The organism is Pseudomonas sp. EL_65y_Pfl1_R83, from assembly GCF_963970695.1.
In the GTDB taxonomy this organism is placed as follows: domain Bacteria; phylum Pseudomonadota; class Gammaproteobacteria; order Pseudomonadales; family Pseudomonadaceae; genus Aquipseudomonas; species Aquipseudomonas tritici.
This window is the reverse complement of record NZ_CAXAQI010000028.1, coordinates 1-45487: the sequence shown is the minus strand read 5'-3', so window position 1 is coordinate 45487 and position 45487 is coordinate 1. Positions and strand designations below refer to the sequence as shown.

General features: G+C 60.5%; 45 protein-coding genes. 22 read left to right on the top strand and 23 right to left on the bottom strand.

Annotation, left to right across the window (positions count from 1 at the left end):
- A partial coding sequence (locus AACY08_RS26950; RefSeq protein ID WP_339472170.1) for an RHS repeat-associated core domain-containing protein occupies positions 1–734 on the top strand: 734 nt, incomplete at its 5' end.
- Positions 721–1194, top strand: a complete 474-nt coding sequence (locus AACY08_RS26945) for a hypothetical protein (RefSeq protein ID WP_339472169.1) — start codon at positions 721–723, stop codon at positions 1192–1194. The genes AACY08_RS26950 and AACY08_RS26945, both read left to right, overlap by 14 nt.
- A gap of 281 nt (positions 1195–1475) precedes the next feature.
- Here the strand turns inward: AACY08_RS26945 and AACY08_RS26940 are convergent, their stop codons facing one another.
- From AACY08_RS26940 to AACY08_RS26930, 3 genes are all read right to left on the bottom strand, one after another.
- Entirely contained in the window at positions 1476–1751 is a 276-nt protein-coding gene (locus AACY08_RS26940) for an HU family DNA-binding protein (RefSeq protein WP_094064412.1), read from the bottom strand.
- A 191-nt stretch (positions 1752–1942) separates the two neighbouring features.
- Entirely contained in the window at positions 1943–3091 is a 1149-nt protein-coding gene (locus AACY08_RS26935) for an NAD(P)/FAD-dependent oxidoreductase (protein WP_339472168.1), read from the bottom strand.
- Positions 3092–3128: 37 nt separating this feature from the next.
- Complete coding sequence (locus tag AACY08_RS26930) at positions 3129–3296, bottom strand: rubredoxin (protein WP_003213373.1); 168 nt, start codon at positions 3294–3296, stop codon at positions 3129–3131.
- 196 nt (positions 3297–3492) lie between these two features.
- On the opposite strand from AACY08_RS26930, the gene AACY08_RS26925 reads away from it, so the two are divergent.
- Entirely contained in the window at positions 3493–4056 is a 564-nt protein-coding gene (locus AACY08_RS26925; protein WP_339472167.1) for a chorismate--pyruvate lyase family protein, read from the top strand.
- On the top strand, positions 4056–4946 hold the full coding sequence (gene ubiA, locus AACY08_RS26920; RefSeq protein WP_339472166.1) for a 4-hydroxybenzoate octaprenyltransferase: 891 nt from the start codon (positions 4056–4058) through the stop codon (positions 4944–4946). The genes AACY08_RS26925 and ubiA overlap by 1 nt, the downstream gene beginning before the upstream one ends.
- Positions 4947–5015: 69 nt before the next feature.
- Here ubiA and AACY08_RS26915 read toward each other — a convergent pair whose 3' ends face one another.
- Entirely contained in the window at positions 5016–5393 is a 378-nt protein-coding gene (locus AACY08_RS26915) for a COG4315 family predicted lipoprotein (RefSeq protein ID WP_339418678.1), read from the bottom strand.
- Between the two features lie 155 nt (positions 5394–5548).
- On the opposite strand from AACY08_RS26915, the gene phoB reads away from it, so the two are divergent.
- The 3 genes from phoB to AACY08_RS26900 all read left to right on the top strand — a co-directional run bounded on the left by phoB (position 5549) and on the right by AACY08_RS26900 (position 9173).
- A complete protein-coding gene (gene phoB / locus AACY08_RS26910; protein ID WP_010207570.1) occupies positions 5549–6238 on the top strand; it encodes a phosphate regulon transcriptional regulator PhoB in 690 nt (229 codons plus the stop codon).
- 132 nt (positions 6239–6370) lie between these two features.
- Positions 6371–7657: a phosphate regulon sensor histidine kinase PhoR gene (phoR, locus tag AACY08_RS26905; RefSeq protein ID WP_339472172.1), complete on the top strand. Its 1287-nt coding sequence runs from the start codon at positions 6371–6373 to the stop codon at positions 7655–7657.
- A 175-nt stretch (positions 7658–7832) separates the two neighbouring features.
- Positions 7833–9173 carry a hemolysin family protein gene (locus AACY08_RS26900; RefSeq protein WP_065875510.1) on the top strand — a complete coding sequence of 447 codons (1341 nt, stop codon included), beginning with the start codon at positions 7833–7835 and terminating at the stop codon, positions 9171–9173.
- A gap of 4 nt (positions 9174–9177) precedes the next feature.
- Here the strand turns inward: AACY08_RS26900 and AACY08_RS26895 are convergent, their stop codons facing one another.
- The 8 genes from AACY08_RS26895 to AACY08_RS26860 form a co-directional block, all read right to left on the bottom strand.
- Positions 9178–9849: a M23 family metallopeptidase gene (locus AACY08_RS26895; RefSeq protein WP_339472165.1), complete on the bottom strand. Its 672-nt coding sequence runs from the start codon at positions 9847–9849 to the stop codon at positions 9178–9180.
- Between the two features lie 99 nt (positions 9850–9948).
- Positions 9949–10857, bottom strand: a complete 909-nt coding sequence (locus tag AACY08_RS26890) for a response regulator (protein ID WP_339472164.1) — start codon at positions 10855–10857, stop codon at positions 9949–9951.
- A 168-nt stretch (positions 10858–11025) separates the two neighbouring features.
- The gene (phoU, locus tag AACY08_RS26885; RefSeq protein ID WP_049710891.1) at positions 11026–11787 is read right to left on the bottom strand and encodes a phosphate signaling complex protein PhoU; all 762 of its coding nucleotides are present in this window, start codon (positions 11785–11787) and stop codon (positions 11026–11028) included.
- A gap of 111 nt (positions 11788–11898) precedes the next feature.
- Positions 11899–12732: a phosphate ABC transporter ATP-binding protein PstB gene (gene pstB / locus AACY08_RS26880; protein WP_049710890.1), complete on the bottom strand. Its 834-nt coding sequence runs from the start codon at positions 12730–12732 to the stop codon at positions 11899–11901.
- Positions 12733–12825: 93 nt separating this feature from the next.
- Complete coding sequence (pstA, locus tag AACY08_RS26875) at positions 12826–14496, bottom strand: phosphate ABC transporter permease PstA (RefSeq protein ID WP_339418670.1); 1671 nt, start codon at positions 14494–14496, stop codon at positions 12826–12828.
- Positions 14497–14511: 15 nt separating this feature from the next.
- Positions 14512–16545: an ABC transporter permease subunit gene (locus tag AACY08_RS26870; protein WP_339472171.1), complete on the bottom strand. Its 2034-nt coding sequence runs from the start codon at positions 16543–16545 to the stop codon at positions 14512–14514.
- 384 nt (positions 16546–16929) lie between these two features.
- Entirely contained in the window at positions 16930–17916 is a 987-nt protein-coding gene (locus AACY08_RS26865) for a phosphate ABC transporter substrate-binding protein PstS (RefSeq protein WP_339418668.1), read from the bottom strand.
- A gap of 178 nt (positions 17917–18094) precedes the next feature.
- Positions 18095–19384 (bottom strand): MFS transporter, encoded by a 1290-nt coding sequence (locus tag AACY08_RS26860; protein ID WP_339418666.1) that lies wholly within the window; start codon positions 19382–19384, stop codon positions 18095–18097.
- A 402-nt stretch (positions 19385–19786) separates the two neighbouring features.
- Between AACY08_RS26860 and AACY08_RS26855 the strand changes: the two genes are divergently transcribed.
- Positions 19787–20191 (top strand): acyl-CoA thioesterase, encoded by a 405-nt coding sequence (locus AACY08_RS26855; protein WP_003176975.1) that lies wholly within the window; start codon positions 19787–19789, stop codon positions 20189–20191.
- 57 nt (positions 20192–20248) lie between these two features.
- The gene (locus AACY08_RS26850; RefSeq protein WP_339472163.1) at positions 20249–21148 is read left to right on the top strand and encodes a D-hexose-6-phosphate mutarotase; all 900 of its coding nucleotides are present in this window, start codon (positions 20249–20251) and stop codon (positions 21146–21148) included.
- A 114-nt stretch (positions 21149–21262) separates the two neighbouring features.
- Here AACY08_RS26850 and AACY08_RS26845 read toward each other — a convergent pair whose 3' ends face one another.
- The 5 genes from AACY08_RS26845 to AACY08_RS26825 all read right to left on the bottom strand — a co-directional run bounded on the left by AACY08_RS26845 (position 21263) and on the right by AACY08_RS26825 (position 25012).
- Positions 21263–21799, bottom strand: coding sequence for a DUF3299 domain-containing protein (locus tag AACY08_RS26845; RefSeq protein ID WP_339472162.1), 537 nt, complete (start codon positions 21797–21799; stop codon positions 21263–21265).
- A gap of 76 nt (positions 21800–21875) precedes the next feature.
- Complete coding sequence (locus AACY08_RS26840; protein ID WP_003231726.1) at positions 21876–22121, bottom strand: GlsB/YeaQ/YmgE family stress response membrane protein; 246 nt, start codon at positions 22119–22121, stop codon at positions 21876–21878.
- Between the two features lie 106 nt (positions 22122–22227).
- On the bottom strand, positions 22228–23313 hold the full coding sequence (locus AACY08_RS26835) for a 5-(carboxyamino)imidazole ribonucleotide synthase (protein WP_339472161.1): 1086 nt from the start codon (positions 23311–23313) through the stop codon (positions 22228–22230).
- Positions 23314–23324: 11 nt separating this feature from the next.
- A complete protein-coding gene (gene purE / locus AACY08_RS26830) occupies positions 23325–23816 on the bottom strand; it encodes a 5-(carboxyamino)imidazole ribonucleotide mutase (RefSeq protein ID WP_003176980.1) in 492 nt (163 codons plus the stop codon).
- A 287-nt stretch (positions 23817–24103) separates the two neighbouring features.
- Positions 24104–25012: a LysR substrate-binding domain-containing protein gene (locus AACY08_RS26825; protein ID WP_076952091.1), complete on the bottom strand. Its 909-nt coding sequence runs from the start codon at positions 25010–25012 to the stop codon at positions 24104–24106.
- Between the two features lie 182 nt (positions 25013–25194).
- Between AACY08_RS26825 and aspA the strand changes: the two genes are divergently transcribed.
- Positions 25195–26619, top strand: a complete 1425-nt coding sequence (gene aspA, locus AACY08_RS26820) for an aspartate ammonia-lyase (RefSeq protein ID WP_339418656.1) — start codon at positions 25195–25197, stop codon at positions 26617–26619.
- A gap of 32 nt (positions 26620–26651) precedes the next feature.
- Here the strand turns inward: aspA and AACY08_RS26815 are convergent, their stop codons facing one another.
- The gene (locus AACY08_RS26815) at positions 26652–26819 is read right to left on the bottom strand and encodes a hypothetical protein (RefSeq protein ID WP_175405973.1); all 168 of its coding nucleotides are present in this window, start codon (positions 26817–26819) and stop codon (positions 26652–26654) included.
- Positions 26820–27010: 191 nt separating this feature from the next.
- Here AACY08_RS26815 and AACY08_RS26810 point away from each other — a divergent pair, with 191 nt between their 5' ends.
- From AACY08_RS26810 to AACY08_RS26790, 5 genes are all read left to right on the top strand, one after another.
- On the top strand, positions 27011–28456 hold the full coding sequence (locus AACY08_RS26810; RefSeq protein WP_339418651.1) for an alanine/glycine:cation symporter family protein: 1446 nt from the start codon (positions 27011–27013) through the stop codon (positions 28454–28456).
- An 81-nt stretch (positions 28457–28537) separates the two neighbouring features.
- A complete protein-coding gene (locus AACY08_RS26805) occupies positions 28538–29515 on the top strand; it encodes an asparaginase (protein WP_339472160.1) in 978 nt (325 codons plus the stop codon).
- Positions 29516–29565: 50 nt separating this feature from the next.
- The gene (locus AACY08_RS26800; protein ID WP_339472159.1) at positions 29566–30558 is read left to right on the top strand and encodes an AraC family transcriptional regulator; all 993 of its coding nucleotides are present in this window, start codon (positions 29566–29568) and stop codon (positions 30556–30558) included.
- Positions 30559–30712: 154 nt separating this feature from the next.
- Positions 30713–31750 (top strand): histone deacetylase family protein, encoded by a 1038-nt coding sequence (locus AACY08_RS26795; protein WP_339472158.1) that lies wholly within the window; start codon positions 30713–30715, stop codon positions 31748–31750.
- A complete protein-coding gene (locus AACY08_RS26790; protein WP_339472157.1) occupies positions 31747–32838 on the top strand; it encodes a polyamine ABC transporter substrate-binding protein in 1092 nt (363 codons plus the stop codon). Before AACY08_RS26795 ends, AACY08_RS26790 begins: the two co-directional genes overlap by 4 nt.
- Here the strand turns inward: AACY08_RS26790 and pdxR are convergent, their stop codons facing one another.
- A complete protein-coding gene (pdxR, locus tag AACY08_RS26785; RefSeq protein ID WP_339472155.1) occupies positions 32839–34377 on the bottom strand; it encodes a MocR-like pyridoxine biosynthesis transcription factor PdxR in 1539 nt (512 codons plus the stop codon). It abuts the gene before it with no gap.
- Between the two features lie 87 nt (positions 34378–34464).
- On the opposite strand from pdxR, the gene AACY08_RS26780 reads away from it, so the two are divergent.
- From AACY08_RS26780 to AACY08_RS26770, 3 genes are read left to right on the top strand one after another with little or no spacing between them, the layout of a single operon-like run.
- On the top strand, positions 34465–35103 hold the full coding sequence (locus AACY08_RS26780; protein WP_339472153.1) for an FMN-binding negative transcriptional regulator: 639 nt from the start codon (positions 34465–34467) through the stop codon (positions 35101–35103).
- On the top strand, positions 35100–35546 hold the full coding sequence (locus AACY08_RS26775) for a GNAT family N-acetyltransferase (RefSeq protein WP_339472151.1): 447 nt from the start codon (positions 35100–35102) through the stop codon (positions 35544–35546). The genes AACY08_RS26780 and AACY08_RS26775 overlap by 4 nt, the downstream gene beginning before the upstream one ends.
- A gap of 10 nt (positions 35547–35556) precedes the next feature.
- Entirely contained in the window at positions 35557–36228 is a 672-nt protein-coding gene (locus AACY08_RS26770) for a GNAT family N-acetyltransferase (protein WP_339472149.1), read from the top strand.
- A 135-nt stretch (positions 36229–36363) separates the two neighbouring features.
- Here AACY08_RS26770 and AACY08_RS26765 read toward each other — a convergent pair whose 3' ends face one another.
- Positions 36364–37260, bottom strand: coding sequence for a homocysteine S-methyltransferase family protein (locus tag AACY08_RS26765; RefSeq protein ID WP_339472147.1), 897 nt, complete (start codon positions 37258–37260; stop codon positions 36364–36366).
- Positions 37261–37374: 114 nt separating this feature from the next.
- Here AACY08_RS26765 and AACY08_RS26760 point away from each other — a divergent pair, with 114 nt between their 5' ends.
- The 3 genes from AACY08_RS26760 to AACY08_RS26750 all read left to right on the top strand — a co-directional run bounded on the left by AACY08_RS26760 (position 37375) and on the right by AACY08_RS26750 (position 40495).
- Positions 37375–38196 (top strand): ABC transporter substrate-binding protein, encoded by an 822-nt coding sequence (locus AACY08_RS26760; protein WP_339418637.1) that lies wholly within the window; start codon positions 37375–37377, stop codon positions 38194–38196.
- Positions 38193–39023: an amino acid ABC transporter permease gene (locus AACY08_RS26755; RefSeq protein ID WP_339472145.1), complete on the top strand. Its 831-nt coding sequence runs from the start codon at positions 38193–38195 to the stop codon at positions 39021–39023. Before AACY08_RS26760 ends, AACY08_RS26755 begins: the two co-directional genes overlap by 4 nt.
- 188 nt (positions 39024–39211) lie before the next feature.
- Positions 39212–40495 carry an autotransporter outer membrane beta-barrel domain-containing protein gene (locus tag AACY08_RS26750; protein ID WP_339472143.1) on the top strand — a complete coding sequence of 428 codons (1284 nt, stop codon included), beginning with the start codon at positions 39212–39214 and terminating at the stop codon, positions 40493–40495.
- A gap of 70 nt (positions 40496–40565) precedes the next feature.
- Here AACY08_RS26750 and oadA read toward each other — a convergent pair whose 3' ends face one another.
- On the bottom strand, positions 40566–42374 hold the full coding sequence (oadA, locus tag AACY08_RS26745; protein ID WP_339418632.1) for a sodium-extruding oxaloacetate decarboxylase subunit alpha: 1809 nt from the start codon (positions 42372–42374) through the stop codon (positions 40566–40568).
- 102 nt (positions 42375–42476) lie between these two features.
- Complete coding sequence (locus AACY08_RS26740) at positions 42477–43892, bottom strand: acetyl-CoA carboxylase biotin carboxylase subunit (RefSeq protein WP_049710865.1); 1416 nt, start codon at positions 43890–43892, stop codon at positions 42477–42479.
- A gap of 195 nt (positions 43893–44087) precedes the next feature.
- Here AACY08_RS26740 and AACY08_RS26735 point away from each other — a divergent pair, with 195 nt between their 5' ends.
- Positions 44088–45062: a LysR family transcriptional regulator gene (locus tag AACY08_RS26735; protein WP_339418629.1), complete on the top strand. Its 975-nt coding sequence runs from the start codon at positions 44088–44090 to the stop codon at positions 45060–45062.
- On the opposite strand, the gene AACY08_RS26730 is transcribed toward AACY08_RS26735, so the two are convergent.
- Complete coding sequence (locus tag AACY08_RS26730; protein ID WP_339418627.1) at positions 44992–45189, bottom strand: PA3496 family putative envelope integrity protein; 198 nt, start codon at positions 45187–45189, stop codon at positions 44992–44994. The two genes, AACY08_RS26735 and AACY08_RS26730, sit on opposite strands and share 71 nt — an antisense overlap.
- Between the last annotated feature and the right edge of the window lie 298 nt (positions 45190–45487).

The window sequence follows — 45487 nt, the reverse complement described above, 5'->3', positions numbered from 1 at the left end:
ATAAACACAGCCAGACCAGCCTCTATGTTTACGATGATGACGGCTACGAACCCCTTGCCCGCGTCGACGGCGTTGGTCCGTTGCAGAAGATTCGCTACTACCACAACGACCTGAACGGGTTGCCCGAACAACTGACCGAGGCCGATGGGCACAGCGTCTGGCAGGCGACTTATCGGGTGTGGGGCAACACGCTGGAGGAAGTGCGCGAGCCTTATTATATCGAGGAGCAAAACCTGCGGTTCCAAGGGCAGTACCTGGACCGGGAGACTGGGCTGCACTACAACACGCTCAGATTCTACGACGCTGAGATAGGACGGTTCACGACTCCGGATCCAATCGGGTTGGAAGGTGGGCTCAACTTCTATCAGTACGCGCCTAACCCATTCACGTGGATTGACCCTTGGGGTCTTAAGACCTGCTATCACAAGAGAACGAAGAGTGAGATCAAAAAGATACGCGCCAGCTTTGGAAAGAAAGGCGGAGCTAAAGAGAAATATCTGAAAAAAATGGCCAAAGATCCCAAGTCCATTCAAAAATATGGTCAGTCCGGGGTAGATAGAATGAAAAAAGGCCAAGTCCCTGAGGGCTTTGATGTACACCATAAAAAACCAATATTCAGAGGCGGTAATAACCGTCAAAGTAACCTGATTCTGATGGACAAGGCGCACCACAAAGCTAATAGCAAGGCTCTACACTGGTATCCAGAAGGGGAGAATCCATATGGACTCAATTAATGCGCGTTGCCAGGTTTGCAAAACGATTTTTGAGCTAGACGCGCAACAGCAGAAGTTCGTCGCTTCACTCATTGCAAAGGGTCAGCGCTTCATCATGGTCGAGTGCCCATCCTGTGGCTCATCTACCCAATACATCAAAGCTGAGGAGGCTGTCGAAGACTCCCGCCAAGTTGCAAACTATCGGTGTCCGATCACTCAATGCACTGGCTGGGTGGATTTGATAGATGAAAAAACCCGCCCGTTCTGGGGCTGTGGTGAGTGCGGTAGTCTTTGGTATGAGGAGAAAAATCTGCAGAAGGAAATTACTAGCATTGTTGCCTTGCATCCTTATAGAGCCCACAGCTACGAGCAACTGAACGGGAAATGGGTCCCCGCTGTTCTAAGTTCAGAACCTGAAAATTACGAGGCCCTCGTAGAGCAAGAGCCTGCCGACGATCATGATGCGTTGGTAAGGGGGTAAAAAGGCCAGCGCGAAACCTTCACCTACGACGTTGAAAGCCGTCTGATTGAAGTACGCAATGAACATGGCAGTCTGGCCAGGATGATCTACGACCCGTTGTGTCGGCGTATCTAAAAAAACCGAGCAGGGCAGCAATGGTGTGCGGAAAACGAATGGACCGGCTGAAATTTTGAAACCGAGCCAGGGTCGTCCAAGTAGGCAACCCACAAAAAATGGGCACCCGACCCAGTCGGCGTGCCCATTTTTCCTACCTCCCCGCCCCCTTCGAGACGGTAACGCCATTACGCGTTAACAGTGTCTTTCAGCGATTTGCCCGGCTTGAACGCAACGGTGTTGCTCGCCTTGATTTTCACCGGCTCACCGGTTTGCGGGTTTTTGCCGGTGCGGGCGCCGCGATGGCGTTGCAGGAAGGTGCCGAAGCCCACCAGGGTGACGCTGTCCTTGCGGTGCAGGGCGCCGGTGATTTCTTCGAGAATGGCGTTGAGTACGCGGTTGGCCTGTTCTTTGGTGAGATCCGCTTTTTCAGCGATGGCGGCTGCGAGTTCTGGTTTACGCATAAGTGAAGCCTCTTTGACGGTTTTTTGTTGTTATGTCCGTGCTGCTCATCGTTGGAGCAACGCCCAAAGCGCCGCAGGCTCTACTCTGCGGCAGACGGGAGTGAGGATGGCATGCCCTCGCACGCTCCGCCAGTCTCGCGGCGACCTTTCTAAGGTGAAAAACGTGCTTATTCCGACAGAACGACCGGTATTTACGCCAGCAAAGGCGGAAGTTCTTTGTTCAGGGCGAGTTTTTCCATCATGGCGGTGCCGGTCAATGCATACCCCAGCAGGCGACCGCTGGCGTCGCGGCACAGGGCCTTGATGTCGGCACCCTCGCCTTCAACGCTCCAAACGCCTTCGGTGCCCCGTGGTGGTGGTGAAACCACCAGCGGGCAGACCGGCGTCTTGACGGTCACTGGCATCGGGCCGTAGCTGACGGCCGTGGCATTGCCGGCCAAGGTCTGGGCCAGGGCGCGGGCGCAACTCATCAGCGGCATCACGTACAGCAGGTTCAGGCCGTCGACTTCGGCACAGTCGCCCAGGGCGTAGATGTTGGCGTGGGAGGTCTTGAGGTGGCGGTCCACCATAATCCCACGATTGGTCTGCAAGCCGGCGGCAGCGGCCAAGTCGACACGTGGGCGCAGGCCGATGGCCGAGACCACCAGGTCGCAGTGGATCACTTCACCGTCCGACAGGTGCGCCTCCACGCCGTCAGCGGTGCGCTGTAGGCGATTGAGCACCGGGCCCAGGTGGAAACGTGCGCCAAGGCCTTCCAGCCCGGCTTGCACCGCCGCGGCCGCTGCCGGGTGCAGCAGGGTCGGCATGACGTGTTCGCACGGCGCCACCAGGTCGATTTCATAACCGCCAAGGATCAGGTCATTGGCGAATTCGCAGCCGATCAGGCCTGCGCCGAGCAGCAAAACGCGGCGTTTGCCGGCAGCGGCGGCACGGAAGCGTGCGTAGTCTTCGAGGTCGTTGATCGGGAAAATCAGTTCAGCCGCATCGCCTTCAACCGGTACGCGCACGGTTTCTGCGCCCCAGGCCAGGATCAGGTCGCGGTAGGGCACTGCTTCCTCGCCGATCCACAGACGCTTGTGGCCGGGGTCGATGCCGCTGACACGGGTGTGGGTGCGCACTTCGGCCTTGAGTTGCTCGGCCATGGCGCCCGGTTCGGCCATGCTCAGGCCATCGGCTTCCTTGTTCTTGCCAAAGCCGGTGGAGAGCATGGGCTTGGAGTAGGAGCGACCGTCATCCGCGGTGATCAGCAGCAATGGGGTCTCGCTGTCGAGCTTGCGAAACTCCCGGGCCACGTTGTAACCGGCCAATCCTGTGCCGATGATCACGACAGGTGCGTTCATTCCTTTCTCCTTGTAGTACGGTTCTTAAATTTGCAGATCAGCCGATTTCGATCATTTCGAAATCCATTTTGCCCACGCCGCAGTCCGGGCACAGCCAGTCTTCCGGGACGTCCTGCCACAGGGTGCCCGGAGCGATTCCGTCATCCGGCCAGCCGTCTTTCTCGTCATAGATCAGGCCGCAGACTACACATTGCCACTTCTTCATTACTTGCTTCCTCAGGGTCCAGGCAGTTTGGCCGACGGTCGATGGATCCAGCGTTGCCGTACAGCTCAGGGCGTTTTGTACTGATCGGGGCCGGCAGATGCAAGCACGATCGACGCAAGGCACCGGTTCAGCGCGGCAAAAGTCCAAGGTGCCATGGTAAGCTCGCCGCCTCTTTTGCTGCCAATACTGACTCACCGTGCCGCACTCAATCGACCTTCCCGATGCTTGCCAATGGCTGACCCAGAGCCTTTTGATCCCTGCGCCCGCGCCCTTGACCCTCAACTGGCTGTTCAACGAAGACTCGCTCACCCGGCGGCTGACGTGGCTGTCGGACGACGGCTTCAGCGTGACGCCACTGTTCGAAGGCTGGCAGCCACTGCGCGATGATGAATGTGCTGCCCTGGCGCTGGCGCCGGCCAGTATCGGCTGGGTGCGTGAAGTGTATTTGCGTGGGAAGGGCCAGCCGTGGGTGTTCGCGCGCAGTGTGGCGGCGCGCAGTGCCTTGCAGGGCGACGGCTTGCACATGGATGAGTTGGGCAGCCGTTCACTGGGTGAATTGCTGTTTTGCGACCAGGCCTTCACCCGCCAGGCAATCGAGGTGTGCCATTACCCGCGGCAATGGTTGCCCACGGCGAACCAGGCTGACGGGCTGTGGGCACGCCGCTCACGCTTTGATCGCGGTGCGCTGAGCGTGCTGGTGGCGGAAATCTTTTTGCCGAGCTTTTGGCACGCGCTGCATGCCCATCCGGAGAACTGCTGATGTATCAACGCCTGCTCAAATCCCTGAACCGCCTGAACCCGAGGGCCTGGGATTTCATTCAGTTGACCCGGATGGACAAACCCATCGGCATCTACCTGCTGCTGTGGCCGACGCTGTGGGCGCTGTGGATTGCCGGCAAGGGTTCGCCGTCCTTTATCAACATCGTGATTTTCGTGTTGGGCGTGGTGCTGACCCGGGCCGGCGGCTGCGTGATCAATGATTGGGCCGACCGCAAGGTCGACGGCCATGTGAAGCGCACCGAGCAGCGCCCGCTGGTGAGCGGCAAGATCAGTTCCAAGGAAGCGCTGGTGTTTTTTGCGGTGCTGATGGGCATCAGTTTTCTGCTGGTGCTGTTGACCAACGCCACCACCATCCTGCTGTCCCTCGGTGGTTTGGCATTGGCGGCGAGCTACCCGTTCATGAAGCGTTACACCTATTACCCTCAAGTGGTGCTGGGCGCGGCGTTTTCGTGGGGCATGCCGATGGCGTTTACCGCCGAGACCGGCAGCTTGCCCGCCGCTGCCTGGCTGATGTACATCGCCAACCTGCTCTGGACGGTGGGCTATGACACTTATTACGCGATGACAGACCGTGACGACGACTTGAAGATCGGCGTGAAATCCACCGCCATTCTGTTCGGTGATGCCGATCGCGTGATTATCCTTACCCTACAGGGCCTGGCGTTGGTGTGCCTGTTGCTGGCCGGTACACGGTTTGAGTTGGGCGGCTGGTTCCACCTGGGGTTGCTGGCGGCGGCTGGATGTTTTGCCTGGGAGTTCTGGTACACCCGCGACAAGGATCGGATGAAGTGCTTCGAGGCGTTTTTGCACAACCACTGGGCGGGGTTGGCGATTTTTGTCGGAATTGTGGCGGACTACGCGTTTCGCTGAGGCCGTTTTTCGTGGTGATGGAGCTGACGCCTTCGACGTGCTCGCGAAGGCGTCAGCAGCACCGCGTGGTCAGGGCTTGATCACATGCCACGCCCCACCCTTGCCATCACCGGTCTTGTCACCGGCCTTTTTATCATCCTTGTAGGTGTAGACCGGCTTGCCGTCATAAGCCCACTGGCTGGTCTGGTCGTCGCGGGTGATCACGGTCCATTTGCCCATGGAGGTATCGGTGGACTCAGCCTTCAGCGGCGGCCAGTTGGTCGCGCACTGGTCCTTGCACACTGACTTGCCGTCGGCATCCTTGTCGAAGGTGTAGAGGGTCATGCCCTTGTGGTCGACCAGCATCCCATCTTTAGTCATCGCCGGCTCCGCCGCGAACGCCAGGGTCGGCAGCGTCAACGCGGCCGTTACCAGCAGGGCTTTCCAGGACATCGTGCTGTAAGTCATTGGAACCTTCCTATTTTGGTTGTCAGGATTCGGACCCACAGCGTAGTCCAGAGAGGCGAGAATTGCCCGAGCGACTAAATTACTGTCACACGACTGCAATAATTCCGTTATCTAATGCGGCGCAAGACAGTTAAATGACAAGAGGATTTTTGAGCATGGTTGGCAGGAGCATTCTGATTGTTGACGACGAAGCGCCCATCCGCGAGATGATCGCCGTTGCGTTGGAAATGGCCGGCTATGACTGCCTGGAGGCGGAGAACTCCCAGCAGGCCCATGCCATTATCGTCGACCGCAAGCCGGACTTGATCCTGTTGGACTGGATGCTGCCAGGCACCTCCGGCATCGAGTTGGCCCGCCGTCTCAAGCGTGACGAGCTGACCGGGGACATCCCGATCATCATGCTCACCGCCAAGGGCGAAGAGGACAACAAGATCCAGGGCCTGGAAGTCGGCGCGGATGACTACATCACCAAGCCGTTTTCCCCACGCGAACTGGTCGCTCGTCTGAAAGCCGTATTGCGCCGCGCCGGCCCAACCGATGGCGAAGCGCCGATTGAAGTCGGCGGCCTGTTGCTGGACCCGATCAGCCACCGCGTGACCATCGACGGTACGCCGGCCGAGATGGGCCCTACCGAATATCGCCTGCTGCAGTTTTTCATGACCCACCAGGAGCGCGCCTACACCCGTGGCCAGTTGCTCGACCAAGTGTGGGGCGGCAACGTGTATGTGGAGGAGCGCACCGTGGATGTGCATATCCGCCGCCTGCGCAAAGCCTTGGGCGAGGCCTACGAGAATCTGGTACAAACCGTGCGCGGCACTGGCTATCGGTTTTCAACCAAAGGTTGAGCTACAAGCAATTAGCCACAAGCCGCAAGTTCAAAGCGGACTGCTGTAGCTGGGAGCTTGCAGCTTGAAACTTGAAACTGCTCCGAAGGACGCACCTTGAACCAAAACTGGCATGGCACCCTGATCCGCCACATGCTTTTGCTGATCACCGGCTGCTTGTTGGTGGGCCTGGTCAGTGGTTATTACGGCTGGAGCCTGGCCGTCGGCATTGCCTTGTACCTGGGCTGGACCCTCAAGCAATTGCTGCGCCTGCACGAATGGCTGCGCCAGCACAAACCCGACGAAGCACCACCCGATGGCTACGGTCTATGGGGCGAGGTGTTCGACAGCATCTACCACCTGCAACGCCGCGACCAACGGGTGCGCGGGCGCCTGCAGGCGGTGATCGACCGGGTGCAGGAATCCACCGCCGCGCTCAAAGACGCTGTGATCATGCTCGACAGCGACGGCAACCTGGAATGGTGGAACCGCGCGGCCGAAACCCTGCTGGGCCTCAAGACGCCCCAGGACAGCGGCCAGCCGGTAACCAATCTGGTGCGCCACCCGCGCTTCAAGGAGTACTTCGAACAGGAGAACTACGAAGAAGCCCTGGAAATCCCCTCGCCCACCAATGACCGCGTGCGCATCCAGCTGTACCTGACGCGCTACGGCAACAACGAACACCTGATGCTGGTACGCGACGTGACCCGCATTCATCAGTTGGAACAGATGCGCAAAGACTTCGTCGCCAACGTCTCCCACGAGCTGCGCACGCCTCTGACCGTGATCTGCGGTTACCTGGAGACGCTGCTGGACAACGTCGACGAGATCAACCCGCGCTGGAGCCGGGCCCTGCAGCAGATGCAGCAGCAAGGTTCGCGCATGCAGACGCTGCTCAACGACCTGCTCTTGCTGGCTAAGCTTGAGGCAACTGACTACCCGTCGGATAACCATCCGGCGGCGGTGCAGAGCCTGTTGCAGACCATCAAGAACGACGCCCAGGCCCTCTCGGGTCAACGCGGGCAGCAGATCACCCTGGAAGCCGACCCGACCGTGCTGCTCAAAGGCAGCGAAGGCGAGTTGCGCAGTGCGTTTTCCAACCTGGTGTTCAACGCCGTGAAGTACACCCCGGACAAAGGCAATATCCGCATCCGCTGGTGGGCCGACGAACAGGGTGCACATTTGAGCGTGCAGGACTCCGGCATCGGCATCGACGCCAAGCACCTGCCGCGCCTGACTGAGCGTTTCTACCGCGTCGACTCCAGCCGCAACTCCAACACCGGCGGCACCGGGCTCGGCCTGGCGATCGTCAAGCATGTGCTCTTGCGTCACCGCGCCCGCCTGGAAATCAGCAGCGTGCTGGGGCATGGCAGTACGTTTACCTGCCATTTTCCGCCGGCGCAGATGACGCGTTCGCGGGTGGTTGGCATAGACGAGTAACTCGAAAACGACGCTCCCACAGGGACATGAGTTGTTTTGGAGAATGTATTCCTTGCCCCGCCCGGCAGTGAGCACTAGGCAAGCGCCCCGTCAGCCGCTACATTGGCCGACTTGGGCCTGCCCTTCAGGCTCACCTGCCACCCCTTATTGAACACGGAACCTGCAAAACCCCATCATGGACCCTTCCCCTGGTATCACCCTCGCTACGCTCTTCGCCGACTTCGGCATGATTCTTTTTGCACTGGTCCTGGTACTGCTCAACGGTTTCTTCGTTGCGGCGGAATTTGCCATGGTCAAACTGCGCTCGACTCGGGTCGAGGCCATCGCCCACACCAACGGCTGGCGCGGGCAGATCCTACGCACCGTGCACAGCCAGCTCGACGCCTACTTGTCGGCCTGCCAGCTGGGTATCACCCTGGCCTCCCTGGGCCTGGGCTGGGTCGGTGAGCCGGCCTTCGCACACATCCTCGAGCCGCTCCTGGGCGCGATGGGCGTCGAGTCCCCGGAAGTCATCAAAGGCGTGTCGTTCTTTGCCGCCTTCTTCGTGATTTCCTACCTGCACATCGTGGTCGGCGAACTGGCGCCCAAGTCTTGGGCCATTCGCAAGCCCGAGCTGCTATCACTGTGGACGGCGGTGCCGCTGTACCTGTTCTACTGGGCCATGTACCCGGCGATTTACCTGCTCAACGCCAGCGCCAACGCCATCCTGCGCATCGCCGGCCAAGGCGAGCCTGGCCCGCACCACGAACACCACTACAGCCGCGAAGAACTCAAACTGATCCTGCACTCCAGCCGCGGCCAAGACCCAAGCGACCAAGGCATGCGCGTGCTGGCCTCGGCGGTGGAGATGGGCGAGCTAGAGGTGGTGGACTGGGCCAACTCCCGGGAAGACCTGGTGACCCTGGACTTCAACGCCCCGCTCAAGGAAATCCTCGCGCTGTTCCGTCGTCACAAATTCAGCCGTTACCCGGTGTATGACGCGGTGCGCAACGAGTTCGTGGGCCTGTTGCACATCAAGGATTTGCTGCTGGAGCTGGCCGCACTGGACCACATCCCCGAATCCTTCAACCTGGCCGAGCTGACCCGCCCGCTGGAGCGTGTGTCGCGGCATATGCCGTTGTCGCAATTGCTGGAGCAGTTCCGCAAAGGCGGCGCGCACTTCGCCCTGGTGGAGGAAGCCGACGGCAACATCATCGGCTACCTCACCATGGAGGACGTGCTGGAAGTGCTGGTTGGCGATATCCAGGACGAACACCGTAAGGCCGAGCGCGGCATCCTGGCCTATCAACCGGGCAAGCTGCTGGTGCGCGGCGATACCCCGCTGTTCAAGGTGGAGCGCCTGCTGGGTGTCGACCTGGACCACATCGAAGCCGAAACCCTGGCCGGGCTGATCTACGACACCCTCAAGCGGGTGCCGGAAGAGGAAGAAGTGCTGGAGGTGGAAGGCTTGCGCATCATCATCAAGAAGATGAAAGGGCCGAAGATCGTGTTGGCCAAGGTGCTGCTGCTGGATTGAACCCTCAATTGCCCAACGCGAAGTTGGGCAATGCACCCACTGGCTGGTTGAACTCATACGGGATCGACACCAGCCCCGCCTCGCTGGCGCGCTGCACCACAAAATGCAAATGCGGCCCGCTGCTGTTGCCGGTATTACCGGACAACGCCAGCGGGCTTCCCACCGCTACACGCTGCCCTGACCTGACACTCACCGAACCGTGCTTGAGGTGCAGGTACACGCCCTCGGTGCCGTCATCGTGACGCACCCGCACGAAATTGCCTGAGGCATCACTGCCACGCCCCTCCTGCTCATTTTCGGTCTTCACCACCACACCGCTGCGCGCCGCAATGATCGGCGTGCCTTCCGGCATGGCGATGTCCATGGCGTAGCGGCTCTTGGCGTCGGTATGGCTGAAGCTGCCGTTGGGGCCCTGGCTCAGGTGGAACGGGCCGCCGCGCCAGGGCAAGGGATAGTGGTAGGCTTGTTGTGAATAACGCGATTGGGGCACCAGGGGCATCAGCGGTTTCACGCGTTCGACCCGACGCTCCTGGATCACAAATGCCTGGGCACCAGGGGTTGGCCGGTCACTGAAAAACACCTCGCCATTGGCATCGGTGGATTTGTAGAGGGTCATGGCCTGGGTCGAAGTGACGACCGCTGCCAGCCCGCAGCACAGTAGTAAGCGCATGAGCATGGCGTGAACCTGCCGGGATGACTGACCGGCAGGCTAACAACGGATCGTTACAGTCTGTAGCGGGCTTGTCGGGTCGCCGCATCGTCCGCCCACTCCAAATCACGCACCCGGCACAAAATGCTTCTGCGCCGTACCACGTGCAATCAGGCGGGAGATGTAGTCGAGTTTCTGCGCGTCCTGGTCGATAAACCGAAAGGTCAGTTGCAGCCAGTCACTGTCGGGCTTGGGTTCGAAGGCGACGATGGCATGCAGGTAGCCATTTAGGCGCGCCACTTCGGCGTTGTCGCCTTGCTCAAGGTCGAGCACGGCGCTTTCCAGTACCTGAGGCAGGACTTCGCCGCGACGGACCACCAACAGCGCTTCCTTGATGCTCAACGCCTTGATCACGCATTGCTGGGTGCCACTGGACAGGCGCAACTGACCTTGACCACGAGCGCCGGCCGGGGCTGCCGCGGCAGGCGCTTGAGCCGGCGGACTGTTGATCAGGCCTCGGCTCGGCGCAGGAGCAGCAGCCACTGGTGCCGACTTGACCGCTTCGGGTTTGCCACCGGTCAGTGCGCTCAGGGAGTCGTTGCCGAAGGCTGAGTTCATCTTGGTGGGTGCGCTAGCGACCAGGGCGTCAAGACGGCCGACCTTGTGCAGCGCCTGCTTGACCTTGCTCAGCAACTGTTCGTTGGTGAACGGCTTGCTGACGTAACCGGAAACCCCGGCCTGGATGGCCTGGACCACGTTTTCCTTGTCGCCACGGCTGGTCACCATCACGAATGGCATGGCCTTGAGGTGAGGTTGCTCACGGCACCAGGTCAACAGCTCAAGCCCGGACATCTCCGGCATTTCCCAGTCGCACAGCACCAGGTCGAAGGAGTCGCGCATCAGGATGGCCTGGGCCTTTTTACCGTTCACCGCGTCTTCAAGCTTGATCCCGGGGAAGTAGTTGCGCAGGCACTTCTTCACCAGGTCGCGGATAAACGAGGCGTCATCCACCACCAATACACTGACTTTACTCATCGACCCTTCATCCTATAAAAACTTCGGCACGCAAGACGCCTGACTGATGGCATTTTGCCAAAACTCTGCAGTCACGTTCGGACTATCTTTCATCCGAGACGTAATAAATTCATCTCCCGCAAACGAAAACGCCCGACCAAAGGCCGGGCGTTAATTTCTCGGGCAACCTTACTTATCGTCAGTTACGCCCGGAACATTAGGGATTTGATCGACTGAACCTTCAACTTCGGCCTTCATACGCTTAAGGCCCATGTGCCGTACGTCGGTACCGCGCACCAGGTAGATCACCAATTCCGAGATATTGCGCGCGTGGTCGCCGATGCGCTCCAGGGAGCGCAGTACCCAGATAATGCTCAAGACCCGCGAGATAGAGCGCGGATCTTCCATCATGTAGGTCGCCAGCTCGCGAAGCGCGGTCTTGTATTCGCGGTCAATGACCTTGTCGTACTGGGCCACCGACAGGGCCAGGTCGGCGTCGAAGCGCGCAAACGCGTCGAGTGCATCACGCACCATGTTGCGCACCTGGTCGCCGATATGACGCACTTCTACATAACCGCGCGGTGCTTCGCCTTCTTCGCACAGCTGGATGGCACGGCGGGCGATCTTGGTGGCTTCATCGCCGATGCGCTCCAGGTCGATCACCGACTTGGAGATGCTGATGATCAAACGCAAGTCGGAGGCCGCCGGCTGGCGACGGGCGAGAATGCGCAGGCATTCCTCGTCGATGTTGCGTTCCATCTGGTTGATCTGGTCATCGATCTCACGCACTTGCTGGGCCAAGCCCGAGTCGGCCTCGATCAGCGCAGTAACGGCGTCGTTGACTTGCTTCTCCACCAGCCCGCCCATCGCCAGGAGGTGGCTGCGCACTTCCTCAAGCTCGGCGTTGAACTGCGCGGAGATATGGTGGGTAAGGCCTTCTTTGCTAATCATGCGTTTGCTCCGCAAAAGCTGTAAGCCGCAAGCTACAAGCTGCAAGCTGATGTGTGTCGTTGATCAAACTGCTTTTACTTGCCGCTTGAAACGTGCGGCTTGCAGCCGGGGCTAGCCGTACCGGCCCGTAATATAGTCTTCGGTCTGCTTCTTCGCCGGATTGGTGAACAGCGTATCGGTATCGCCGAATTCCACCAGCTTACCCATGTACATGAACGCGGTGTAGTCGGAAACCCGCGCCGCCTGTTGCATGTTGTGGGTCACGATGACGATGGTGAACTTGGACTTGAGCTCGTAGATCAGCTCTTCAACCTTCAGCGTCGAAATCGGATCGAGTGCCGAGCAAGGTTCGTCGAGCAGCAGCACTTCCGGTTCCACCGCGATGGTGCGCGCGATCACCAAACGTTGCTGCTGGCCGCCGGACAAGCCGAGTGCCGACTCGTGCAGGCGGTCTTTGACCTCGTCCCACAGCGCCGCGCCCTTGAGTGCCCACTCAACCGCTTCGTCGAGAATGCGCTTCTTGTTGATGCCCTGGATGCGCAGGCCGTAGACCACGTTTTCGTAGATAGTCTTGGGGAACGGGTTGGGCTTCTGGAACACCATGCCCACGCGGCGGCGCAGTTCGGCCACGTCTTCGCCCTTGCGGTAGATGTTGGTGCCGTAGAGGTTGATGGCACCTTCCACGCGGCAACCGTCGACCAGGTCGTTCATGCGATTGAAGGTGCGCAGCAGCGTCGACTTGCCGCAGCCCGACGGGCCGATGAAGGCGGTCACACGCTGCTTGGGGATGTTCATGCTGACGTCGAACAGCGCCTGCTTTTCACCGTAGTACAGGCTCAGGCCCGGCACTTCGATGGCCACGGTTTCCTGCGCCAGGCTCAGGCTCTGCTTGTCACGACCCAGGGCAGACATGTTGATGCCGTGGGAATGGGTGTCTTGTTGCATGGTCTCACTCCGTTCGTAGCTGCACGCTTTTAGCTGCAAGCTGCAAGATTTGAGCAAAAGCGGCTTGCAGCTTGCCGCTTGTGGCGAATGGCTTTAGCTGTCCAACGCTTTGTATTTTTCGCGCAGGTGGTTACGGATCCACACCGCCGACAAGTTGAGCGTGGCGATCACCAGCACCAGCAGCAAGGCGGTGGCGTATACCAGTGGCCGTGCCGCCTCGACGTTAGGGCTCTGGAAGCCGACGTCATAGATATGGAAGCCCAGGTGCATGATCTTCTGGTCCAGGTGCAGGTACGGGTAGTTGCCGTCCAGCGGCAGCGACGGGGCCAGCTTCACTACACCTACCAGCATCAGCGGCGCCACTTCACCGGCGGCGCGGGCCACGGCGAGGATCATGCCGGTCATCATCGCCGGGCTGGCCATCGGCAGTACGATCTTCCACAGCGTTTCCGCCTTGGTCGCGCCCAGTGCCAAGGAACCTTCACGTACGGTGCGAGGAATCCGCGCCAGGCCTTCTTCAGTGGCCACGATCACCACCGGCACCGCCAGCAGCGCGAGGGTCAGCGAAGCCCAAAGCAGGCCCGGCGTACCGAAGGTCGGCGCCGGCAGGGCTTCGGCGAAGAACAGGCGGTCAACCGAGCCACCCAATACATACACGAAGAAGCCCAGGCCGAATACGCCGTAGACGATGGCCGGTACGCCGGCCAGGTTGTTCACGGCGATACGGATGATGCGCGTCAAGGTGTTCTGCTTGGCGTATTCACGCAGGTACACCGCCGCCAGCACGCCGAACGGCGTCACGATCATCGCCATGATCAGGGTCATCATCACGGTGCCGAAGATGGCCGGGAAGATCCCGCCTTCGGTGTTGGCTTCCCGTGGGTCATCGCTGAGGAATTCCCAGACCTTGGTGAAGTAGAAGCCGATCTTGGTAACAGTGCCCATGGCATTCGGCTGATAGGCGTGCACCACCTTACCGATACCGATTTCGACTTCCTTGCCGCTGCCGTCACGGGCGGTCAGCGAGTCGCGGTTGAACTGGGCATGCAGGTCGGCCAAGCGTGCCTCGATGTCCTGGTAACGGGCGTTCAGTTCCGCGCGGTCAGCGTCCATGTCGGCTTGGGCGGCGGCGTCGAGCTTGCCTTCCAGCTCGAGTTTGCGACCGTGCAGGCGGATGCGTTCAAGGCCGGCGTTGATCGCGCCTATGTCGGACTTCTCCAGGGTCTTGAGCTGGGCAGCCAGCTTGTTGACGCGGTCGACACGGGCCTGCAGCTCTGGCCACGCAGCTTCGCCTTCGGCGATGACCTTGCCATCCTGTTTGACGTTGACCAGCGTGCCGTAGAAGTTGCCCCACTCACGCCGCTCAATGGTCATCAGGTTCGCAGGCGTGGTCTGGTCCTTGAGCCACTCGCCGACGATCCAGGTGAAGTCGTTGCCGTTCAGGTCGCGGTTGCCGACCTTGATCAGCTCGCGGGTCATGAATTCCGGGCCTTGGTTCGGCACGGGCAGGCCAGCGCTTTTCAGGCGCTCACGCGGTACTTCTTCTTTCTGCACCACTTCGCCGATGACGATGTGATTGGCCTGGCCCGGTACGGTGTAGTTGGCCTGGATCAGGTCGGCTGGCCAGAAGTGGCCCAAACCACGCACCGCAATCACAGCCAGCAAACCAATGGTCATGATGACCGCGATGGACACCGCGCCACCGCTGATCCAGACGCCAGGGGCGCCGCTCTTGAACCATCCATTCAGGGAGTTCTGTTTCACAGACTTCTACCTTTCTTAAAGCGACGAGTATTTCTTGCGCAGACGCTGACGGATCAGCTCGGCGAGGGTGTTCATGATGAAGGTGAACAACAGCAGCACCATCGCCGAGAGGAACAGCACGCGGTAGTGACTGCCGCCGACTTCCGACTCGGGCATTTCCACCGCGACGTTGGCCGCGAGCGTGCGCAGGCCTTCGAACAGGTTCATCTCCATCACCGGGGTGTTACCGGTGGCCATCAACACGATCATGGTCTCGCCGACAGCGCGGCCCATGCCGATCATCAGCGCCGAGAAGATGCCCGGGCTGGCGGTCAGAATCACCACGCGGGTCATGGTCTGCCACGGCGTAGCGCCCAGGGCCAGGGAGCCCAGGGTCAGGCCGCGCGGCACGCTGAACACAGCGTCTTCGGCGATGGAGTAAATGTTCGGGATCACCGCGAAGCCCATGGCCAAACCGACCACCAGGGCGTTGCGCTGGTCGTAGGTGATGCCCAGGTCGTGGGAGATCCACATACGCATGTCACCGCCAAAGAACCAGGTTTCCAGGTAGGGGCTCATGTACAGCGATAGCCAACCCACAAACAGGATCACCGGGATCAGGATCGCACTTTCCCAACCATCGGGAACGCGCAGGCGGATCGACTCAGGCAGGCGGCTGAACACAAAGCCGGCGACCAGGATGCCAATTGGCAACAGCATCAGCAGGCTGAAAATGCCCGGTAGATGCCCTTCCACATACGGCGCCAGGAACAGGCCGGCGAAGAAGCCGAGGATCACCGTCGGCATGGCTTCCATCAGCTCGATCACCGGCTTCACCTTGCGGCGCAGGCTCGGGGCCATGAAGTAAGCGGTGTAGATCGCGGCGGCAACTGCGAGCGGCGCAGCCAGCAGCATGGCGTAGAACGCAGCCTTCAAGGTACCGAAGGTCAGCGGGGCCAGGCTCATCTTGGGTTCGAAGTCGGTGTTGGCGGCGGTCGATTGCCAGACGTATTTAGGCTCGTCGTAGTTTTCGTACCAGACCCTGCTCCACAACGCGCTCCAGGAGACTTCCGGGTGCGGGTTGTCCAGCATCAACGGTTGCAACTTGCCGCCGGCTTCCACAATTACGCGGTTGGCCCGTGGCGACATGCCGAACACGCCCTGGCCATCGACCACCGGGTCGACCAGCAGGGTGCGGTGCGCGGTGCTATGGAACACGCCAAACTTGCCGGACGCATCGAGGGCGGTAAAGCCTTTGCGGCGCTCTTCGGCGGAGATTTCAACGATAGGCGTGGTGCCCATCTGGAAGGTGCGGATCTGCTTGAGGTGCTGCTCGCCATCCGGGTCACGGGCCATGAACCACTGGGCCAGGCCGCCCTTGGAGTTACCGATGATCAGCGAGATACCACCCACCAACTGAGTGCTGGCGGTGACTTCAGCGTTGCCGTCTTCCAGCAGCTTGTAGCGACCGTTGAGGCTGTTGTCGCGCAGGCTGAATACATCGGCGAGGGCACGGCCGTTAATCACATAGAGCCACTGCTGGCGTGGGTCGATGAAGATCGCCTTCACGGGCTCAGTCATTTGCGGCAGCTCAATACGCTTCTGCTCGCTGGTGACTTCGCCGGTCATCATGTTTTCTTCACGGCTCAGGGACAACACGTTCAAGTGCGAGCCGGCCGAACCTGCGACTACCAAGGTGGAGTCCGTGGCGTTGAGGGCGACGTGCTCCAGCGGACGGCCAGCGTTATCCAGCACGATCGGCGTTTCGCCGTAAGGGTATTCGATTGCAGGCGAAATGGTTTTCTTGCCGTCCGGGTAGGACACCTTATAGGTGTGGCGGAATACCAGGGACTGGCCATTGGACAAACCAAGGATCACCAGCGGGCTGCCGGGTTGGTCTTCACCGATGGACGCAACGCTGGCGCCGGCGGGCAGCGGCAGGTCGACACGCTTGAGTTCGGCGCCCGTCGCCACATCAAAAAACAGCGCCTGGCCCTTGTCGGAAACCCGCATGGCGACTTGGTTCTGTTCTTCGAGGGAGATCATCAGCGGCTTGCCGGCGTCCTGGATCCAGGCCGGGGTCAGTGCGTCTTCCTTGGTCAATGAGGCGCCCTGGAACAAGGGCGCGACTACATAAGCAAGAAAGAAGAAAATCAGGGTGATGGCGCCGAGGACAGCGAGGCCGCCGACCAGTACATACCAACGGGTCAGTCGGTCCTTGAGCGCGCGAATGCGGCGTTTGCGTTGCAGCTCAGGCGTATTGAAATCAATGCGCTTGGGAGGAGAAGTCGTCGTCATGGTGGAATTGGCCAGATCATTCATGCGCACACCCTAGCGATCCTGTATGACAGAAAGATGACAGTGCAGTGACGCAACAAATCCGCCGCGAAGCATAGCTGGCAGCGGATTGGAAAATTCGGACGCGGAGCCGGCAGGCCGGCCCCGCAGAGGCAATCAGTTGCCTTCTTTCAGACCCAAGTCAGCCAGTGCCTTGGCGGCAACTTTGGCTGGCAGTGGGATGTAGCCGTCTTTCACTACAACTTCCTGGCCCTGTTTGGACAGCACCAGTTTCACGAACTCAGCTTCCAGCGGCGCCAGAGGCTTGTTCGGTGCTTTGTTGACGTACACATAGAGGAAGCGCGACAGCGGGTATTTGCCGTTCAGGGCGTTTTCTTCGCTGTCTTCGATGAACTCAGTGCTGCCTTTTTTGGCCAGGGCCACTGTTTTCACGCTGGCCGTCTTGTAGCCGATGCCCGAGTAACCGATGCCGTTCAGCGAAGAGCTGATCGACTGCACGACCGAAGCCGAGCCCGGTTGTTCGTTCACGTTTGGCTTGTAGTCGCCTTTGCACAGGGCTTCTTCTTTGAAGTAGCCGTAGGTGCCGGACACCGAGTTACGACCGAACAGTTGTACTGGCTTGTTGGCCAGGTCGCCGGTCACGCCCAGGTCACCCCAGGTTTTCACTTCAGCTTTGGCACCGCACAGGCGAGTCGACGAGAAGATGGCGTCGACTTGTTCCATGGTCAGGTGCTGGATCGGGTTGTCCTTGTGCACGAATACAGCCAGGGCATCCACGGCAACCGGGATAGCGGTTGGCTTGTAGCCGTACTTCTGCTCGAAGGCGGCCAGTTCGGTGTCCTTCATCTTGCGGCTCATCGGGCCCAGGTTGGAGGTGCCTTCAGTCAGCGCAGGTGGCGCGGTAGCGGAGCCGGCAGCTTGAATCTGGATGTTGACGTTCGGGTATTCCTTCTTGTAACCCTCGGCCCACAGGGTCATCAGGTTAGCCAGGGTATCGGAACCGACGCTGGACAAGTTGCCCGACACACCAGTGGTTTTAACGTAAGCCGGGATTGCCGGATCAACACCAGCGGCCACCGCGTTGGCGGTCGCAACGCCAGCAGCGACAAAAGTCATTGCCGCCATCAAACGTTTCAGTTTCATGCCTTGCTCCTAGCAGATAGGGATAATTGGATCGGGGCCAAGTATCAGGAGGCCGTGTGAACACTCTATGTCGAGAATGTGACAGTTAGATGAAAGGCCACTATTGGCAAGGGAGGGGATAAAGCGAGGAACGGCCATCACTCCCACGCAGGCCGTGGGAGTGATGGTTATCAAACAATCAGCGGGAGCGCTTCCAGAGATACCCACCCACCACCATCCCCATCACACACAGCGCGGCAACGTAGTAGGCCGGGCCCATCGGGCTTTCTTTCATCAACAGCGACACGGCCAGCGGCGTCAGCCCGCCGAACACGGCGTAGGCCACGTTGTAGGAGAACGACAACCCGCTGAAGCGCACCACGGGCGGGAAGGCCTTGACCATCACGTATGGCACTACGCCGATGGTGCCTACGAACAGGCCGGTCAAGGCGTACAGCGGGAACAGCCAGTCCGGGTGGGCCATCAGGCTGTGATACAGCGTCCAGGAAGTCGCCAGTAACAGCGCACAACCGACGATCAGCACGCGGCCGGCGCCGAAACGGTCGGCCAGGGCGCCCGAGGCGATGCAGCCCAGGCTCAGGGTGACGATGGCCAGGCTGTTGGCCTGCAGCGCCACGGTCGGGCTGAAGTGGTAAACGGTTTGCAGCACAGTCGGGGTCATCAGGATGACCACCACGACGCCGGCGGACAGCAGCCAGGTCAGCAGCATCGACAGCACGATGGCGCCACGGTGGTCGCGCAACACCGCGCGCAACGGCAACTCGGCGGCCAGGGTCTTGCGTTGCTGCATCTCGGCGAAGATCGGTGTTTCATGCAGCCACCGGCGCAGGTACACCGACAGCAGGCCGAACACACCGCCGAGCAGGAACGGGATCCGCCAGGCGTAATCGGAGACCTGCTCCGGGGTATAAAGCGTGTTAATGGCGGTGGCCACCAGCGAACCCAGCAAAATGCCGGCGGTCAGGCCGCTGGTCAGGGTGCCGCAGGCGTAGCCGATATGGCGTGGCGGTACGTGCTCGGAGACAAACACCCAGGCGCCGGGTACTTCGCCACCAATGGCTGCGCCCTGGATGATGCGCATCAGCAGTAGCAGGACTGGCGCCCACAGGCCGATCTGCGCGTAAGTCGGCAGCAGGCCCATGATCAGGGTCGGCACGGCCATCATGAAGATGCTCAGGGTGAACATCTTCTTGCGACCCAGTAGGTCACCGAAGTGCGCCATGATGATGCCGCCCAACGGGCGTGCCAGGTAACCCGCGGCGAAGATGCCGAAGGTCTGCATCATGCGCAGCCATTCGGGCATGTCGAGGGGGAAGAAGAGTTTTCCGACCACAGTGGCGAAAAACACGAAAATGATGAAATCATAAAACTCCAACGCCCCGCCCAAGGCAGACAGCGACAGGGTTTTGTAGTCGTTGCGCGTCAGCGGGCGCGAAGGTTGCGCACTGCTTGCAGGCACGGAGGACATGGCAAGGCTTCTCTTATTAGTCAGAACGGCAAGCCCGAGGTGCTGGAAGGGCCGGAGCAGGTTCGGCAAGATAGCAAATCGCCCGGAAAAGCACACCAGAAGCACAGTTGTCACAAAAAGCCCCCATACAGCCGCGAATTGCCGACCAAATGAGCCCCCAGAGGTCGTCGTGGCGCCAGGGTCCCGATATACTCGGCCCTTGCAGGCGCAAGAACCGCAGTCTTGAGGGGCTGCTGTGCCAAAACGTTGTTGGGTGCCGTCCAGCCGATTTGGCAGAGTTTCCCTTTAGTACGCCTTACGAGAAATGCATCACGCGGTGTATGTTGGTGCTCAAACGTTTTTCCATAAGACGGCTATCCACTTGAAATACCCATGAAGCGTCACGGGTCAGAGGCCCTCGGCATGATCGAACTCGAACAAGAAGATCCAATCCCGCAAGGCGATCTCGCCCTGCAAATCACCGCGCTTCCACGTGAAACCAACGGTTTCGGCGATATCTTCGGCGGCTGGCTGGTCGCGCAGATGGACCTTGCCGGCACAGCCATGGCCAGCAAGGTCGCGGGCGGGCGTGTCGCCACCGTGGCGATTGATCGCATGGCGTTCCTTGTGCCGGTCGCGGTGGGCGCACAGCTTTCCTTCTATACCCAGGCCCTGGAAATCGGCCGCAGCTCGATCCAGATGATGGTCGAAGTGTGGAGCGACGACCCGCTGTCCAGCGAATGGCGCAAGGTCACCGAGGCCGTATTCGTGTTCGTCGCCATCGATGGCAGCGGCCGTACGCGCTCGGTACCGTCACGCGCGCGTTAAACCTCACACGGTTTTGACGGTCAATTGCCCCATTGCCTGCCATTGAAGAGTGTTGCTATGCCTACGCCCCACGTTGAGACCGTGAAAATCGACGAGCTGGATTGCTGGCGCATCCGCCACAACGGCGCCGAACTGATGGTGGCCCAACAGGGCGCACATATCTTCAGTTACGGACGCGACGGCGAGCAGCCGCTGATCTGGCCGAACCCTGAAGCGGTGTTCAAACAAGGCAAAGGCATTCGTACTGGTGTCCCCGTGTGTTGGCCGTGGTTTGGCGTGTTCGACCGCAACCCCCTGAGCGTCAAGGCGATGCGTCAAAGCGATCAGCCTGCCGGCGCGCACGGTTTTGCGCGCACAGCACGCTGGGAATTGGCCGCTACCAGGCTTGAAGGCGAGGCATTGCGCGTTGACCTGATGCTGCCAGTACCCGCGGGCGGCTTCCCTGGCTGGCCCCATCAAGTCGACCTGACACTCAGCCTGCTGCTCGACGACCAACTGCATATCCGCCTCACCAGCCACAACCATGGCACCGACACCGTGACCTTCAGCCAGGCGCTGCACACTTATTTCGCCGTGAGCGATGTGCGCAACGTGCAGGTCGAAGGGCTGGACGGATCGGCGTATATCGATACCGCCGACGGCTGGAGCACAAAACAGCAATCCGGGCTGCTGCACTTCACCGGCGAGACCGACCGAATCTACCTGGATACACCCGCGCAGTTGAGCATCATCGATAACGACTGGCAGCGCCGTATCCAGCTCACCAGCCAGGGTTCGAAGTCGACCGTGATCTGGAACCCCTGGACCGAGCGTGCCAAGGCCTTTGATGACATGGCTGACGATGGCTGGACAGGCATGCTGTGCATCGAAACAGCGAATGTGCTGGATGATGTGATAAGCCTGGCACCCGGTGAAAGCCACACGCTGGGCGTGAGCATCGCCGGTATCGCCCTGTAAACGCCGATCAAAATGTGGGAGCTTTGCCTGCGATGCAGACGATTCGGTGTATCAGTGACACCGAGCCGATGCTATCGCAGGCAAACCAGCTCCCACATTGATGGGTGTTGAGCCCTAGAGATCAGATTCCTTCACCACCCGTACCTTCCCAGCATCCAGGGCATAGGCGGCGTCGGCCAAGTCGTTGTTGACCTTCTCCACTTTCAACGTGCCCGTGACCCACAGCGGCGTGTAAATATCATCCAGCTTCAGCCCTTTGGGATAACGCACCAACACTAATTGGTTAGGCGGCGGTGGCGGCACATGGATACACGCGCCCGGATACGGCACCAGGAAGAACAGCGTGCTGCGGCCCTTGGCGTCGGTTTCCAACGGCACCGGGTAGCCGCCGATGCGGATGTTCTTGCCGTTCATGGCCGCCACGGTCTTGGCGGAATACATCACCGCCGGCAAGCCCTTGCTCTGCTTCAAGCCGCCTTTGTCGGTAAAGGTGCCTTGGGCTTCGGGCGAGTTGTGGTCGATCTCGGGCATGGCTTCGAGGGCTTTTTGATCCGACAGCGGCATCAGGTCGAGCCAGTCGGTTTCCGGCAGTTCGCCGGCGTGTGCCAGGCCAGAGCCCAGCAAGAGGAGAGTCAATAGAAGACGGCGCATGGAGAAGCTCGCAAGTACAAGTGCCGAGCATTCTAGCCCTCTGCGCCTGCGCAGCGCAGAGGACTTTGTCGGCTGATTACTTTCTTTTGATCAAGCCGTAGATCACCAGCAGCACGATGGCGCCGACCAAGGCACCGAGGAAGCCTGCGCCTTGACCCGCCTGGTAGATACCCAGTGCCTGACCACCGTAGGTCGCGGCCAGAGAGCCGGCGATACCTAACAGGATGGTCATGATCCAGCCCATGCTGTCGTCGCCAGGCTTGAGGAAACGCGCGAGCAGACCGACGATCAAGCCGATAAAGATGGTTCCGATGATACCCATGGCATTTCCCTCTGATTGAAAGTGAACTATGCCAAAGCCTAGTCAGGCTTGGGCATCCTGCAATCAGAGGATGGCGGTCACCGAATGGTTCCCGCCGATCCCTGAGTTATTGTTCGGCGATCAGCGCCTCGACCTTGAGGATCTGCGCTTCGAGAGTCGCACGGTCTTTGCAGCGCAGGTTGGCGTGACCGACCTTGCGCCCGGCCTTGAAGACCTTGCCGTAGTGATGCAGGTGACAGTCGTCGATGGCGATGACTTTTTCCACCGGCGGTACCACACCGATGAAGTTGAGCATGGCGCTTTCGCCGACCTTGGCCGTGGAACCCAGCGGCAAGCCCGCAACCGCCCGCAGGTGGTTTTCGAACTGGCTGCACTCGGCACCTTCGGTGGTCCAGTGCCCGGAATTGTGCACGCGCGGGGCGATTTCGTTGGCCTTCAGGCCACCGTCGACTTCAAAGAACTCGAACGCCATCACCCCCACATAGTCCAGTTGCGTGAGCACACGACTGGAATAATCTTCGGCCAGCGCCTGCAGCGGGTGATCAGTGCTGGCCACGGACAGCTTGAGAATGCCACTGTCGTGGGTGTTGTGCACCAACGGGTAGAAGCGGGTTTCGCCATCACGTGCACGCACAGCGATCAGCGAGACTTCACCAGTGAACGGCACGAAGCCTTCCAACAGGCACGCGACGCTGCCCAGTTCGGTAAAGGTACCAATCACATCGGCGGCAGTGCGCAGAACTTTCTGGCCCTTGCCGTCATAACCCAGGGTGCGGGTTTTCAGCACGGCCGGCAGGCCGATGTTGGCGACAGCGGCGTCCAGGTCCGCCTGGGACTGGATGTCGGCGAAGGCTGGGGTCGGAATGCCCAAGTCCTTGAACATACTTTTCTCAAACCAGCGGTCGCGGGCAATGCGCAAGGCTTCAGCGCTCGGATAGACCGGCACGAACTGCGACAGGAACGCTACGGTTTCAGCCGGAACGCTTTCGAACTCGAAGGTCACCAGGTCGACTTCGTCGGCCAGTTGGCGCAGGTGGTCCGGGTCGCTGTAGTCAGCCCGCAGGTGTTCACCCAAGGCGGACGCGCAGGCGTCCGGCGCCGGGTCCAGGAAAGCGAAGTTCATCCCCAGCGGGGTGCCCGCCAAGGCCAGCATGCGGCCCAATTGGCCGCCACCGATTACACCGATTTTCATCGTCAACAACCTCAGGCGATACGTGGGTCTGGATTGTCCAGCACGCTGTCTGTCTGCTCAGCACGGAATTTTTTCAGCACCGCGTGGAACTGCGGGTGCTTGGCGCCCAGGATGCTGGCGGACAGCAAAGCGGCGTTGATCGCGCCGGCTTTGCCGATCGCCAGGGTCGCCACCGGAATGCCGGCGGGCATCTGCACGATGGACAACAGCGAATCCACGCCCGAGAGCATCGCCGACTGCACCGGCACACCAAGCACCGGCAGGTGCGTCTTGGCCGCACACATGCCAGGCAAGTGCGCTGCACCGCCGGCACCGGCAATGATCACCTCGATACCACGGGATTCTGCTTCATCGGCATACTGGAACAGCAAATCCGGGGTGCGGTGGGCGGAGACCACCTTCACTTCATACGGAATGCCGAGTTTTTCCAGCATATCGGCGGTGTGGCTAAGGGTGGACCAATCGGACTTGGAGCCCATGATCACGCCAACCAATGCACTCATCGTCGTGCCTCTTCTCTCTGGGCGCCCGCGGGCGCGTCAAAAAACAACAAGCCACGCGGGAAATCCGGCGTGGCTTGTTGTACGAAATTGGGCCAGTTGGACCGGCCGAAGGCCGCGCAGTATACCGTAATAATTAAGATAAACAGCCCCTTGGATGACCATCTGTCTAGCGGCGAAAAGTGGCGGTTTTATTGACTTATGAGTCAGTCAAAAGCGCTGAAGAATCATGTGGGAGCGAGCAAGTCGACGCGTCGAACCGCCGCTCCCACATTTGATTTTCGTCGCCCTCAGGTGCCTTGCGCCGCGCCACCTTCCAGTTTGCGCCACAACAACCGCACGTTCGCCTTGCGCACCAACGCACAGCGATACAAACGAATCTCCAGCGGCACATGCCATTGCGGCCCGCCGCACACCACCAATTCCCCGCGCGCCAGTTCAGCGCGTACGCTGAGCTGCGGCACCCAGGCGATGCCCAACCCTTCCAAGGCCATGCTTTTGAGGCTGTCCGCCATGGCGGTTTCGTAAACCGTGGTAAAGCGCAGCGCACGCTGGCGCAGCAGCAAGTTCACCGAACGCCCGAGAAACGCACCGGCGCTGTAGGCCAGCAACGGCACGCTGCCCTCGCCTTCCAGGTCGAACAGTGGCTTGCCGTCGGCATCGGCGGCGCATACCGGGAGCATTTCGGTGTTGCCCAGGTGCAAGGACGGGAAGATTTCGGCGTCCATCTGCATCGCCGCGTCGGGATCGTAGAACGCGAGCATCAGGTCGCAACCGCCTTCGCGCAGGGCGTGCACGGCATCGCCGACGTTGGTCGCAACCAGCCGCGTGGCGATGTTCAATCCTTCGTTGCGCAGTTGCGCGATCCAGCGCGGGAAGAAGCCCAGTGCCAGGGAGTGGGCAGCCGCCACTTGCATGACTTCGCCCTGCCCGCCTTCCAGATGATGCAAATGGCGCAGCACTTCACCGAGCTGTTCGACCACGGTGCGCGCGGTGACCAAAAACAGCTGCCCTGCCGCCGTCAGCTCCACCGGGGTGCGTGAGCGGTTGACCAAGGTCAGGCCTAGCGCAGCTTCCAGGCTGCGGATGCGTCGGCTGAACGCCGGCTGGGTGACGAAGCGCCGCTCTGCCGCCTGGGAAAAACTGCGCGTTGCCGCCAGGGCACTGAAGTCTTCCAGCCATTTGCTCTCAAGGTTCATCACTTCCTCCCACGGGTACGCACCATTTTGGCACACACGCCCGCCATCATAGCTGGGTCACATGCGCATTATGCCGTTTGCGCATAGGCCAGTGCTTAACAGCATTGGCCCAAAAACGTCTACACGCCTAGCATTCGCAGCGTTCCGGCCTGTTCCGGGTCCCTATTGAGATGATTTTCGTCATGTCCTCCGCTGCATCATTCCGCACAGAAAAAGACCTGCTTGGCGTACTCGAAGTACCTGCCCAAGCGTATTACGGCATCCAGACCCTGCGAGCGGTGAATAACTTCCGCCTCTCGGGCGTTCCGATTTCGCATTACCCGAAATTGGTGGTCGGCCTGGCAATGGTCAAGCAAGCAGCCGCTGACGCCAACCGCGAGTTGGGCCAGCTCAGCGAAGCCAAGCACGCTGCCATCAGCGAAGCCTGTGCCCGCCTGATCCGCGGCGATTTCCACGAAGAATTCGTGGTGGACATGATTCAAGGCGGCGCCGGCACTTCAACCAACATGAATGCCAACGAAGTCATCGCCAACATCGCGTTGGAGGCCATGGGCCACAACAAGGGCGAATACCAGTACCTGCACCCGAACAACGACGTGAACATGGCGCAGTCGACCAACGACGCCTACCCGACCGCGATCCGCCTGGGTCTGCTGCTGGGCCATGACGCGTTGCTGGCCAGCCTCGACAGCCTGATACAGGCGTTCGCTGCCAAGGGCGTCGAGTTCAGCCACGTGCTGAAAATGGGCCGTACCCAATTGCAAGACGCCGTGCCGATGACGCTCGGCCAGGAATTCCGCGCCTTCGCCACTACCCTCAGCGAAGACTTGGCCCGCCTGAAAACCCTGGCGCCAGAACTGCTGACCGAAGTGAACCTGGGCGGCACCGCCATCGGCACCGGCATCAACGCCGACCCGCGTTACCAGGCCCTGGCCGTTCAGCGTCTGGCAACCATCAGCGGCCAGCCGCTGGTACCGGCTGCCGACCTGATCGAAGCCACCTCCGACATGGGCGCGTTCGTGCTGTTCTCCGGCATGCTCAAGCGGACCGCGGTGAAACTGTCGAAGATTTGCAACGACCTGCGCCTGCTGTCCAGCGGCCCACGTACCGGCATCAACGAAATCAACCTGCCGGCACGCCAGCCAGGCAGCTCGATCATGCCCGGCAAGGTCAACCCGGTCATCCCGGAAGCCGTTAACCAGGTCGCGTTCCAAGTCATCGGCAACGACCTGGCGCTGACCATGGCAGCCGAAGGCGGCCAACTGCAACTGAACGTGATGGAACCGCTGATCGCCTTCAAGATCTTCGACTCGATCCGCCTGCTGCAACGCTCCATGGACATGCTGCGCGAGCACTGCATCGTCGGCATCACCGCCAACGAAGCCCGCTGCCGCGAACTGGTGGAGCATTCCATCGGCCTGGTCACCGCGCTGAACCCTTACATCGGCTATGAAAACGCTACCCGCATCGCCCGTATCGCCCTTGAAAGCGGGCGTGGCGTGCTGGAACTGGTGCGCGAAGAAGGCTTGCTCGACGACGCCATGCTCGACGACATCCTGCGCCCCGAAAACATGATTGCCCCACGCTTGGTCCCATTGAAGGCCTAAGCGTTTGTTGCACCGCTCACCAGGTTGAGGGACTAGACACCTCTCACCTTTTGAGGGCCTGAAGGCTCGTTCTTCAGGCCCTTTTTTTTGCCTTGAGGTTGCGAAATGACGCCCATAAAAACTCCAATATCGCCCTGCAAACCCACCTTGACCGCCACTGCGTGGCTGAAACCTTTAATCAGCCCGAGCAGACGAATCACGTTCGCCTAGGTATAGTGCCGCCCCTCTCGCGTCTGCGGCCGTCGGTAACGAGGCCCTGAAACTGCGCGAAACCGCATGAATAACAACCCGCAAAAGGATTGGGGTCGAACTGTCGCGCACTGCCTGGTGCGATGCGACGGCGTCGAACCGTCCTGCGTTTGCCATTAGAAAAATCAGCGAGGAACACTCCATGCTCGAAGTCATCAACGACTTCCTCTCAGGGAAAGTACTGATCGTGCTCATTGTCGGGCTCGGCGGTTATTTCACGATTCGCTCGCGTTTCGTTCAATTTCGTCACTTCTTCCACATGTTTTCGGTGTTTAAAGACAGCCTGAAAAGCAGCGCTGGCCAGCTCAGCTCGTTCCAGGCGCTGATGCTCAGCCTGGCCGGCCGTGTGGGTGCCGGTAACATTGCCGGTGTCGGCATTGCCGTGACCCTGGGTGGCCCGGGCGCCGTGTTCTGGATGTGGGTCACCGCGTTGGTGGGCATGTCTTCGAGTTTCATCGAGTGCTCCCTCGGCCAGCTCTACAAACGCACCGACGCCGAAGGCACCTACCGTGGCGGCCCGGCTTACTACATCCAGCACGGCCTGCAAAAACGCTGGTTGGGGATGGTCATGGCGTTCCTGCTGCTGGTGACGTTCGGCTTTGCCTTCAACGGCCTGCAAGCGCACGCCGTGACGCACTCGCTGAACAACGCCTTTGGCCTGGACACCACCTACACCGGCCTGGCGCTGGCGGTATTGCTGGGCCTGGTGTTCATCGGCGGGATCAAGCGCATCGCCTCGATCGCCGACCTGCTGGTGCCGGTCAAAACCCTGATCTACATCGCGGTAACCCTGTACGTGATCGTGCTGCAATTCGACCAAGTGCCAGCCATGCTCGCGACCATCGTCAAGAGCGCCTTCGGCCTCGACCAAGCCTTCGGTGGCCTGGTAGGCAGCGCGATCATCATGGGTGTGAAACGCGGCGTGTTCGCCAACGAAGCCGGTTTGGGCAGTGCGCCTAACGTGGCGGCGGTGGCTTCCGTGGAACACCCGATCGCCCAAGGCGTGGTCCAGGCGTTCAGCGTGTTCCTCGACACCTTCGTGATCTGCACCTGTACTGCATTGCTGATCCTGCTCTCCGGTTTCTACACGCCGGGCTTTGAAGGCGACGGCATTGCCCTGACCCAGAACTCCCTGGCAGCGGTAGTGGGCGATTGGGGTCGCATGTTCATCTCGGTGGCCCTGGCGTTGTTCGTGTTCACCTCGATCATGTACAACTACTACCTCGGCGAGAGTAACCTGCGCTTTTTGGTCGGCAATAACCGCAAGGTGCTGATGGGTTATCGGGCGCTGGTGCTGGTGCTGATTTTCTGGGGTTCGATCGAAAACCTGGGCACCGTGTTCGCCTTTGCCGACATCACCATGACCCTGCTGGCGTTCGTCAACCTGTTTGCCCTGGCGTTCCTGTTCAAGATCGCCATGCGCATCCTGAATGACTACGACAACCAGCGTGCGGCAGGCATCAAGACCCCTGTGTTCGATTCCAGCCAGTTCCCTGACCTGGACTTGGACCGCAAGGCCTGGCCAGCGAACCCGGCAAAACCGGAAGCGGCAGCCTCGGCTGAACTGAACGCTCAACCGCAACGCTGAGCGCAGTTAGATAGATGACACGCCGCCCGGCCTTGGGCATGCTCTGGGCCCGGCGGCGTTTTTCGTTCAGGAGATTTCTCGATGCAACCAGCTAACAACGTCATGGTGCTCTACACCGGTGGCACCATTGGCATGCAGGCCAGCGCCAATGGCCTGGCTCCCGCATCCGGTTTTGAAGCACGCATGCGCGAACAGCTCACCGACCAGCCCGTGCCTGCGTGGCGCTTCCAGGAAATGGCGCCGCTGATCGACAGCGCCAACATGACCCCTGCGTACTGGCAGCGTTTGCACACAGCAGTGATCGACGCCGTGGACCAAGGCTGCGATGCCGTGCTGATCCTGCACGGCACCGATACCCTGGCCTACAGCGCAGCGGCCATGAGCTTCCAACTGCTGGGTCTGCCGGCACCGGTGGTGTTCACCGGCTCCATGCTGCCAGCCGGCGTGCCGGACAGTGATGCCTGGGAAAACGTCAGCGGGGCGTTGGTTGCGCTGGGCGCAGGCCTGGCACCCGGTGTTCAACTGTACTTCCATGGCTCGCTGATGGCGCCAACCCGTTGCGCGAAAATCCGCAGTTTTGGCCGTCATCCGTTTGCCGCCCTGCAACGCAACGGCGGCGTGGCCCAGGCCGATATGATCCCGGCGGCGCTGCATTTCCGCCAGCCGAAAGCGTTGGCCAATGTCGGCGTGCTGCCGCTGGTGCCCGGTATCGCTGCCGCACAACTGGACGCGCTGTTCAACAGCGGCATCCAGGCACTGATCCTTGAATGCTTCGGCAGTGGCACCGGGCCGAGCGACAACCCCGCGTTCCTGGCCAGCCTGCAACGTGCGCAGGCTGAGGGGATTGTGGTCGTTGCCATCACCCAATGCCATGAAGGCGGTGTTGAATTGGACGTCTATGAAGCCGGCAGTCGCCTGCGCGGCGCGGGTGTGTTGTCCGGCGGCGGCATGACCCGCGAAGCGGCGTTCGGCAAGCTCAATGCGCTGATCGGTGCCGGGCTAGATACCCAGGAAGTCCGCCGCCTGGTGGAGCTGGACCTGTGCGGCGAGTTGCGCTGAGCGGCATGTAACTTGCTCTTCTTCCAGCCATCCCGTGGCTGGAAGACCCTATGTTGCACTCCCACCTCACCACCCTCAATGCCGTCTCGCTGATCGTTAACGCGTTCAAGATCGAAGGCTTTCCCGCTGAAACGTTACTTGCCGGCAGCGGCATTTGCACCGCCGACCTGAGCCGCGCCGACACCTGCATCACCACCAACCAGGAGATGCGCGTGTGTGCCAACGCAGTAGCGCTGCGGCGGGATATCGGCCTCGAATTGGGCCGCAAGATGCATGTGTCGTCCTACGGCATGCTCGGTTATGCGCTGCTCACCTGCGCCACCTTCGGTGACGCTTTGCGCCTGGCGCTACGCTACCCGGCGCTGTTGGGAACACTTTTCGAGCTGAGCCTGGAAAACGACGGCGAGCGTATCTGGCTGACCGCCGCCGATTACCGGGAAACGCCCGCGCTGGAAATGTTCAATGTTGAATTCTGCCTGGTTTCGCTGAAACTCATCTGCGACGACCTGCTGGGCCAGCCGCTGCCGTTACTCGGCGCACGCTTCGAATACGGCGCGCCGGACTATCACGCGCGCTACCACGAGTGCTTCGCCTGCTCGCTGCACTTTGAAGCCAGCGCCAATGCCTTTGCGTTTGATAAGCGCTGGCTCGACCAGCCGCTGCCACTGGCCGACGCCGTCACCCATCACACCGTGGCCGAACGCTGTCGCAAGCAGAACCTGGAGTTCACCGGGCGCCAGGCCTGGCTGGGTCGAATCCGCCATCTGCTCGCCGCACAGCTCCACGCCGCGCCCGGCATTGAAGGCTTGGCAGAACAGATGAACTGTTCTGCGCGAACCTTGCGTCGGCATTTGCATGACTTGGGCAGCAGCTACCAGGAACTGCTCGACGAACTGCGCTTCGACCGCGCTAAGCAGTTGCTGGGGCAGGACGAGATGCCAATCTACCGAATCGCCGAAAAACTCGGTTTCAGTGAAACCGCCAGCTTTCGCCATGCATTTGTGCGCTGGAGCGGGGTGGCGCCTAGTCAATTTCGCCCCTGACGCTTCGTAATGGCGCGCCGATGCACGTTATCGGGGCGAATTGCGGACACACAATTTGGCCGTATTTATCCCCTTTTGGCCGCTCTTGCCGTTTGCTAAAAACCGTCCCACCGCAAGACTGCATCCACTGATACAGCCTGCGGAGAACAAAAAAATGCTGACGATCTACTCAGACGATCATCACCTGCATCACGGCCGGTGCGAATTGATGGACGGGCAACTGATGCCCTGCTTCGAAATGCCGTCGCGTGCCGACCATGTACTGCAACGGGTCAAGGACCGCGAACTCGGCCCGGTGCAGGCGCCGCAGGATTTCGGCCTGGCGCCGCTGCAACGTATCCACAGTCGCGACTACCTGGAGTTTTTCAAAGGCGCCTGGGCGCGCTGGACTGAATTCGCCACCGACGGCGACCTGCTGCCGTATACCTGGCCGGCCCGTACGTTGCGCCGGGTATTGCCCACCAGCCTGCACGGCCAACTGGGTTACTACAGCTTCGACGGCGGCGCGCCGATCACCGCCGGCACCTGGCAAGCGGCGTACAGTGCGGCACAGGTGGCGCTGACCGCGCAACAGGCAATCCAGCAAGGCGCCCACAGTGCCTTCGCGCTGTGCCGCCCGCCGGGGCATCACGCCGCCAGCGATTTGATGGGCGGTTATTGCTACCTCAACAATGCCGCCATCGCGGCCCAGGCATTTCTCGACCAGGGCCACAAGAAGGTCGCAATCATTGACGTGGACTACCATCACGGCAACGGCACCCAGTCGATTTTCTATGAGCGCAACGATGTGCTGTTCACCTCTATCCACGGGCACCCGGAAGCGGAATTTCCGTTCTTCCTCGGCTATGCCGACGAGCTGGGCGAAGGCGCGGGAGAAGGTTTCAACTTCAACTATCCGCTGCCTGCCGGTTCGGGTTGGGATCAATGGAGCGCGGCGCTGGACGAGGCCTGTAAGGAAACCGAACGCTATGACGCCGACATCATCGTGGTGTCTCTGGGCGTAGATACGTTCAAGGACGATCCGATCTCACAGTTCAAACTCGACAGCCCAGACTATTTGGCCATGGGCCGACGCCTGGCTCGCCTTGGCAAACCCACGCTGTTCGTCATGGAAGGCGGCTACGCGGTGGAAGAAATCGGCATCAACGCCGTCAACGTGCTCGAAGGTTTCGAACAAGGAGCTACCCGATGAAGCTGCTCACTACCCTCGCCTTATGCGCCACGCTCTTGAGCGGCGCGGCCCAGGCCGAAGAAAAAACCCTCAAGGTCTACAACTGGTTCGACTACATCACCCCCAAGGCGCTTGAGGACTTCAAGGCGCAGAACCCGACCATCAAACTGGTTTACGACATCTTCGACACCAACGAAGCCCTGGAGGCCAAGCTGCTCACCGGCAACTCCGGCTATGACGTGGTAGTGCCGTCCAACGTGTTCCTGGCCAAGCAAATCGAAGCCGGGGTGTTCCAGCCCCTCGACCGCAGCCAGTTACCCAACTGGAACCACCTCGATCCCAAGCTGATGAAGCTGATCGAAGCCAACGACCCCGGCAACAAATTCGCCGTGCCCTACATGTACGGCACCATCCTGATCGGCTTCAACCCCGACAAGGTCAAGGCCGCACTGGGGCCGAACGCACCGGTAGACAGTTGGGACCTGATCTTCAAGGAAGAAAATATCAGCAAGCTCAAGCAATGCGGCGTGGCCTTTCTCGATTCGCCCTCGGAGATCCTGCCACTGGCCTTGCAGCACCTGGGCCTGGACCCCAACAGCAGCAACCCCAAGGACTACGCCAAGGCTGAAGCGCTGCTGATGAAGATCCGCCCCTACATCACCTACTTCCACTCCTCCAAGTACATGGCCGATATCGCCAACGGCGACATCTGCGTGGCCGTGGGTTACTCGGGCAGCTTCTCCCAGGCCGCCAACCGCGCCAAGGAAGCCAAGAATGGTGTGACGGTGGACATGCGCCTGCCCAAAGAAGGCGCGCCGATCTGGTTCGACATGCTCGCCATCCCTAAGGGCGCGCAAAACCCTCAGGACGCCTACACCTTTATCAACTACCTGCTGCAGCCACAGGTGATCGCGCCGGTCAGCGATTTCGTCGGTTACCCCAACCCCAACAAGGACGCGACCGAGTTGGTCGACCCGGCGATTCGCAACAACGCAAACCTATACCCCACCGAGGCGGCGATGGCCACGCTGTACACCTTGAAACCCTTGGGGCGTGATGCGGAACGTGTGCGGACACGGGCCTGGACCAAAATCAAATCGGGCACCTGATCAGCATTGCCAGGCCTGGCGCAATCGCGCCAGTGCCGAGGCCATGTCCGCTTCGGGCACCGCGGCGAACCCCAATACCAGGCCTGCGCGCTGATCCACTGGCGTGATTGATTGCGCCAGCCAGTAAGCGCTCAGGCCGTTGACCTCGACATCCGCCGCGTGGGCCTGCGCCAGCAACTGCTGCTCGCGGGCCAGGCTGTCGACACGCACCGTCACATGCAGCCCCGCCGCAACGCTGGGCAGTTCTCCCACACCCGGCAGACCGCTGGGCCAACCCGCCAACAACACATTGCGGCGGCTCAACGCGGCCCGGCGCATGCGGCGAATGTGCCGCTGGAAATGCCCGGTCGCCATGAATTCAGCCATCACCGCCTGGGTGCTGACCTCGGAGTGGCGCATGTCCACGGCGCGGCGCCGGGCGAAGGCGTCTACCAACGCCGGTGGCAGTACCAGGTAACCGAGGCGCAACGCCGGAAAGGCCACTTTGCCAAAGGTGCCGACGTAGAGCACCCGCCCGTTGCGGTCCAAGGCGGCGAGCGGCGAGAGCGGCGCGCCACTGTAGCGGTACTCTCCGTCGTAATCGTCTTCGATGATCCAGCCATCCGTGCGTTCGGCCCAGGCCAGCAATTCCAGGCGCCGCGCCAGGCTCATTACCACGCCCAACGGATACTGATGTGAAGGCGTGACATAGGCCACACGGCAATCCTGCAGGCGGTTGAGCACCTGACAATCGATGCCCTCGCCGTCCACTGGCACACCGTGCAGCTGCCCGCCTGCCAGGGCGAACGCATGCCCTGCGGCGCGGTAGCCGGGGTTTTCCACCGCCACGCCATCGCCGGGCTCCACCAGCAGCTGTGCACAAAGGCTGATTGCCTGCTGCGCGCCACTGGTGATCACAATTTGTTCAGCTGAGCACTGCATGCCCCGCGAGCTGCGCAGGTACGCGGCAATCAGGCCACGCAAGCGGTCGTCCCCCGCCGGGTCGCCATAACAGAGTTGTGCCAAGTCGGGCTTGCGCCAGAAAGCCCCATTCAGCTTGGCCCATACCTCAAATGGAAACAGATCGAATGCCGGAACACCGACCCGAAACGCCCTTGGTGGCCCGGGAGGTGGAACCGGTAAATGGTGAGTTTGCACACGCCCAAAAGCAGGCCTGTGGATAACTTCACTGGCTGATTTAACCGGCAAATCCAACCAATTTGTGGATAAGGCTGGGGATAAGCTTGTTGAAAACCCTGTGGATACTTTTGTGGATAGTTTTTTTGCCGTAGGCAATTGAGCGACGTAAGTGCCATCGCCTACTCGGCTTTCAATAAACCCTTCCGCGTACAGTTGATCGTAAGCGCGCACCACGCTGTTCCGCGAGATCGACAGTGCAGCCGCCAAGTCACGACTGGCGGGTAGGCGCGTGCCGCTGGCCAGTCGCCCGTCCAGCACGCGTTGACGCAGCGCTTCATACAGCTGGCGCGTCAGCCCTTGACGGCGATCCAACTCGATACCGGCAGGGTTGAACGACAACGGCGGCGCAATGGGCGGCATATTGGACCTATGAAATTAGCGCTAGATGGCTCTTACAACGAACCATTAGCCTGCCTAGGATGCAGGCATTCGCCAAGGAAAATTTCTATGTATACGCCCCGTGCCTTTGCCCTCGAAGACTTGCCCGAATTGCAGCAATTGATCCAGCACACCCGCTTGGCGCAGTTGGTGACCGTAGGCGAGCACGGCCTGCAAGCCAGCCACTTGCCGCTGCTGCTCAACCCCGATGAAGGCCCTGATGGCACACTTTACGGGCACCTGGCTAAGGCCAACCCGCAGTGGAAGGACCTGCAAAACGGCAGCGAAGCTCTGGTGATCTTCGCCGGCGCCGAGGCGTATATCAGCCCGTCGTTTTACCCGGGCAAGGCCGAGCACGGCAAAGTCGTGCCCACCTGGAATTACATCGCCGTGCATGCCTACGGCAAGGCCGAGGTGTTTACCGATGCCGAGCGTTTACTTGGGGTGGTCAGTGCATTGACCGATCGCCATGAAGGCAGCCGCGCCCAGCCGTGGAAAGTCAGCGACGCCCCGGCCGACTACATTGAAGGCATGCTCAAAGCCATTGTCGGCTTTGCGTTGCCGATCGAGCGCCTGATCGGCAAACGCAAACTCAGCCAGAACCGCAGCGCTGCCGACATCGCCGGCGTTCGCGAGGGGCTGGCCGCCAGCGTCGACGTACGTGACCAGACCCTCGCACGCTTTATCCCCCAAGGAGTCCCAGAATGAGTCAGATCGACATCCGCCAGGTCACCGCCGCCGACCATGGCGCCTGGCTGCCGCTGTGGCAGGCGTACCTGAAGTTCTACAACACCGAACTGCCGGGCGCCGTTAGCCAAAGCACCTGGGAGCGCCTGATCGACGCCAACGAGCCGACCCATTCCGTACTGGCCTGGCAAGACGGCAAGGCGGTGGGCATGGTCAACTTCATCTACCACCGCTCCAATTGGAGCATCGAAAACGCCTGCTACCTGCAAGACCTGCTCGTAGAGCCCTCTCAACGGGGCACCGGCGTGGGCCGCAAGCTGATTGAGTTTGTCTACGCCACCGCAAAGGCTGACGGCTGCTGTAAGGTTCACTGGCTCACCCACGAGACCAACGCCACTGCGATCCAGCTGTACGAACGCATCGCCGAACGCCCTGGTTTCATCCAATTTCGCAAAGGTCTTTAAGGAGCGCAGCATGTCCACCTCCCTCGCCAACTGGAAAGGCGTCCCGGCACCCAGCGTGCAACTGCTTGAAGGGCGTTTTATCCGCCTGGAAAAACTCGACCCGGCGCGCCATGGCGATGACTTGTGGCAAGCCCTTGAAGGCCCCGGTGCCGACCCCAAGCTGTGGGACTATTTACCCTACGGGCCTTTTCCTGAGCGCAGTGCGTTCAATGCCTGGTTGAACAACCACGCTCAACACAACGAGCCCTATTTCTTCAGCGTGGTCGACCTCAAGACCGGCCAGGTGCAAGGCATCCTCAGCCTGATGTCCATCGTCCCAGCCCAGGGCCGTATCGAAATCGGCCACGTCACCTTTGGCGCGCCGATGCAGCGCTCACCGAAAAGCACCGAAGCGGTGTACTTGCTGGCCAAGTATGCGTTCGAGCAGGGTTATCGTCGGCTGGAATGGAAGTGCAATAACGGCAACGCCCGCTCCAAATATGCGGCAGAGCGACTGGGGTTCAGTTTTGAAGGGGTGTTCCGCCAGCACATGGTGGTCAAGGGGCAGAACCGGGATACGGCGTGGTATTCGATCATCGATACCGAGTGGCCGGCGATTGGGGCGGGGTTTGAGGCGTGGTTGTCCGAGACTAACCAGACACATTCAGGCCAGGTGAAAAGCCTGGCAAAGTGCCGGGCTTAACCTACCCGGCAACACAGAAACCCTTGTGGGAGCGGGCTTGCTTGCGAATACGGCGGGTCAGTCATTGCAGCTGTCGACTGATCCACCGCTTTCGCGAGCAAGCACGCTCCCACATTAGGACTTGTGTGAATTCAACTACCTCAGCTTCTGGGCCAACACCGCAATGTGCTCAGGCCCGATCCCGCAGCATCCGCCCAAATGGCTGGCACCGCGTGCCTGCCAGTCCGCGGCCCAGTGCAGGTAACCCGGCGGGTCCAGATCCTCACGCAATGGGTCAAGACCATCGTTGGCCGTGGCTTCCTTGGGCTGCGGCGGGAAGGCATTGGCGTAGGCGCCCACCTCAATCTGCACGCCCAGGCGCTCGAACGTCTGGCGCGCTGCGTCAATGGCATCGCCTATCACTTCCGGCTGGCTGCAGTTGAACAACAGCACGTGCACACCCAGCTGCGCAGCCGCTTCGGCCGCATCCGCCACCGGTTCGCCAGAACGCAGGCGCGGGACTTCGTCGGTGTCTTCATCCTTGAGAGTAAACGACAGCCAGAACGGTTTGCCGTCCTCGGGCAAACCGGCGTGGATCGCACGGGCTTCAACGATCGAGCTCTGGGTTTCCGCCAGCCACACGTCAACAAAAGGCGCGAGGCCTCGCACCAACGGTGTCAGCAATTCGGATACGCGCTGTGGCTTGAACAGGTCCGGGCGATACGAACCAAACAGCGGCGGCAGCGAACCCGCCACGCGCACGGCCCTGCCGGATGCGTCTACCGCGCGCCTGGCCAGCTCACCGGCAAGCGCCGCCAGGGCTTCGCCCTCCTCGGCAAACCGCGCCTCGCCGATATGGAACGGCACCACCGCGTAGCTGTTGCTGGTGATCACGTTGGCACCGCTCTGAATGTACGCCGCATGCACCGCCTCCACCGCTTGGGGCGCTTCGCTCAAGGCCAACGCTGACCACTCCGGCTGCCGGAACGGCGCGCCACGGCGTTGCAGTTCACGGCCCATGCCGCCATCAAGAATTACTGTTGCTGTGGCCATATGCTTTTTACTCATAAGCTTATGAAAATAACTCACTATGAGAGTCGTTCTTATAACTATTTAATACGTCCAATCCGCTTCATAACAACTCTTTTTTCATTCAGGTACCGATCCATGAAACTGAAACCGCTGCTGGCCTTGGGCCTGACGATTCTGGCCGCTTCAACGCAAGCCTTTGGCGGTGCAACGCTGGACCGAATTGAGAAGAAGAAAGAACTGGTGGGCGTGCTGATGGAGAGCTACCCGCCGTTCTCGTTTCTTAACGAACAAAATCAGCTCGATGGCTTCGACGTCGACGTGGCCAAGGCCGTGGCGCAAAAACTCGGTGTGAAGCTGCGCCTGGAGACGCCCTCCTGGGACGTGATCGCGGCCGGCCGCTGGAGTGGCCGCTACGACATCTGCATCTGCTCCATGACCCCGAGCAAGGCCCGCGCCGAGGTGTTCGACTTTCCGGTGGAGTACTACGCCTCGCCGGCGGTGATCGTGGTCAACGCCAAGGATGATCGCATCCACAGCGCCAAGGACCTGAGCGGCAAGAAAGTCGGCCTGACCAGCGCCTCCAGCTATGAAAGCTACCTGAACAAAAACCTGGTGATTGAAGGCGCCGAAGACACGCAGTTGCAGTATCCATTCGACAACGTACAGATCGCGCCCTACGACACCGACAACGTGGCCTTCCAAGACCTCGGCCTGGGCGCCGGCGTGCGCCTGGATGCAATCCTCACCAACCTGGTCACCGCTCAACCGCGCCTCACCGAGGACAAGCGCTTCAAGCTGGCCGGCGAGCCGTTGTATTCGGAGCCCAACTCAGTGGCGATCGAAAAAGGCGACCCGCAGTGGGACAGCAAGGTGCGTGAAGTCTTCGCCCAGTTGAAACAGGATGGCACCCTGAGCAAGCTGTCGCAGAAATGGATCGGCGCCGACATCAGCCAATGACTGCGTTCCCCACACCTCCCAAGCCGCCGGTCAGCGCGTCGCGCTGGCAGCGGCTCTTCGGTTTTCGCACCCGGTTGTACCTGACCTGGGCCGTGCTGTTCTGCCTGTTCGCCAGTTTCTTCCTGAGCTTTGACCTGAAGTTCTCGATCATCCTCGACAAGCTGCCCAACCTGGTGGGCGTGCACCTGTCGCCCAACGGCTTCCTGCAAGGCGCGGCGCTGACGCTGTTCTTGTGCCTGTGCTCGATCGGGATATCGTCGGTGCTGGGGTTTGTCACCGCGCTGGGACGCTTGTCGAAAAGCGCCGTGGCCTTTGGCATCGCCAGCTTTTATGCCTCGTTCTTTCGCGGCACGCCGCTGCTGATCCAGATTTTGCTTATCTACCTCGGCCTGCCCCAGTTGGGCCTGGTGCCGGGCGCCATCGTCGCCGGGATCATCGCGTTGTCGCTGAACTACGGCGCTTACTTGAGCGAAATCTTCCGCGCCGGCATCCTCGGTGTCACCCACGGTCAGCGTGAAGCGGCACTCGCCCTGGGCATGCGTGACAGCGTGATCTTCTGGCACGTCACCCTGCCCCAGGCCATGCGCACCATCATTCCGCCGGCCACCAACCAGTTCATCTCGATGCTCAAGGACTCGTCCCTGATCTCGGTGATGGGCGTGTGGGAGGTCATGTTCCTGGCGCAGTCCTATGGCCGCTCGAGCTATCGCTATATCGAGATGCTGACCACGGCGGCGATTATTTACTGGGTGCTGTCGCTGGGCATGGAGCTGATCCAGGCGCGGCTGGAACGGCACTATGGCAAGGGGTATGTGCGTCGTAGTTGAGCTCCAAAAGCTGCATTAAAATGCATATTGGTGTGCTTTTAGGATCGTGATTACGCAATAAAATGCAGACGTCGCTTATCGCCGACCGATAGCGACAACTCCCGCACACCGCGACTGCGTGGCCTGACAGTTATCCCTCCTTCACCTCGCTAAATTCCCCGCCTCATTCACCAAGAGGTTGGGAATTCATGCCCATTACACTCCGCAGAATCGTACTTGCCATCAGCCTACTCGCTGCGGCCAACCTTCAATATGCACATGCGCGCGGCGATATCGAGTACATGCCGTACTGGTATCAACCCTACGACGCACCGGCTTTTGAGTGGTTCGACCTTCCCGAAGTTGAAGCTGCGCCTATCGACGGCTATTTCACTGGGCAAGCCACTACTCACAATGGTCGGCAGGTGGCGAAGGTGCTGGAGCCAGCACTGACTCGCCTGCTGGAGTCGGGCAAGCTGAGCTCCGAGCAGATCAAGGCCCTGGAGAAACTCAACGCCGAACTCGCACAGAAACCCGGCGCATTCGGCGCGGCCCTCGAGCAACTGGCGGGCAGCCAGAACGCAAACCTGGCGGCAGCAACCCAGAGCAGCACCCAGCAACTGAGCAGCCGCGTGCTCTCGACCCTGCGCGAGTTGCCCACCGACTCCAACGGCCACTTCTGGGTAAAAAACCTCGGCAGCGAAGGCGGTCTCGACAGCCAGCGCGGCACTGCCGGCCTGAATACGGCCAACCAAGGCGTTTTAATGGGCGCAGATTGGGCTGTCGACCACGCCTGGCGAGTCGGTATGCTGGGGGCAAAATCCAGCAGCCGTTTCGATACGCAGCGCTTTACCGCAGACCTGGACAGCTGGCATCTGGGCGGTTACGCCGTGCGCCAGGACGGCTCGTTGGCGTTACGCCTGGGGGCGATCTACAGCAGCCATGCGGGGCAAAACAAACGTGGCATCGATATCCTGGGTTACAAGGACACACTCAAGGGCCGCTACACCGCCAACAGCCAGAATGTCTTCGGCGAAATGGGCTACCAACTGGGCAGTGGCGACATCAGCATCGAGCCGTTTGCTGGCCTTGGCTACCAGCGCTACAGCCGTGACAGTTTCAAGGAACACGGCGGGGCCGCGGCGCTGAACGTCGATGCGCAAACCCAACAGAACCTGAGCAGCACCTTTGGTCTGCGTCTGGCCAAACTGTTCCTGTTCGACAACCAGATGACCCTCACACCCCATCTGAGTACGCAGTGGAAACACCTCTATGGCGACGTCGACAGCCAGGTGCGCCAGTCCTTTCGCCAGGGCGGCATTGACGGTTTCACCCTTCAGGGCGCGTCGCTCGACCGCAACAGCCTGAACCTGCAGGCTGGGCTCGATCTGGCACTCTCAGCCAACCACACCGTCGGCCTGGCCTACAGCGCGGAAAACGGCACCCAAAGCAGCAGCCAAGGCTTGATAGGGCAGTGGCGGATGCGTTTCTAAGCAAACTACAGGCGAAAAAAAGGGGAGCACCTGCCCCCCCGAGGATTAAACGGTAATGTCGAAGGCTGTATCAGCCTTCGATTTCAATCAGGATTTCGCCAGGGTTGACCCGGTCGCCCTTGGCTACATGAACAGCGCTCACCTTGCCGGCAATCGCTGCCTGCACTTCGGTTTCCATCTTCATGGCTTCGGTAATCAGTACGGCCTGGCCGGCCTTGACCACGTCGCCTTCCTTGACCAGCACGTCGACGATATTGCCCGGCATCGCGGTGCTGACATGGCCCGGCTCGGTGGCCTGCTTGCGCTTGCTGTTACCACCGCTGACAAACTCGTTGAGCGGTTCGAACACCACTTCTTCGGGCATGCCGTCGATGGACAGGTAGAAGTGGCGCTTGCCTTCGGCCTTCACGCCGACACCGGTGATGTCCACGCGGTAGCTCTCACCGTGCACGTCGATGACGAACTCGGTCGGCACGCCTTCGCCACCGGCACGGGCCACGCCGCCCGCTTCAGGAATCGGCAACAGTACTTCCGGCGCCAGGGTGCCGGCGTCGCGCTCTTCGAGGAACTTGCGGCCGATGTCCGGGAACATGGCGTAGGTCAGCACGTCTTCTTCAGACTTGGCCAGCGCGCCGATTTCGCCACGCAGCTTGGTCATTTCCGGCTTGAGCAAATCGGCCGGGCGTACGTCAATGACCTCTTCACTGCCGATGGCCTGGCGACGCAGTTTCTCATTCACGGTGCCCGGCGCCTTGCCGTAGCCGCCTTGCAGGTAGAGCTTCACTTCGTTGGTAATGGTCTTGTAGCGCTCACCGGCCAGCACGTTGAAAAACGCCTGGGTGCCGACGATCTGCGAGGTCGGGGTGACCAGCGGCGGGAAGCCAAGGTCTTCACGCACACGCGGGATTTCGGCCAGCACTTCGCTCATGCGGTTGAGGGCGCCCTGCTCTTTCAACTGGTTGGCCAGGTTGGAAATCATCCCGCCCGGCACTTGGTTGACTTGCACACGGGTGTCGACGGCGGTGAATTCACTTTCGAACTGGTGGTACTTCTTGCGCACGGCATAGAAGTACAGGCCGATCTCTTGCAGCAGTTCCAGGCTCAGGCCGGTGTCGAACTCACTGCCCTTAAGGGCGGCGACCATCGACTCGGTACCCGGATGGCTGGTGCCCCAGGCAAAGCTGGAAATGGCGGTGTCGATGTGGTCGGCACCGTTTTCGATGGCCTTGAGTTGGCACATCGCGGCCAGACCGGCGGTGTCGTGGGAGTGGATAAAGATCGGCAGGTTTTGTTCGGCTTTCAGCGCCTTGACCAGTTCACCGGTGGCGTACGGGGTCAACAGGCCGGCCATGTCCTTGATCGCAATCGAGTCGCAGCCCATGGATTCGAGCTGTTTGGCCTGGGCCACAAACGCTTCGACAGTGTGCACCGGGCTGGTGGTGTAGGCGATGGTGCCCTGGGCATGTTTGCCGGCGGCCTTCACCGCTTCGATGGCCACGCGCAGGTTACGCACGTCATTCATGGCGTCGAAGATGCGGAATACGTCGATGCCGTTGACTGCCGCCTTGGCCACGAACGCCTTGACCACGTCGTCGCTGTAATGGCGGTAGCCCAGCAGGTTCTGGCCACGCAGCAACATTTGCAGGCGGGTGTTAGGCAACGCGGCGCGCAGTTTGCGCAGGCGCTCCCACGGGTCTTCTTTGAGGAAACGTACGCAAGCGTCGAAGGTCGCGCCGCCCCAGACTTCCAGGGACCAGTAGCCGACTTTGTCGAGCTTGTCGCAGATCGGCAGCATGTCATCGGTGCGCATGCGGGTCGCGAGCAACGATTGGTGGGCGTCGCGCAGGATGGTGTCGGTTACGAAGATTTTCTTAGTCATATTCGGATCTCCTCATAGCTGCAAGTTTCAAGCTACAAGCTGCAAGTAAAGGCTGATGCGCTTTAACTTGTAGCTTGCCGCTTGCAACTTGCAGCTGCTTATTTATAAGCCTGCGTGGGCGGCGATGGCGGCGGCGATGGCCAGGGCCAGCTCTTCGGGTTTGCGCTTGATCGAGTAGTTGGTCAGCTCAGGGTGGGCTTCAACGAAGCTGGTATTGAACTGGCCGCTGCGGAATTCCGGGTTGCGCAGGATTTCCTGGTAGTAGGCGGCGGTGGTCTTCACGCCTTGCAGGCGCATGTCGTCCAGGGCACGCAGGCCGCGGTCCATGGCTTCTTCCCAGGTCAACGCCCACACCACCAGTTTCAGGCACATGGAGTCGTAGAACGGTGGGATGGTGTAGCCGGTGTAGATCGCCGTGTCGGTGCGCACGCCAGGACCGCCGGGGGCGTAGTAACGGGTGATCTTGCCGAAGCTTGGGAGGAAGTTGTTCTTCGGGTCTTCGGCGTTGATGCGGAACTGCAACGCGAAACCCCGGTGCTGGATATCTTCCTGTTTCACCGACAGCGGCAACCCGGAGGCGATACGGATTTGCTCGCGGACGATGTCGATCCCGGTGATTTCTTCGGTGATGGTGTGTTCCACCTGCACCCGGGTGTTCATCTCCATGAAGTACACCTCGCCCTCCGCGAGCAGGAACTCCACGGTGCCGGCGTTCTCGTAACCCACGGCCTTGGCGGCGCGCACCGACAGGTCGCCGATGTAGGCGCGCTGTTCCGGGGTCAGCTGAGGGCTTGGGGCGATTTCGATGAGCTTCTGGTTGCGGCGCTGGATCGAGCAATCGCGCTCGAACAGGTGCACCACGTTGCCAAAGCTGTCACCGAGGATCTGCGCCTCGATGTGCTTGGGATTGACGATGCATTTTTCCAGGAACACTTCCGCCGAGCCGAACGCCTTGGTGGCTTCGGAGATGACGCGGGGGAAGGCTTGTTCAAGTTCTTCGCGGCTGTTGCAACGACGGATACCACGACCGCCACCGCCGGAGGTGGCCTTGAGCATCACCGGGTAACCAATACGGTCGCCTTCAGTCAGGGCTTCGGCGATGTCGGCGACGTTGCCTTCGGTGCCGGGCGTGACCGGTACGCCAGCCTTGATCATGCTGCGGCGCGCTTCGGTCTTGTCGCCCATGCGGCGGATCACTTCAGCGGACGGGCCGATGAATTTGATCCCGCGTTCGGCACAGATATCCGCCAGTTCGGCGTTCTCCGACAGGAAGCCATAGCCGGGATGCAGCGCATCACAACCGGTTTCCACCGCCAAGTTCACCAGCTTGCGCGGGTTCAGGTAACCGGCCAGTGGCTCGGCACCAATGCTGTGGGCTTCGTCGGCACGCTTGACGTGCAACGCATGGCGGTCGGCGTCGGAGTAGACCGCGACCGAGCGAATGCCCATCTCGGCGCAGGCACGCACGATTCGTACGGCAATTTCACCACGGTTGGCGATCAGGATCTTTTTTATCACTTGGAAATTCCCTTGAGCCGATTGCTGCGTTCTTCGACCCACAGGAGCTGGGTCGTCGCGTGACCAAATGTTTCATGACAGTCGCAAGACACACCCTAAGCCCATAGAGGGATTAACAAAAATCAATAATTATTGGGTCATGCATAAGTAAAGACTTATAGTTGTTCGGCTGGCTTGGGATGAGGAGAGCTAAACATGCGTAAGTCATTGATGCGACTGACATTGCGTCAGCTGCAGATCTTTCATGAAGTGTGTGATTTGCGCTCTTATAGCCGCGCCGCCGAGGAAATGTCCCTCACACAGCCCGCCGTGAGCCTACAAATTCGTCAGCTGGAAGAGCTGATCGGCCAGCCGCTGTTCGATTATGTCGGCAAAAAACTCTACATGACCGAGGCCGCTGAAGCGCTGCAACGGGCCAGTCGCGATATCTTCGGACGGCTGGAGAACCTCGATATGCAGCTGTCGGACATGCAGGGCTCGCTGCAGGGCCAACTGAAGCTGGCCGTGGAGTCCAGCGCCAAATACTTTGTGCCGCATTTGTTTGCTGCCTTTAAGCGCCAGCACCCTGAGGTGCAGTTGCACCTGACGGTGGTCAACCGTGCCCAGGTGATCCGCCGGCTTTCCGACAACCGCGACGATCTGGTGATCATGTCCATGGTGCCCCAGGACATGGGCCTGGAATTCCTGCCATTCCTCAACAACCCGATTGTCGCCGTGGCGCCCCCCAACCACCCTTTGAGCCTGCAAGGCCCACTGCGCCTGCAAGATCTGGAACCTTACACGCTGCTGCTACGTGAACCGGGTTCCGGCACGCGGATGGCTTGCGAAGAGTACTTTAAGGAGAAACGTGTGCACTTCACCCAGACGGTGGAAGTCGCCTCGGCCGAGGCGCAGCGCGAATGTGTATGCGCGGGATTGGGCGTGGCCCTGCTGACGCGCCACGCGGTCAACATGGAACTGGCCACCGGCGGGCTCAAGGAGCTGCCGGTGGAAGAGCTGCCGCTGTACCGCAGTTGGTGCCTGGTGCAGGCCAAGGCCAAGCGCCTGTCACCGGTGGCCCATGCGTTCCTGGGCTTTATTCGCAGCGAACGGGTGCAGATCAGCGCACTGGCTGAGCGTTTCGCTGGGCAGCCGCGGGTGCCTGCCAGTGGAGTTCCGGGTAGTCACTGATGCTCTGGAGCAATTGGCGCTCCTCGCAACGGTCTTCGATTGCGCGACGGAACGCCATGCGGCGTTGGTCTTCCTGCTGACGACGGGTCTTTACGGTGCTGTTGCTGTCTTCGTAGGGCCGGGCCATTTCGAGTCTCCCAATGCGAGTGCGGGGAGTACAGGATGGGCGCAGGGGATGACGGTTTGGCGGCGCGGGGGTTACAGGACGATGAATCTTCTAAAACTGACGCAAATCCAATGTGTGTGGCTTGCCTGCGATAGCGGTGGCTCAGTCAGTGATGTGGTAACTGGCAGACCGCTATCGCAGGCAAGCCAGCTCTTATCAAACAAAAATTAACTCATTGTTTTTGCTCTTAAAATTTAAGCCGCTTTAACCAGCTGCAATCCCAGTTTGCGTGCCTTGCGTTCCAAGGCGCGCATCTGCC

What these genes read in the sequence shown, in the direction of transcription:
- AACY08_RS26945 (WP_339472169.1), top strand. Translation starts at nt 721, where the DNA reads ATGGACTCAATTAATGCGCGTTGCCAGGTTTGCAAAACGATTTTTGAG.
- AACY08_RS26940 (WP_094064412.1), bottom strand. Translation starts at nt 1,751, where the DNA reads ATGCGTAAACCAGAACTCGCAGCCGCCATCGCTGAAAAAGCGGATCTC.
- AACY08_RS26935 (WP_339472168.1), bottom strand. Translation starts at nt 3,091, where the DNA reads ATGAACGCACCTGTCGTGATCATCGGCACAGGATTGGCCGGTTACAAC.
- AACY08_RS26930 (WP_003213373.1), bottom strand. Translation starts at nt 3,296, where the DNA reads ATGAAGAAGTGGCAATGTGTAGTCTGCGGCCTGATCTATGACGAGAAA.
- ubiA (WP_339472166.1), top strand. Translation starts at nt 4,056, where the DNA reads ATGTATCAACGCCTGCTCAAATCCCTGAACCGCCTGAACCCGAGGGCC.
- AACY08_RS26915 (WP_339418678.1), bottom strand. Translation starts at nt 5,393, where the DNA reads ATGACTTACAGCACGATGTCCTGGAAAGCCCTGCTGGTAACGGCCGCG.
- phoB (WP_010207570.1), top strand. Translation starts at nt 5,549, where the DNA reads ATGGTTGGCAGGAGCATTCTGATTGTTGACGACGAAGCGCCCATCCGC.
- phoR (WP_339472172.1), top strand. Translation starts at nt 6,371, where the DNA reads ATGCTTTTGCTGATCACCGGCTGCTTGTTGGTGGGCCTGGTCAGTGGT.
- AACY08_RS26900 (WP_065875510.1), top strand. Translation starts at nt 7,833, where the DNA reads ATGGACCCTTCCCCTGGTATCACCCTCGCTACGCTCTTCGCCGACTTC.
- AACY08_RS26895 (WP_339472165.1), bottom strand. Translation starts at nt 9,849, where the DNA reads ATGCTCATGCGCTTACTACTGTGCTGCGGGCTGGCAGCGGTCGTCACT.
- AACY08_RS26890 (WP_339472164.1), bottom strand. Translation starts at nt 10,857, where the DNA reads ATGAGTAAAGTCAGTGTATTGGTGGTGGATGACGCCTCGTTTATCCGC.
- phoU (WP_049710891.1), bottom strand. Translation starts at nt 11,787, where the DNA reads ATGATTAGCAAAGAAGGCCTTACCCACCATATCTCCGCGCAGTTCAAC.
- pstB (WP_049710890.1), bottom strand. Translation starts at nt 12,732, where the DNA reads ATGCAACAAGACACCCATTCCCACGGCATCAACATGTCTGCCCTGGGT.
- AACY08_RS26865 (WP_339418668.1), bottom strand. Translation starts at nt 17,916, where the DNA reads ATGAAACTGAAACGTTTGATGGCGGCAATGACTTTTGTCGCTGCTGGC.
- AACY08_RS26860 (WP_339418666.1), bottom strand. Translation starts at nt 19,384, where the DNA reads ATGTCCTCCGTGCCTGCAAGCAGTGCGCAACCTTCGCGCCCGCTGACG.
- AACY08_RS26855 (WP_003176975.1), top strand. Translation starts at nt 19,787, where the DNA reads ATGATCGAACTCGAACAAGAAGATCCAATCCCGCAAGGCGATCTCGCC.
- AACY08_RS26850 (WP_339472163.1), top strand. Translation starts at nt 20,249, where the DNA reads ATGCCTACGCCCCACGTTGAGACCGTGAAAATCGACGAGCTGGATTGC.
- AACY08_RS26845 (WP_339472162.1), bottom strand. Translation starts at nt 21,799, where the DNA reads ATGCGCCGTCTTCTATTGACTCTCCTCTTGCTGGGCTCTGGCCTGGCA.
- AACY08_RS26840 (WP_003231726.1), bottom strand. Translation starts at nt 22,121, where the DNA reads ATGGGTATCATCGGAACCATCTTTATCGGCTTGATCGTCGGTCTGCTC.
- AACY08_RS26835 (WP_339472161.1), bottom strand. Translation starts at nt 23,313, where the DNA reads ATGAAAATCGGTGTAATCGGTGGCGGCCAATTGGGCCGCATGCTGGCC.
- purE (WP_003176980.1), bottom strand. Translation starts at nt 23,816, where the DNA reads ATGAGTGCATTGGTTGGCGTGATCATGGGCTCCAAGTCCGATTGGTCC.
- AACY08_RS26825 (WP_076952091.1), bottom strand. Translation starts at nt 25,012, where the DNA reads ATGAACCTTGAGAGCAAATGGCTGGAAGACTTCAGTGCCCTGGCGGCA.
- aspA (WP_339418656.1), top strand. Translation starts at nt 25,195, where the DNA reads ATGTCCTCCGCTGCATCATTCCGCACAGAAAAAGACCTGCTTGGCGTA.
- AACY08_RS26810 (WP_339418651.1), top strand. Translation starts at nt 27,011, where the DNA reads ATGCTCGAAGTCATCAACGACTTCCTCTCAGGGAAAGTACTGATCGTG.
- AACY08_RS26805 (WP_339472160.1), top strand. Translation starts at nt 28,538, where the DNA reads ATGCAACCAGCTAACAACGTCATGGTGCTCTACACCGGTGGCACCATT.
- AACY08_RS26800 (WP_339472159.1), top strand. Translation starts at nt 29,566, where the DNA reads ATGTTGCACTCCCACCTCACCACCCTCAATGCCGTCTCGCTGATCGTT.
- AACY08_RS26795 (WP_339472158.1), top strand. Translation starts at nt 30,713, where the DNA reads ATGCTGACGATCTACTCAGACGATCATCACCTGCATCACGGCCGGTGC.
- AACY08_RS26790 (WP_339472157.1), top strand. Translation starts at nt 31,747, where the DNA reads ATGAAGCTGCTCACTACCCTCGCCTTATGCGCCACGCTCTTGAGCGGC.
- pdxR (WP_339472155.1), bottom strand. Translation starts at nt 34,377, where the DNA reads ATGCCGCCCATTGCGCCGCCGTTGTCGTTCAACCCTGCCGGTATCGAG.
- AACY08_RS26780 (WP_339472153.1), top strand. Translation starts at nt 34,465, where the DNA reads ATGTATACGCCCCGTGCCTTTGCCCTCGAAGACTTGCCCGAATTGCAG.
- AACY08_RS26775 (WP_339472151.1), top strand. Translation starts at nt 35,100, where the DNA reads ATGAGTCAGATCGACATCCGCCAGGTCACCGCCGCCGACCATGGCGCC.
- AACY08_RS26770 (WP_339472149.1), top strand. Translation starts at nt 35,557, where the DNA reads ATGTCCACCTCCCTCGCCAACTGGAAAGGCGTCCCGGCACCCAGCGTG.
- AACY08_RS26765 (WP_339472147.1), bottom strand. Translation starts at nt 37,260, where the DNA reads ATGGCCACAGCAACAGTAATTCTTGATGGCGGCATGGGCCGTGAACTG.
- AACY08_RS26760 (WP_339418637.1), top strand. Translation starts at nt 37,375, where the DNA reads ATGAAACTGAAACCGCTGCTGGCCTTGGGCCTGACGATTCTGGCCGCT.
- AACY08_RS26755 (WP_339472145.1), top strand. Translation starts at nt 38,193, where the DNA reads ATGACTGCGTTCCCCACACCTCCCAAGCCGCCGGTCAGCGCGTCGCGC.
- AACY08_RS26750 (WP_339472143.1), top strand. Translation starts at nt 39,212, where the DNA reads ATGCCCATTACACTCCGCAGAATCGTACTTGCCATCAGCCTACTCGCT.
- oadA (WP_339418632.1), bottom strand. Translation starts at nt 42,374, where the DNA reads ATGACTAAGAAAATCTTCGTAACCGACACCATCCTGCGCGACGCCCAC.
- AACY08_RS26735 (WP_339418629.1), top strand. Translation starts at nt 44,088, where the DNA reads ATGCGTAAGTCATTGATGCGACTGACATTGCGTCAGCTGCAGATCTTT.
- AACY08_RS26730 (WP_339418627.1), bottom strand. Translation starts at nt 45,189, where the DNA reads ATGGCCCGGCCCTACGAAGACAGCAACAGCACCGTAAAGACCCGTCGT.